At 49.8% G+C, this 45,526-nt stretch carries 43 protein-coding genes; 9 read left to right on the plus strand and 34 right to left on the minus strand.

Going from position 1 to position 45,526, the window contains the following annotated elements:
- Both MPL1_RS04250 and rpoE read right to left on the minus strand, forming a co-directional pair.
- Positions 1 to 544 (minus strand): sigma-E factor negative regulatory protein (locus MPL1_RS04250; RefSeq protein WP_009725894.1); only part of this gene is annotated, 544 nt, incomplete at its 3' end.
- 2 nt (positions 545 to 546) lie between these two features.
- Positions 547 to 1,122 carry an RNA polymerase sigma factor RpoE gene (rpoE, locus tag MPL1_RS04255; protein ID WP_009725895.1) on the minus strand — a complete coding sequence of 192 codons (576 nt, stop codon included), beginning with the start codon at positions 1,120 to 1,122 and terminating at the stop codon, positions 547 to 549.
- 130 nt (positions 1,123 to 1,252) lie between these two features.
- Between rpoE and nadB the strand changes: the two genes are divergently transcribed.
- Positions 1,253 to 2,851: an L-aspartate oxidase gene (nadB, locus tag MPL1_RS04260; RefSeq protein WP_009725896.1), complete on the plus strand. Its 1,599-nt coding sequence runs from the start codon at positions 1,253 to 1,255 to the stop codon at positions 2,849 to 2,851.
- 3 nt (positions 2,852 to 2,854) lie between these two features.
- On the opposite strand, the gene MPL1_RS04265 is transcribed toward nadB, so the two are convergent.
- Positions 2,855 to 3,292 (minus strand): protein YgfX, encoded by a 438-nt coding sequence (locus MPL1_RS04265; RefSeq protein WP_009725897.1) that lies wholly within the window; start codon positions 3,290 to 3,292, stop codon positions 2,855 to 2,857.
- Between the two features lie 72 nt (positions 3,293 to 3,364).
- On the opposite strand from MPL1_RS04265, the gene ygfZ reads away from it, so the two are divergent.
- On the plus strand, positions 3,365 to 4,273 hold the full coding sequence (gene ygfZ / locus MPL1_RS04270; protein WP_009725898.1) for a CAF17-like 4Fe-4S cluster assembly/insertion protein YgfZ: 909 nt from the start codon (positions 3,365 to 3,367) through the stop codon (positions 4,271 to 4,273).
- A gap of 27 nt (positions 4,274 to 4,300) precedes the next feature.
- On the opposite strand, the gene MPL1_RS04275 is transcribed toward ygfZ, so the two are convergent.
- The 5 genes from MPL1_RS04275 to suhB form a co-directional block, all read right to left on the minus strand.
- Complete coding sequence (locus tag MPL1_RS04275; protein WP_009725899.1) at positions 4,301 to 5,683, minus strand: sigma-54-dependent transcriptional regulator; 1,383 nt, start codon at positions 5,681 to 5,683, stop codon at positions 4,301 to 4,303.
- Positions 5,680 to 7,263: a sensor histidine kinase gene (locus MPL1_RS04280; RefSeq protein WP_009725900.1), complete on the minus strand. Its 1,584-nt coding sequence runs from the start codon at positions 7,261 to 7,263 to the stop codon at positions 5,680 to 5,682. The genes MPL1_RS04275 and MPL1_RS04280 overlap by 4 nt, the downstream gene beginning before the upstream one ends.
- A 21-nt stretch (positions 7,264 to 7,284) precedes the next feature.
- Positions 7,285 to 7,503, minus strand: coding sequence for a PP0621 family protein (locus MPL1_RS04285; protein ID WP_009725901.1), 219 nt, complete (start codon positions 7,501 to 7,503; stop codon positions 7,285 to 7,287).
- Positions 7,504 to 7,567: 64 nt separating this feature from the next.
- Positions 7,568 to 9,400 (minus strand): translational GTPase TypA, encoded by a 1,833-nt coding sequence (gene typA, locus MPL1_RS04290; protein WP_040576873.1) that lies wholly within the window; start codon positions 9,398 to 9,400, stop codon positions 7,568 to 7,570.
- A gap of 64 nt (positions 9,401 to 9,464) precedes the next feature.
- Positions 9,465 to 10,259 (minus strand): inositol-1-monophosphatase, encoded by a 795-nt coding sequence (gene suhB, locus MPL1_RS04295; RefSeq protein ID WP_009725903.1) that lies wholly within the window; start codon positions 10,257 to 10,259, stop codon positions 9,465 to 9,467.
- Between the two features lie 235 nt (positions 10,260 to 10,494).
- Here suhB and MPL1_RS04300 point away from each other — a divergent pair, with 235 nt between their 5' ends.
- On the plus strand, positions 10,495 to 10,794 hold the full coding sequence (locus MPL1_RS04300; RefSeq protein ID WP_009725904.1) for an Lpp/OprI family alanine-zipper lipoprotein: 300 nt from the start codon (positions 10,495 to 10,497) through the stop codon (positions 10,792 to 10,794).
- A gap of 129 nt (positions 10,795 to 10,923) precedes the next feature.
- Here MPL1_RS04300 and MPL1_RS04305 read toward each other — a convergent pair whose 3' ends face one another.
- Entirely contained in the window at positions 10,924 to 12,081 is a 1,158-nt protein-coding gene (locus MPL1_RS04305; RefSeq protein ID WP_009725905.1) for a L,D-transpeptidase family protein, read from the minus strand.
- A 139-nt stretch (positions 12,082 to 12,220) separates the two neighbouring features.
- Between MPL1_RS04305 and MPL1_RS14365 the strand changes: the two genes are divergently transcribed.
- Together MPL1_RS14365 and MPL1_RS04310 are read left to right on the plus strand one after the other, a co-directional pair.
- Positions 12,221 to 12,481, plus strand: a complete 261-nt coding sequence (locus MPL1_RS14365; protein WP_327036635.1) for a tetratricopeptide repeat protein — start codon at positions 12,221 to 12,223, stop codon at positions 12,479 to 12,481.
- Positions 12,387 to 12,998, plus strand: a complete 612-nt coding sequence (locus tag MPL1_RS04310) for an outer membrane protein assembly factor BamD (protein WP_327036636.1) — start codon at positions 12,387 to 12,389, stop codon at positions 12,996 to 12,998. The genes MPL1_RS14365 and MPL1_RS04310 overlap by 95 nt, the downstream gene beginning before the upstream one ends.
- 68 nt (positions 12,999 to 13,066) lie before the next feature.
- Here MPL1_RS04310 and MPL1_RS04315 read toward each other — a convergent pair whose 3' ends face one another.
- From MPL1_RS04315 to sucC, 4 genes are read right to left on the minus strand one after another with little or no spacing between them, the layout of a single operon-like run.
- On the minus strand, positions 13,067 to 13,405 hold the full coding sequence (locus tag MPL1_RS04315) for a P-II family nitrogen regulator (RefSeq protein ID WP_009725906.1): 339 nt from the start codon (positions 13,403 to 13,405) through the stop codon (positions 13,067 to 13,069).
- Positions 13,406 to 13,418: 13 nt separating this feature from the next.
- A complete protein-coding gene (locus tag MPL1_RS04320; protein WP_009725907.1) occupies positions 13,419 to 15,062 on the minus strand; it encodes an NAD+ synthase in 1,644 nt (547 codons plus the stop codon).
- Positions 15,063 to 15,066: 4 nt separating this feature from the next.
- Positions 15,067 to 15,939, minus strand: a complete 873-nt coding sequence (gene sucD / locus MPL1_RS04325; RefSeq protein ID WP_009725908.1) for a succinate--CoA ligase subunit alpha — start codon at positions 15,937 to 15,939, stop codon at positions 15,067 to 15,069.
- Between the two features lie 6 nt (positions 15,940 to 15,945).
- On the minus strand, positions 15,946 to 17,109 hold the full coding sequence (sucC, locus tag MPL1_RS04330; RefSeq protein ID WP_009725909.1) for an ADP-forming succinate--CoA ligase subunit beta: 1,164 nt from the start codon (positions 17,107 to 17,109) through the stop codon (positions 15,946 to 15,948).
- A 110-nt stretch (positions 17,110 to 17,219) separates the two neighbouring features.
- Between sucC and pip the strand changes: the two genes are divergently transcribed.
- Genes pip through MPL1_RS04345 form a run of 3 tightly spaced genes read left to right on the plus strand, consistent with a single transcriptional unit; the run spans position 17,220 to position 19,282 of the window.
- A complete protein-coding gene (pip, locus tag MPL1_RS04335; protein ID WP_009725910.1) occupies positions 17,220 to 18,212 on the plus strand; it encodes a prolyl aminopeptidase in 993 nt (330 codons plus the stop codon).
- The gene (gene dtd / locus MPL1_RS04340) at positions 18,209 to 18,646 is read left to right on the plus strand and encodes a D-aminoacyl-tRNA deacylase (protein ID WP_009725911.1); all 438 of its coding nucleotides are present in this window, start codon (positions 18,209 to 18,211) and stop codon (positions 18,644 to 18,646) included. Before pip ends, dtd begins: the two co-directional genes overlap by 4 nt.
- A 15-nt stretch (positions 18,647 to 18,661) precedes the next feature.
- Entirely contained in the window at positions 18,662 to 19,282 is a 621-nt protein-coding gene (locus tag MPL1_RS04345; protein WP_009725912.1) for a hypothetical protein, read from the plus strand.
- On the opposite strand, the gene MPL1_RS14265 is transcribed toward MPL1_RS04345, so the two are convergent.
- The 18 genes from MPL1_RS14265 to ileS all read right to left on the minus strand — a co-directional run bounded on the left by MPL1_RS14265 (position 19,245) and on the right by ileS (position 41,200).
- Entirely contained in the window at positions 19,245 to 22,532 is a 3,288-nt protein-coding gene (locus MPL1_RS14265; protein WP_268743748.1) for an EAL domain-containing protein, read from the minus strand. The two genes, MPL1_RS04345 and MPL1_RS14265, sit on opposite strands and share 38 nt — an antisense overlap.
- Positions 22,533 to 22,781: 249 nt before the next feature.
- Positions 22,782 to 22,982, minus strand: a complete 201-nt coding sequence (ccoS, locus tag MPL1_RS04355) for a cbb3-type cytochrome oxidase assembly protein CcoS (protein WP_009725914.1) — start codon at positions 22,980 to 22,982, stop codon at positions 22,782 to 22,784.
- Positions 22,983 to 22,985: 3 nt separating this feature from the next.
- The gene (locus MPL1_RS04360; protein WP_009725915.1) at positions 22,986 to 25,421 is read right to left on the minus strand and encodes a heavy metal translocating P-type ATPase; all 2,436 of its coding nucleotides are present in this window, start codon (positions 25,419 to 25,421) and stop codon (positions 22,986 to 22,988) included.
- A gap of 67 nt (positions 25,422 to 25,488) precedes the next feature.
- Complete coding sequence (locus MPL1_RS04365; protein ID WP_009725916.1) at positions 25,489 to 25,998, minus strand: FixH family protein; 510 nt, start codon at positions 25,996 to 25,998, stop codon at positions 25,489 to 25,491.
- A gap of 12 nt (positions 25,999 to 26,010) precedes the next feature.
- Positions 26,011 to 27,432 carry a cytochrome c oxidase accessory protein CcoG gene (gene ccoG, locus MPL1_RS04370; protein ID WP_009725917.1) on the minus strand — a complete coding sequence of 474 codons (1,422 nt, stop codon included), beginning with the start codon at positions 27,430 to 27,432 and terminating at the stop codon, positions 26,011 to 26,013.
- A gap of 323 nt (positions 27,433 to 27,755) precedes the next feature.
- Positions 27,756 to 28,688 carry a cytochrome-c oxidase, cbb3-type subunit III gene (gene ccoP / locus MPL1_RS04375; RefSeq protein ID WP_009725919.1) on the minus strand — a complete coding sequence of 311 codons (933 nt, stop codon included), beginning with the start codon at positions 28,686 to 28,688 and terminating at the stop codon, positions 27,756 to 27,758.
- Positions 28,678 to 28,890 (minus strand): cbb3-type cytochrome c oxidase subunit 3, encoded by a 213-nt coding sequence (locus MPL1_RS04380; RefSeq protein ID WP_009725920.1) that lies wholly within the window; start codon positions 28,888 to 28,890, stop codon positions 28,678 to 28,680. Before MPL1_RS04380 ends, ccoP begins: the two co-directional genes overlap by 11 nt.
- Complete coding sequence (gene ccoO, locus MPL1_RS04385) at positions 28,883 to 29,563, minus strand: cytochrome-c oxidase, cbb3-type subunit II (protein ID WP_009725921.1); 681 nt, start codon at positions 29,561 to 29,563, stop codon at positions 28,883 to 28,885. Before ccoO ends, MPL1_RS04380 begins: the two co-directional genes overlap by 8 nt.
- A gap of 10 nt (positions 29,564 to 29,573) precedes the next feature.
- A complete protein-coding gene (gene ccoN / locus MPL1_RS04390) occupies positions 29,574 to 30,998 on the minus strand; it encodes a cytochrome-c oxidase, cbb3-type subunit I (RefSeq protein ID WP_009725922.1) in 1,425 nt (474 codons plus the stop codon).
- Between the two features lie 369 nt (positions 30,999 to 31,367).
- Positions 31,368 to 31,757, minus strand: a complete 390-nt coding sequence (locus MPL1_RS04395) for a hypothetical protein (protein ID WP_009725923.1) — start codon at positions 31,755 to 31,757, stop codon at positions 31,368 to 31,370.
- Positions 31,758 to 31,763: 6 nt separating this feature from the next.
- Positions 31,764 to 32,054, minus strand: a complete 291-nt coding sequence (locus MPL1_RS04400) for an integration host factor subunit beta (RefSeq protein ID WP_009725924.1) — start codon at positions 32,052 to 32,054, stop codon at positions 31,764 to 31,766.
- A gap of 126 nt (positions 32,055 to 32,180) precedes the next feature.
- Positions 32,181 to 33,854 carry a 30S ribosomal protein S1 gene (gene rpsA, locus MPL1_RS04405; protein WP_009725925.1) on the minus strand — a complete coding sequence of 558 codons (1,674 nt, stop codon included), beginning with the start codon at positions 33,852 to 33,854 and terminating at the stop codon, positions 32,181 to 32,183.
- A 115-nt stretch (positions 33,855 to 33,969) separates the two neighbouring features.
- Positions 33,970 to 34,632 carry a (d)CMP kinase gene (gene cmk, locus MPL1_RS04410; protein ID WP_009725926.1) on the minus strand — a complete coding sequence of 221 codons (663 nt, stop codon included), beginning with the start codon at positions 34,630 to 34,632 and terminating at the stop codon, positions 33,970 to 33,972.
- Complete coding sequence (aroA, locus tag MPL1_RS04415) at positions 34,625 to 35,944, minus strand: 3-phosphoshikimate 1-carboxyvinyltransferase (RefSeq protein WP_040576874.1); 1,320 nt, start codon at positions 35,942 to 35,944, stop codon at positions 34,625 to 34,627. Before aroA ends, cmk begins: the two co-directional genes overlap by 8 nt.
- Before the next feature lie 28 nt (positions 35,945 to 35,972).
- Positions 35,973 to 36,860, minus strand: a complete 888-nt coding sequence (locus MPL1_RS04420) for a prephenate dehydrogenase (protein WP_009725928.1) — start codon at positions 36,858 to 36,860, stop codon at positions 35,973 to 35,975.
- The gene (gene hisC / locus MPL1_RS04425) at positions 36,857 to 37,948 is read right to left on the minus strand and encodes a histidinol-phosphate transaminase (RefSeq protein WP_009725929.1); all 1,092 of its coding nucleotides are present in this window, start codon (positions 37,946 to 37,948) and stop codon (positions 36,857 to 36,859) included. Before hisC ends, MPL1_RS04420 begins: the two co-directional genes overlap by 4 nt.
- Positions 37,945 to 38,412, minus strand: coding sequence for a signal peptidase II (lspA, locus tag MPL1_RS04430; protein ID WP_040576875.1), 468 nt, complete (start codon positions 38,410 to 38,412; stop codon positions 37,945 to 37,947). Before lspA ends, hisC begins: the two co-directional genes overlap by 4 nt.
- Before the next feature lie 13 nt (positions 38,413 to 38,425).
- Positions 38,426 to 41,200, minus strand: coding sequence for an isoleucine--tRNA ligase (gene ileS / locus MPL1_RS04435; protein ID WP_009725931.1), 2,775 nt, complete (start codon positions 41,198 to 41,200; stop codon positions 38,426 to 38,428).
- A gap of 157 nt (positions 41,201 to 41,357) precedes the next feature.
- On the opposite strand from ileS, the gene MPL1_RS04440 reads away from it, so the two are divergent.
- Complete coding sequence (locus MPL1_RS04440; RefSeq protein ID WP_009725932.1) at positions 41,358 to 41,645, plus strand: DUF3579 domain-containing protein; 288 nt, start codon at positions 41,358 to 41,360, stop codon at positions 41,643 to 41,645.
- Between the two features lie 7 nt (positions 41,646 to 41,652).
- Here MPL1_RS04440 and MPL1_RS04445 read toward each other — a convergent pair whose 3' ends face one another.
- The 3 genes from MPL1_RS04445 to MPL1_RS04455 form a co-directional block, all read right to left on the minus strand.
- Positions 41,653 to 42,096, minus strand: a complete 444-nt coding sequence (locus MPL1_RS04445) for a CBS domain-containing protein (RefSeq protein WP_009725933.1) — start codon at positions 42,094 to 42,096, stop codon at positions 41,653 to 41,655.
- Between the two features lie 65 nt (positions 42,097 to 42,161).
- Positions 42,162 to 43,739 carry a peptide chain release factor 3 gene (locus MPL1_RS04450; RefSeq protein ID WP_009725934.1) on the minus strand — a complete coding sequence of 526 codons (1,578 nt, stop codon included), beginning with the start codon at positions 43,737 to 43,739 and terminating at the stop codon, positions 42,162 to 42,164.
- 137 nt (positions 43,740 to 43,876) lie between these two features.
- The gene (locus MPL1_RS04455; RefSeq protein WP_083859204.1) at positions 43,877 to 45,481 is read right to left on the minus strand and encodes a sensor domain-containing diguanylate cyclase; all 1,605 of its coding nucleotides are present in this window, start codon (positions 45,479 to 45,481) and stop codon (positions 43,877 to 43,879) included.
- Positions 45,482 to 45,526: the final 45 nt, after the last annotated feature.

The raw sequence follows: 45,526 nt of genomic DNA on the forward strand, positions 1-45,526 counted from the left end.
TCASAGTACCGTAGGAAACAACCCGACCATAAGAGAACACGCCCGAAGTTCCGGCATATTCATTGTGGTCAACGAGATAGGTATTCAGACGATCTTCAACTTCCTGCTCGGCAACCGTCCAGCGGTTGCCTGTGACCGGTGCAGTTTGCTCGGCAAGCGTGGTCACACCCGTTTGTTCGTTTTGAATATTCATCACACCGGCAACGGCAAGTGCACCCACCGAGGCAGCCATTGCCAACCCAGCCACTTGTTTGTTGAGCAGTGCAGGAAAACGCAAGACTTTCGCCTTGACTGAGCTTTGCACTGATTGGCTATGTTCAGGTTCTTCAGCAATTGCTGCCGTCAAACGTTGATTAAAAGCCATCACATCAATACTGCCGGCACGGGAATAACCATGCAGTAAATCACTGGCATGCTGGTAGCGCATAAATCGCGCTCTGGCATGTTCATCGGTAGTGACCAATGTGATTGCTTGTTCGAGATCCTTGCCAGAGAGTTGTCCATCGACCAATGCGGATAGCATTTCATCGTGATTGACTGTCATTGTTAATCCTCTTCACCCATTACTGCTTTTACTTGTTTATCAATCGCCTCACGAGCCCTAAAGATTCGTGAACGCACAGTGCCTATCGGACAATCCATTGCTTGCGCGATTTCCTCATAGCTCATGCCCTCAAACTCGCGCAATTTGATTGCTGTCGCTGTATCGTCCGGCAACGATTCGATGGCTTCATGAATCGCCTGCTCCAGCTCCACACTCATGAGACTGTTTTCAGGGGTCTCAAATTCCTTCAATTCCGGTGCATCGTAATAAATAGTTGCATCCATGGCATCGACATCAGTGACCGGGGGCCGTCTGGATGCCGCTGTCAGGTGGTTTTTGGAGGTGTTGATCGCGATTCGATACAACCAGGTGTAGAAGGCGCTATCCCCTCTGAATCCCGGCAAAGCACGGTATGCTTTGATGAAGGCTTCCTGGGCAACATCCATGGCTTCGACAGGGTCATGAACAAACCCTGTGATGACATGGATGATTCGCTGTTGATATTTCATGATCAACAAATCAAACGCCTTTTTGTCGCCTGCCTGTACACGCTCTACCAGTTCTTGATCGACACTCATTCTTTTATCCGACACACCCCGGTTTGCCGGAGCTTGTTATTTTTGATTGTCTGATTGACCTGTAACATTTCTCTTTGTTCCAGTTAAGGTGCAAAATAACTGCATTGCTATTCTACCTCTGACTGAGTGTATGACCACAACTAATGACTTTGATCTGCTGATTCTGGGCAGCGGCACTGCCGGTTTGACGCTAGCTTTGAAGATGGCAGACAGCTGTCAAGTCGCTGTGCTGTCCAAGCAGCAACTCGACGAAGGTGCGTCACTGTATGCACAGGGAGGAATCTCGGTTGTCCTGGACAAAACTGATTCAATTCAATCACATATCGACGACACATTAAGAGCAGGTGCAGGCCTGTGCAACCCCACCGCAGTGCGTTTTACTGTTGAGCATGCACGGGAAAATATCGAATGGCTGATTGAGCAAGGCGTCTCTTTTACCCGCGATGGTGTGACCTCAGAAACCTATCATTTGAGCCAGGAAGGTGGTCACAGTCACCGACGCATTATTCATTCTGCGGATGCAACCGGTCGTGAAGTCGAAACCACGTTATTGGCAAAAGCCCAGCAACATCCCAACATTCACATGTTTCCTTTTCACATTGGTATCGATCTGATTACCAGCCAAAAACATCTGGGCGAATCTGAAAATCACTGTCTCGGCTGCTACGTGCTGGATATCAAGAATGATACTGTTAAAACCTTCACAGCCAAGACCACCGTGTTGGCAACTGGCGGCGCCGGCAAAGTTTATCTTTATACAAGCAATCCGGATGTTTCAACGGGTGATGGGATCGCCATGGGCTGGCGTGCCGGTTGCCGAATCGCCAACATGGAATTCATCCAGTTTCACCCCACCTGCCTGTACCATCCACTGGCCAAATCTTTTCTGATCAGCGAGGCCTTACGCGGTGAGGGAGCCAAACTAAAACTGGCCGACGGGACTGAATTTATGCCCCGTTATCACCCACAAGCAGAACTTGCGCCCAGAGACATAGTGGCGCGAGCCATCGACCACGAGATGAAACGGCTCGGTCATGATTGCGTCTATCTTGATATTAGCCATCAATCACAGGAATTCATCGAAACTCACTTTCCGACTATTTATCAGCGCTGTCTGTCATTTGGCATCGATATCAGTCAAGTACCGATACCGGTTGTGCCTGCCGCACACTACACCTGCGGTGGCATCGTCACCGATCTGAATGGTCGCACAGATATCGCCGGGCTATATGCCATTGGTGAAACAGCACACACAGGCTTGCACGGCGCCAATCGAATGGCCAGTAACTCATTATTGGAATGTCTGGTATTTGCCAGCGCCGCTGCCAGCGATATTCGTCAACAAGCGCCTTATCAATACTCAACCCCCATTCCTGATTGGGATGCCAGCCGGGTTGAGCCGGCCAAGGAAGCCATTGCGATCAGCCACAACTGGGATGAGTTACGGCGGTTTATGTGGGATTACGTTGGCATTGTCAGAAGCACCGAACGCTTGAATCGTGCCCGACAACGTCTGACATTGTTGAAGCAGGAAATACATGAGTACTACAGCCAGCACCACATCAATGCTGATCTGCTGGAACTGAGAAACCTGGCAGATGTGGCCCAATTGATTATTGATAGCGCACTTCAACGCAAAGAAAGCCGAGGCCTGCATTACACACTGGACTTTCCGGAGTCTGATGAAAAAAAACCACCCGCAGACACTATCATTTCCGGGAAAATCTGAAGCTCAGTCAAGGTAGATTTTTGAATCACGCAAGCGTCGCCTCAACAGCCGATAATCAGCTTCAGCCACCGCATCACATGGAATAAGCAGATTGATATTGCGTCGTCGGTCGCTGTCCTTGAAATACAGGATCAGCAAAAACCGACTTTGATAGCTACGTTTCAATAACAGCTTGTCTGCTATCAGCGACCCGCCTCTTAACAACTGCCAGTTTTGCTCTGCCAGCAGACGTAATTGTGTCTCGTCGGCCGAAAAATAAAACCGCTTCAGATACCAAATCAAGCTCAACGGCAAAACAGCCAGCGCAATGACCGATAACCAGGCAATCCCAGTCAAAGCAATTGTCACAAATGCCAGTAGATGCACCAATGATAAGTAGACGGCCAGATACTGCGAGCGCTGCATCGACAGCTGCACGCTTTGGCTTTGTTGACCTTCCATGGTCAGGCTCCTGTGAGTTATTGAATGCTCAGGGTACAATAGCCGCCTGATCTGAGAAGGACAATTGTCACCATGAACAACAGCCAATGGCACCCCTTGAACTCTGCTCATCCCGAAGCAACTTTGACCACACCTTATTATTGCGAACTTGGCGCTGGCCTGGTGAAAGTCTCGGGGGCAGATGCGGCTCAATTCCTGCAAAATCTGCTGACCAATGATGTGATGCAGTTGACTAATGGGCAGTGCCAACTTAATGGATTTTGTAATCCCAAAGGTCGATTACTGGCCAGTTTTCTGCTGATTCGCCAGCAGGATGAGTATCTGTTGTTACTGCCTGAAGATCAGGCAAGTTTTATTACACAGCGGCTCAGCATGTTCAAATTACGCAGCAAAGTTACGGTCGAAGATTGCAGCCAGCAATATCAAACGACCTATCTGCGAGCTGACTCAACGGGTACTGGCATTCCCCTGCCATGGCAAAATAACTCAAGCCTGATGTTGTCTGAAACTGCTCAACACGCAGCACAGCTAAAGGAGCTTGAAGCCGATAACTGGCTTAATGCAGGCACTGAACAATTCTCGGTGGATCTACTGCAACAAGGAGTTCCAGTGGTCTACGCCGCAACGCGAGAACAGTTCACACCGCAACAAATCAACTTTGAAGTCATGGGCGGCGTCAGTTTCAAGAAAGGCTGTTATCCGGGGCAGGAGGTTGTCGCCAGACTGCATTACCTCGGTAAACCCAGTCGTCGGATGTTCCTGTGCAGGCTCAACAACACTTCAGCAAACCTGAACGCAGGCGATGAAGTTGTAGACGCCAATCAGGAAGTACTTGGCCACATTGTGAACCATGCAAAACAAGCGGATGGTGATGTACTGCTGGTCAGCTTCAAGCTCAGCGCCATTGGTCAGTCGGTTTTTACTGCAGATGGCGAAGTAATCAGCGACATCTGGTCGCTGATTGCAGACGATGAGGCTTGATTGCGGTATGGGCAGTGACTGGCCGGACTAATCCAGTCCGAGTTTTTTGAGTTTATAACGCAGAGCACGAAAGCTGATGCCCAGCTGTTTGGCTGTGGCCGTTCTATTCCAGCGATTATTCTCCAGTGCTTGTTGAATAAGCTGCTTTTCCTGTAACTCAAGATGCGCATCGAGGTTATCAACCACAGTGGCAGAAAAGTCTGCAGCGGAAGCCTCTTTGTGCGCTGGCAGTGAGTGCTGCTCTGAAGCGACCGGCAATTCCCGGCCCTCCGGCAACATCAGATCCGTTTCCTGAATTTCACCACCATCAGCCCAGGTCATGGCACGCTCCAGGGTATTTTCCAGCTCCCTGACATTACCGGGAAAGGGATAATTCATCAGCGCCTGCATCGCCGCCGGATGAATGGTCGCCACAGATGTTCGGTTTTTTTGAGCCAACTGCTGCAGAATGTGCGAGACCAGCATCGGAATATCCGCACGACGCTCGCGCAAAGCTGGCACCTTGAGCTGAATCACATTGAGTCGATAAAACAAATCTTCACGGAAATTGCCCTGTCTGACACATTGCGCCAGGTCTTTATGTGTCGCTGACAGGATCCGCACATCGACATGAAGCTCTTCCTGCCCACCGACTGGGCGGATGGTTTTTTCCTGAATCGCTCGCAGCAGCTTGACCTGCATAATCATCGGCAAGTCAGCCACTTCATCCAAAAACAAGGTGCCGCCATTTGCTTGCTGAAACAAGCCGGTTTTGTCGGCCACCGCACCAGTAAATGAGCCCTTCTTGTGACCAAACAATTCACTTTCGACCAGCTCAGCAGGAATGGCACCGCAGTTAATAGGCACAAACGGACCTGATGCACGAGCCCCTAAATCATGTATCAAGCGCGCGACCAGCTCTTTACCTGTGCCAGATTCGCCAGTGATGTAGACAGGTGCCTGACTTCTCGCCAGCTTGCTGACTTTGCCACGCAAATTACGCATGGTTTCCGTGTCTCCCAACAGTCGATCCCGCGAACGTCGTTCACTCGGCTGAGGCTTGTCTGGAGACAGCTTCAAAGCAGCTTCTACCAACTCTCTGAGAACCCGCAGCTTGACCGGTTTGGAAACAAAATCAAAAGCGCCCAGTTTGAGTGCCTGCACTGCCAGATCCATACTGCCATGTGCAGTAATCACGGCCACTGGCAGCTCAGGTGTTGATTGCTGAATGGATTTAACCAGATCCAGACCACTGCCATCGGGAAGCCGCATATCCGTAAAACACAGATCGAATTGCTGCTGACTCAGTGCCTGATGTGCCTGTGCCAGATTCTCAGCGGTCACACAGTCGACTGACATACCTTCCAGCGTCATGGTCAGCAACTCAAGAATGTCAGGTTCGTCGTCTACAACCAGTGCTTGCGGATTCATTCAATATATTCTCTTGCATGCATCGGAAAACTGATACGAAAACAACAGGTCCCCTCTTCACCCAGGTAGGTCAGTCGAGCACCGTTGGCCTGACATAACTCTTTGGCCAGATAGAGTCCCAAGCCGGTGCCTCCGGTTCTTTGTGAATAAAAAGGTTCAAACAAATGCTCGGCGGCTTCTGCGGATACGCCGGGGCCATTATCCGAGATATCCAGTTTCACTTCATCATCGTCAGCAGCCACTTTAATGGCTATCATCGGCCCGGCTTCGTTTTTACGCGCATAGTGCAGTGCATTTTCCAACAGATTGTAAATCACCTGTTGTAATTGGGCCTCATCAATCCAGACTCTGGCCAGTGGCACTTCTGTTTCGAGCTGAATCTGCTCATTGGAAAGCCGGTTAATCTCGGAGAACTCGGCCACCAGTTTTTCCAGCCACGGCAACAAAACCACCACACTGGGCTCTACTGATTTCCGACGGCTCATTTGCAAGATGGTCTCAATAATACTGTTAACACGCGCGCTGTGTCGCTGAATGATGGCTGTCAGTTTTTGTGTTTGGGGATTTTCAGCATCAAGTTCGTTCAACAACTCTCCTGCATGACTGATGGCACCCAACGGATTGCGGATTTCATGGGCAATGCTGGCAGAAAGACGACCCAATGAGGCAAGCTTCAATTGCTGCGCCTGTTGCGCCATCGCGGAAGTATTATCGAGGTAAATCAGGCTCTCACCACTGTCCAATCGAGTGGCTCTTGCGAGTACCTCCGGCAACTCTGGTCTGGCTTGAAATGGCTCAAATGCCTGTGGTTGATGATTGAGCCACTGCGAGAACTGTATTGCCAGTGCAGGAACAGCATCAGCAAGTGCATTAAACAATTGAGATTGCCCGATGCCCAACAACTGTCCGGCTGATTGATTGAACATGCTGATTCGGCCCTGAGCATCGACCACCAGCACCCCGGTTTGCATTCGACTGATGATGTGCTGATTCAGCATTGCCAGTTTGCTGACATCGCGCGCCCGTTCCTCGGCTATCAACTGTGTACGCTGCATCTTTTTCGACAACACCTGCGCCAGCAGCGTGGTTGCAAAAAATGTCGCGCCAAGCATGCCTGCCTGACTGTAACGAGTAACGCCTTCGCCTGCAATCTGGGTGTAACTGGCTTCAAACAGCACCGCCAGTGTTGCAATCGCTGCGGTAAATACCGCCAGGCGTCCGGGAATCAATGTCCCGCCGGCAATCACCACAACCACCATTAGTGAACCTAGTCCGGATTGTAGTCCACCACTGGTATGAATCAGCAGTGTTAACAAGACAATATCGAACAATAACTGAAGCGTGGTCAGTGAAACGAAGTTATTCCAGCGCAGGTGGGTAAGCGCTGTCAGCGCAAGTCCTGCCAGAAGATATATCTGACTGACCGTAGCGTACGCAGCGGGATCGAGCGAACCGAGAAAGTCCGGCGGCAGATTGAAATAAAAAACGGCAAACAGCGTTGCCGCAAGAAATAACCGGTAATAGGAAAATATCAGTAAGGCCCGCCAGGAGGTGGGATCAACCGTATTCTCAGACACCATATTCACCGACAGAGTCGTCGCCTATTTGGACTTACGCGCCAACTCCAGGTGTTCAGTACAGCAGAAGTAATGTTTGTCCTGCGAAATTGCCTCATGTTCAGGCAAATGCAAGCCGCAATGTTCACAGCGCACCATTCTCTCAGCTTTGGCAGGCAAATCTGTCGAAGGTTTACGGCGAAACAGATTCACAAACACCAGATACAGCAGCAAACCAAGAATGAGCAGTAACAAAATTCGCATGGGTAACCTCAAAAAAAAGGGTATCCGTAACAGGATACCCTTTTCTCTTAACTACAGTCAGCCACTAGCCGCGTGAAGCGCGCTTGCGCTCGTGCTCCAGCAATAATTTTTTCCGCAACCGCAATGATTTAGGGGTGACCTCAAGTAATTCATCATCACCGATAAATTCAAGCGCTTGCTCCAGACTCATCCGGATTGGCGGTACCAGCGTCACCGCATCGTCTGTTCCGGAGGCACGAACGTTGGTTAATTGCTTGCCTTTAAGCGGGTTGACTACCAGGTCGTTGTCTCTTGAGTGAATACCGATGATCATGCCTTCATAGACTTCATCACCATGACCGATAAACATCCGGCCACGCTCCTGAAGGTTGAAAATCGCAAAAGCAACGGCCTTGCCGACGCCATTGGCGATCAACACACCATTGATACGTTTGCCAAAGCTGCCCGGCTTCATCGGGGCATAATGATCAAAAACACTATAAATCAGACCTGTTCCCTGAGTGGCAGTCAGAAACTCGGTTCTGAAACCTATAAGGCCACGTGACGGAATGATGAAGTCGAGTCTGACGCGTCCCTTGCCGTCTGGTGCCATATTGCGTAACTCAGCGCCACGTTCACCCATTTTTTCCATGATGGTGCCTTGATGTGTGTCTTCAACATCTACGGTGACCGCTTCGAAAGGCTCTTCCTTGTGTCCATCAACATCGCGGATGATAACTTCTGGACGTGAAACACCCAGCTCAAAGCCTTCCCGGCGCATGTTTTCAATCAACACCGACAAGTGGAGCTCACCACGACCAGATACTCGGAATTTATCCGGATCTTCCGGAAGTTGTTCAACACGTAGAGCTACGTTGTGAATCAACTCACGTTCGAGACGTTCTTTGATTTGTCTGGTAGTGACAAATTTGCCTTCCTTGCCGGCAAAAGGTGAATTATTCACCTGGAAAGTCATGGTCACTGTTGGTTCATCAACCGTCAACGGTGGCAAGGCTTCAACTGCATTGGGATCGCACAGTGTGTCAGAAATATTCAGAGGATCCAGACCTGTGAAAGCGATAATGTCGCCAGCTTGAGCTGATTCAACTTCTTCACGACGCAGTCCCATAAAGCCCATCACTTGCATCACTCGGCCATTGCGTTTGTTGCCTTCACGATCAACAACCGTCACTGGTGTATTAGTTTTCACCCGACCGCGTTCGATACGCCCTACGCCGATTACACCGACATAGCTGTTATAGTCCAGTGAAGAAACCTGCATTCTAAATGGGCCTTCTGCATCCACATCGGGTGGGCTGACCTTGTCGACAACCAGTTGGAACAAAGGTGTCATATCGCCATCACGCACTGATTCATCCAGTCCGGCAAAACCATTGAGCCCAGAAGCATAAATCACATCAAAATCAAGTTGTTCGTCTGTAGCATCCAGATTGACAAACAAATCAAAGGTTTGGTCCAAAACCCAGCCAGCGCGGGCACTTGGCTTATCTATCTTATTGATGACGACAATGGGCTTGAGTCCCAGCGCCAGTGCTTTTTGCGTCACAAATCGGGTCTGTGGCATGGGGCCTTCTGATGAGTCCACCAACAGCAACACCGAGTCCACCATCGACAACACACGCTCCACCTCACCGCCAAAATCGGCGTGGCCTGGGGTGTCTACGATGTTGATATGGTAGTCATTCCAGCGGATTGCGGTATTTTTGGACAGGATGGTGATGCCACGCTCACGTTCGAGATCGTTGGAATCCATCACGCGTTCCTGCAGTTCTTCGTGTTCACTGAAGGTGCCTGACTGACGCAGCAGTTGGTCAACCAGGGTGGTTTTGCCATGGTCAACATGGGCGATGATTGCGATATTCCGCAGCTTGTTAATGTCTTTCACAGTATTGGTCATAAATATCAATTCAAAAATGCATGCTATCTGGCATGACGGATTAAAAGGGCCCTTTCAGACGGGCTTATTTGAGTGTGTCGGTTAAGTTGGGTGTAATCAGTGCTTGTAGTTGTGACTGCAAAGGCAAGTTACTGGCAATGACATGCCCTTTGTCGAGCACTTGATCGCGTCCGCTGAAATCTGTCACGGTACCGCCAGCTTCTTCAACCAGCAACCAGCCTGCAGCAAGATCCCATTTTTCCAGGCCAATTTCCCAGTAAGCATCCACTCTGCCCGCCGCAACATAGGCCAAATCGAGCGCAGCAGAGCCTGCACGACGGATATCAGAAACTTTAGGGAACAAAGCATTAAACATGCCCATATAGGCATCAAAGTGTTGCGGATACTTGAACGGGAAGCCGGTTGCCAGCAATGCGCCAGTTAATTCCTTGCGTTTACCTACCCGAATTCGTCTGTCATTCAGCTTGGCACCCTCGCCTTTGCTGGCGGTAAACAGCTCATCTCTGAGCGGGTCGAAGACAACTGCATGCTCCACACGGCCGCGCACCATAACTGCAATTGACACACAATAATGCGGAAAACCGTTCAGAAAATTAGTGGTGCCATCGAGAGGATCTATGACCCAAACTGTGTCAGCGTTGCCTGCATTGCCTGATTCCTCGGCCATAATTGCATGATCCGGATAGGCTTTTTTGATAACGCTGATAATTTCCTTTTCAGCCAGACGGTCAACATCAGAGACATAATCGTTGCGACCTTTGGTGGTGACTTCCAGGTGGTCAACGTGCTGTAGCGAGCGCACAATAAGGCTGCCAGCCTGACGTGCCGCGCGAACGGCAATATTCAGCATGGGATGCATAGATAAATTTTTCCAGAGCAAGACATACAAAAGAACCGCCAAAGCCTATCGATGTCCGATCAACTTGGGCGGTCGTGAACTAATGATAGAATTATAACAACTTTTTGTGACAGATCGCAGTTCCAATTTATCGAAATAGACAGCATAATTATTTCCTGCTAGCCTCATATCAGGCTTGCATTTGCTTGATATTGGAAATGCGAAACCACAACTGGTACTTTTAAGGAGAAACCGAATGAAACCATTAGCTAAACTGGGTGCTGTTATTCTGCCACTGGCACTGTTAACTGCTTGTGCCAACACCGCTGAAATGGAAGCCCTGAAAGCTTCTGTTGAAGCAGCTCAATCAACTGCTGACAGTGCTCTGGTCGCAGCTCGCAATGCTCAAGCGACTGCTGATACTGCGCAACGTTCAGCTACTGATGCAGAGCTGTCTGCAATGAACGCACAACGTGCTGCAGAACGTGCTCAAAACGCTGTTGATGCTTGCTGTGCACGTATCGACCGCATGTTCGAAAAAGCAATGAGCAAATAAGCTTAGCGCTTCAAGACACAAAAAAGCCGGGCATGTCCCGGCTTTTTTGTGCGCGTCATTCTGACACTTAATGTTGATTTTAATCCGTACCGCCCGCGCACAGGCGGCACGCAATCGACACAGAACAGCCTACAAGGCATCCTCAGACAACATCACCGGCCAGACTCTCACACCTGCTGCGGTGATCTTTTCAGCGGCCTGTATAGCCTCAGCTTCACTTTCAAACGGCCCCAAGACCATTTCCTCATGCGCTCTGTTATTGATTGGCCAGAACATATAGCCTAAATCGAGTTTATCGAGAACGGCTCTAAACTTGGCTGTACTGCCTTTTTTCATGCCAGCATGCAAGAACCAGATATCCTCAACGATTGGTAAAGCATCCTGATGCAGGCCTTTAACAAGGCCACGGTGCTCTCTGACTACTTGTTCAACAAACGGCCAGTCTTCGTCTCGCAAGGAATCATCCTGCACCTTAATAATCGACTGAACCATCGGTGTCAGGTTATTAGTGTGCCTGTCATCGATATCATCGAGCGGTTTATGTGCTTCCAGATACAACTGGCCATTATGAATTGCGGCTTTGTGAGGTTGATAGATAATTTCGACCTGTGTGCCCAAAGATACCTTGTGGTACAACTGCTCAATATCCTCCGGGAACAGGCGGATACAGCCTGAACTGACACGCATACCGACACCATAGGGACGGTGGGTACCATGAATCAGATAACTTGGATTGGACAGTCGGATAGCATGCGCCCCCAAGGGATTGTCAGGACCTGGTGGAACGACATCGGGTAGCACCTTACCCTCTTCAAGATAAGCAGCTCGGATGGATGCCGGTGGTGTCCATGTCGGATTTTCACGCTTTTGGATAATACTCATTCTGCCAAGCGGCGTCCGCCAGCCTTCCCTACCAATACCTATCGGAAAAGTCACAACACGTTGCGCTTCACCCGACGCAGGCTTGGGATAATAATAAAGCCGTAACTCGGCCAGATTGACCACAATCCCCTGGCGTGGGGCATCGGGCAGAATATAGCGTTTGGGAATGACTATTCTTTGACCTTCTCCTGGTAACCAGGGATCAACATCTGGATTGGCAGAGACGATATCGTGATAGCCCAGATCGAAGGTTCTGGCGATATCCAGTAACGTATCTTCATGCCGACTGACCAGAATCATGTTATGGCCGATGATTCGGGTTTCTGGTGATGGTAAGGTGAATGTTGTCGCCTGAACTTGAAAAGCAAACAGCGTGGCGCCGATGATTGATAACAATCGAAACATGGGTTTTCCTGAAACGAGGTGAGATTGAGCGAAAATCATATTGTACGAGCTTGTCTCAGCTAAAAATAGTGATTTGCCAGCATAAAAAGACTAAAATCATGGTTTATCTGTTCCCCAAAGCGATCGAAATCTACTCAAGATGAAGAACCTATACCTCCCTCTGCTACTCGTCATCAGCCTGTCTGGCTGTTCCTATTTCCAAAAAGAAGAAGTCAAAGCTGAAGAGAGCTGGAGCGTTGACAGGATATACTCAGAGGCCAAAGCCGCGCTCAACATGGGGGATTACACCAAAGCGATCCAGTATTATGACCAGCTCGAAGCACGTTTTCCGTTTGGTGAATACGCACAGCAAGCCTTACTGGAATCAGCATACGCGCATTACAAAAAACGTAGAGAGTGAGACAGCGCTGGCCACCATTGATCGATTCATCCGTGTTTATCCGCTCAACCCCAACATGGACTATGCGCTCTATCTGCGTGGACTAATTAACTTCCATCGGGATATGGGCTTTCTGGACAAATATATTCCACGCGACGAAACTCAGCGTGATCCAGCAGGTTCAAGGGATGCGTTACGCGACTTTACCAACCTTGTAAATCGCTACCCTACCAGCCGCTACAGTGAAGATGCTACCCAGCGTATCGTTTATCTGCGTAACCGTTTGGCACAACATGAAATCCATGTCGCACACTACTATATGAAACGGACGTCATATCTTGCCGCACTGAATCGTGCCAAATATGTTGTTGAAAACTATCCACGTACCACCGCCATGCCGGAAGCACTGATGATCATGGCCAAGGCCTATAAGATTATGGAGTTCAATGATCTGGCAGAAGATACGTTGCGGGTACTGGAGTTAAATTATCCTGGACACCCTGGGGTGGCCGAAGTCCGCAGAACTCGAGTCAACTAAACTGCTTCAATCGACTCAAGCCAAAAAAGGGGTGTTTACACCCCTTTTTTATAGCTGATTCCGGCGGGTTAAATCGCCGCTTCGCCCTGCTCACCGGTGCGTATACGAATCACCCGCTCCAACGGTGAGACAAAAATCTTGCCATCGCCGATGCGGCCGGTGTGCGCTGATTGGGTAATGGCTTCGATACAGGCATCAACAGCCTCATCCGCCAACACGATTTCCAGTTTTATCTTGGGCAGAAAGTCCACCACATATTCTGCACCACGATAAAGCTCTGTATGCCCTTTCTGCCGGCCAAAGCCTTTGACTTCTGTTACGGTAAGCCCTGTCACACCGATATCTGACAGTGCCTGACGCACATCGTCAAGTTTGAAAGGTTTGATGATCGCTTCAAGTTTTTTCATCGTCTTTCCCTGCTCACTCAATTATTGAAGTCACGGTATAACCAGAGGTTATCGGATAACGACGATCTCTGCCAAATGCCCGTTTGCTGATGCGAATACCGGGAGGTGCTTGTCGTCGTTTATATTCATTACGATCAACCATTTTGATGACGCTGGCAACCATGTTGGCCTCAAATCCTTGATTGACCATCTCCTCAAAACAGCGGTCATCTTCGATGTACTGGCTTAATAACGCATCCAGAAGATCATAAGGCGGCAGACTATCCTGATCGCACTGATCGGCTGACAATTCCGCTGAAGGCGGCCTGTCGATAATTCTCCGAGGTATTACCAGCGAGCGGCTGTTGCGATATTCCGCAAGCTGATACACCAGTGTTTTATAGACGTCTTTCAGCGGTGAAAAGCCGCCGGCCATATCGCCATACAATGTCGAATAACCTACCGCCATTTCACTCTTATTGCCGGTCGACAGCACCATGGCACCCGTTTTATTGGAAATGGCCATCAACAGCACACCGCGGCAACGTGCCTGAATATTTTCTTCTGTTGTGTCGGCCTGCGTTCCTGCCAGCATCTGGTCCAGTGCTGTCAAAAATGCTGTAAACAGAGGCTCAATCGCTATGGTTTGATGTTTGACAGCCAGCAGATCTGCCATTTCTGCGGCATCTTCAAGACTGATACTTGCTGTGTAACGCGACGGCATCATCACCGTTTGTACGCGCTCAGCGCCAATCGCATCGACAGCCAAAGCCAGGGTCAAAGCAGAGTCGATGCCACCAGAAAGCCCCAGTACCACGCCGGGAAAACCATTCTTTTCGATGTAATCACGAAGACCAAGCACCAGCGCCTGATACAACATGCTGACTTCATCCTGCTTGGCGCTGATGTTGCCACTGACAGTGACGGCTCCGCCGACTTGTCTCTGAACATCCACAACAAACAGGCCTGACTCAAAGGCGGGCGCACGAGCCGTCACCCGGCCATCGGCACTGAGTGCAAATGAGCAACCATCGAATACCAGTTCATCCTGTCCGCCGACTTGATTCACATAGACCACTGGAACCTGGCTTTCCTGAGTTCTTAAACGAACTTCCTGTTCACGCAACAGCCATTTACCTTGCTGAAATGGTGAAGCATTGAGATTAACGATAAGCTCTGCGCCTTCATCAACCGCTTGCAGGGCCGGCGCAGAAAACCAGATATCCTCGCAAATGGTCAGACCAAGCCGAATGCCATTCAATTCAACGACACAAGCGTCTTTGCCGGGCACAAAATATCGTTTCTCATCGAACACACTGTAGTTAGGCAATTGCTGCTTGAAGTATGTTGCTTTGAGGCTTCCATCACCAATCAAGGAGGCAGCGTTATACAGCTCTTGCCCCGGGTTGCCGGTCGGATGTCCAATAATGATGTGGATACCCTGAATTTGCTGCTGCAAGGTCAGCAAAGCCTTGTCACAACGCTTAACAAGGCCAGGACGAAGCAACAGATCTTCAGGCGGGTAACCGGTCAGTGTCAACTCGGGAAAAATCAACAAATCCGCATGAAGCTCATCACGCGCTTGCTGAGCAGCTGTGACTATTTGTGCCAGATTTCCCGCAACATCACCAACGACTGGATTAATCTGGGCCATTACCAGCCGCAGCTGATCAGTCATCCAGTCAGACTCCCATAGCTTCCAGCATCATCTGACCGATCTCGGCCGGTGAGCGAACTGTTCTGACCCCAGCAGCTTGCAATGCAGCCAGTTTGGCTTCGGCTGTTCCCTGACCACCACTGATGATGGCGCCTGCATGGCCCATTCGTTTTCCGGCGGGGGCTGTCAAACCTGCAATATAAGCGACCACAGGCTTGCTTACGTGTTCGGCAATATAAGCAGCAGCATCTTCTTCGGCCTGACCACCAATTTCGCCAACCATGACAATGCCTTCCGTTTGCGGATCCTGTTCAAACAGTTCCAGACAGTCGATGAAGTTCATGCCATGAATCGGATCACCGCCAATACCGACACAAGTGCTTTGACCAAGCCCATTCAGCGTCGTCTGGTGTACCGCCTCATACGTCAAAGTCCCGGAACGGGAGACAATGCCGATTTTACCCGGCTTATGGATCACGCCCGGCATGATGCCGATTTTGCATTCACCTGGCGTAATCAAACCCGGACAATTTGGGCCAATCAGTCGTGCGTCGTATTGCTGTAGGGCATGCCTTACGCGCAGCATGTCCAGTACCGGAATACCTTCAGTAATACAGGCGATGACTTTGATGCCAGCGTCAGCCGCTTCCAAAATTGCATCTGCTGCAAAAGCTGCCGGTACGTAAATCATGGTGGCATCAGCCCCGGTCGCCTCGACGGCCTCATGCACCGTATTGAAAACTGGTCGATCCAGATGTGTTTGGCCACCTTTACCCGGCGTGACACCGCCAACAAACTGAGTGCCATAGGCAATTGCTTGTTCAGAGTGGAATGTGCCCTGTTTGCCAGTAAATCCCTGACAAATCACTTTGGTATTTTTATTTACCAGAATACTCACGATGCATTACTCCTTGGCAGCAGCGACAGCAAGTCGTGCTGCTTCAGTCAAATCCTGTGCGGCTTGAAGATTCATACCGCTTTGTGCCAGTAACTGCCGGCCTTTTTCAGCATTGGTACCTTCGAGGCGCACGACCACCGGCAGCGTCAAACCGATTTCCCGTGCGGCCTGAATAATACCTTCAGCAATAAGATCGCAGCGAACAATACCGCCAAAGATATTCACCAGTATCGACTTGACTTTGTGATCTGACAAAATCAGCTTGAACGCTTCAGCAACACGATCTGCGGTGGTGCCGCCTCCGACATCCAGAAAGTTGGCTGGTTCGCCGCCCTCTTTTTGAATCAGATCCATTGTTGCCATGGCCAGACCCGCCCCATTGACCATGCAAGCGACATTACCTTCCAGGGCGATATAGTTCAGCCCGTATTGACGCGCAATGACTTCAGCATCATTTTCCTGGCTGGGATCAAACATCGCTTCCAACTCGGGATGACGAAACAAGCCGTTATCATCAAGATTAACCTTCGCATCCACAGCCAGCAGTTGGCCCTGGGCAGTCACTGCCAGTGGGTTGATCTCTACCAGGCTGGCATCGTTGTCGACAAACATACGGTAAAGCCCCTGCATCACTTTCTGCAGCTGTTTGAAGGCATCACCCTGCAAGCCAAGGAAAAAGCCCGCTCGCCGGCACTGATACCCCTGCAATCCAACAACAGGATCAATATACAGTGACAAGATAGCCTCTGGCTGATGCTCAGCAACTTCCTCAATATCCATACCGCCTTGTGCTGAGACCATGAACACCACTTTGCGACTCACCCGGTCTACCAGCACTGCCAGATAAAGTTCACGGGCAATATCCGACGGCTGTTCGATCAGTACTTGATTGACTGGCAAACCTTCAGCTGTGGTTTGGTGGGTGACCAGATGACGGCCCAGCATGGCATAGGTCGCGTCACTGACAGCATCATGAGAATCAACCACCTTGACGCCACCTGCCTTGCCTCGACCACCGGCATGTACCTGGGCTTTTACAACCCAGCGTTCGCCGCCTAACTGTTCAGCTGCCTGACGTGCCTGGATATTACTGAAAACGGCTTGCCCGTTGGGAGTAGGTATGCCGTATCGGCTGAATAATTGTTTCGCCTGGAATTCATGCAGGTTCATGTTGTTTGCCTTTACTGTCTCAGACTGAAGGCCGTTATCTGATAACGGCAAGTAAACGGTATATTTTCGCCCATCAGGCGGATAAATGCCATCACACGACGTGATATAGTATGCGCCGTATTGAATCGGAAACTCTGATGCTGACGCTCTACCCGGAAATCGAACCCTTTCACAGCGAACACCTGCTCATGGAAAAGCTGCCAGACGGCCGTCATCATGAGATTTACATAGAGCAGTGCGGCAACCCCAACGGTATTCCTGTGCTGTTCTTGCATGGTGGTCCGGGCTCAGGCTGTCGGCCCATGCATCGCTGCTTTTTTGATCCCCAGCGCTACCACATCGTGTTATTCGATCAACGTGGCTGTGGACGCTCATTGCCCGAGGGTGAACTTGAACACAATAACGCTGATTATCTCGTCGCTGATATTGAGGCCATTCGTCAGCATTTGAATATCAAACAATGGCTGTTGTTCGGAGGGTCCTGGGGTTCGACACTGGCACTTCTCTACGCACGTCAATACCCTGAGTCAGTCAGCGCGATGATCCTGCGCGGTATATTTCTCGGCCGTCAGCAGGATATTGACTGGGTCTATGCGCAAGGGGGTGCCTCGCGAATTTTTCCGGAGGCCTGGCAATCGCTAGTTGAGCGTCTGCCTGTTGCAGAGCAGGCTCAGCCCTTGAAAGCCTATCAGCAAATGCTGCAGCAAGATGACGTTGCGCTGACTGAACAAGCAGCAAGCAATTTACAGCATTGGGAAGCCACCATTGTCATGATGCGCGCTCATGAATATCAAGCGGATCCAGAAGCCACCGTCAGCCCGCTTGCACACTCATTGATTCAGTTACATTTTGCACTGAACGAGTGTTTTATCAGTGACCGCCCGATACTGAGCAATCTTGATGCTGTTCAACAGATCCCGACCCGGTTGATTCATGGCCGTTACGACATGGTCTGCCCTGTCGAACAGGCTTTACTGCTCAAGCAACAACTTCCAGGCGCTGAACTGGAAATTGTGCCCTTGGCTGGCCATGCAGCGGGAGAACCGGCATTGATTGATGCTCTGATTCGCGCCACTAACGACATGGCAGACAGATTGTCGTGATCGGTTTGTTGCAGCGCGTCAGTCAGGCATCTGTCAGCGTGCAGGGACAGATCATCGCAGAGATTGATCAGGGACTGATGGTATTGATCGGCGTCGAACACAATGACACTCAGGCTCAGGCAGATCGCCTTGTGGAACGGATTATCCGTTATCGGATATTTGCCGACAGCCAGGACAAAATGAATCTGAGCCTTCTCGATGTGCATGGCAGCCTGTTATTGGTGCCTCAATTCACACTGCCAGCAGATACTCGCAAGGGCTTGCGCCCCAGTTTTACGCCCGCAGCAACGCCGACAAAAGGTGCAGAATTGTTTGATTATCTGGTCAAACAGGCAAGCGAATCTGTTGAAAAAGTGGCATCCGGTCAGTTTGGTGCAAATATGCAAGTCGCACTGGTCAATGATGGTCCAGTGACATTCTGGTTACAAACATGATGATTCAGGGAACATATGCGTAGTTTGAGAAACTTCTTCATAGGCTTGGTCCTGCTGATACTGGCGATGTTTGCCATGTTGTTCATTCCGACCAATCAACCGGAAGCGCCCAGAATCTGGGAATTGGAACAAATGCCGGATGGCAATATCAAGGTACTGAATATTCACCTCGGCACGACCACATACCAACAAGCTCAATATGCGCTGCGCGAAATCGGTGAGGTGGCCATTTTTGTCAATCAGGAAGGCCAAGCTTCGCTTGAAGTGTTCTTTGACGTGATCAATCTGGCAGGTTTTTCAGCCAGAGCTATTCTCAATCTGCAAATGAGTGAAGATGAATTAACAGGTCTGATTGAGCGCAGTCCGGATGCAGGGCGCCTGCAACGCAGTGGTGCCCGTCGCTATCAAATCCATCATTCAGATTATGCTGCCGTGTTCAATGCTCCCGTGATGGCAATGACTTATATCCCAGGTCTGAGACTTGATGAAGCAATGCTAAGACACCGCTTTGGTGAGCCGATTGCCATTGAACATGAAGCCGAGGATGACGGTAAGCTGTGGCGCTATCCACATCTGGGCTTGACCGTAGGGCTGCACCCTAATGAACGGCCTGTTCTACTGTTTGAGGCAAACTGATACGTTTATCAACCAGTTGCATCAGTTCTTCTATTGGTACCGGCCGGCTGAACAGATAGCCTTGAGCTCGCTTGCAGTTCTGCGCTCTGAGAAAGGCTAATTGTTCTGCGGTTTCAACCCCTTCGGCCACAACTTCCAGGTCCAGACTTTCCGACATCGCCAGAATCGCATTGACGATAGCAGCATCATCTTTGTCATCGGTGACATCACTGACAAAGGTTCTGTCGATTTTCAGCACGTTGAGCGGGAATTGTTTCAAATAGGACAACGATGAATAGCCAGTTCCAAAATCGTCGATTGCCAGAGTGACCCCCAAAGCACTGAGTTGCCGCAGGGTATCAATCGCCAATTCAGTGTCGTCCATCAGCAAACTTTCGGTGATCTCAAGCTCAAGATTTTTTGCTGACATTCCGGATTCAAGCAGTAAATTCTGAATATAACGTGCCAGGTGGCCGCCTTTGAACTGGCGTCCAGACAAGTTTACCGCCATCACAAAATCATCTGGCAGATCGGCTGACGACTCCACAAACTGACGGCAGGTTTCACGTAATACCCACTCACCCACTGTATTGATAAGCCCGGTATCTTCAAGTAACGGTACAAAACGACTCGGTGAAACTTCGCCCCAATGTTCGGTATGCCAACGCAGTAAAACTTCCGCACCGGAAATGCGTCCGCTATCCAAATCGATCTGTGGTTGAAAATGCAGATAGAACTCATTTTGCTCCACTGCCCGGCGCAAACTTGTTTCCAGCGCCAACCGCTGTGCGGCTTCAGCGTTCATATCTGCTGAATAGAATTGAAAGTTATTACGTCCACTATTCTTAGCGTGGTACATCGCAGCATCGGCATTACGGATCAGCATATCCACATCTCGACCGTCAGCAGGATACAGACTGATACCAATGCTTGGACTGATGTTCACTTCGGTACCATCCAGCAAATATGGCAAGGCCGCCGTGTTAAGAATTTTCTCGGCCACCTTGCCGACATATTGTGCTGAGCGCACATCTTCCAAAATCACCGTGAACTCATCACCGCCCAGCCGGGCCACCGTGTCGCCCTCACGGACGCAGGATCTGATGCGCTTGGCCACTTCACAAAGCAACATATCACCGACTTTGTGTCCCAGTGAGTCATTGATGTGTTTGAAGTGGTCGAGATCCAGAAAAAACACTGCCAGACGACCGGAATTTCTGTGTGCCTTGTGAATGGCGTGTTCGAGCCGGTCATTAAACACCGCACGATTCGGCAAGCCGGTCAGCACGTCTGCATTGGCGAGTCGAGTCAAACGTTCTTCGTTCTCGCGCTGTTTGGTCACATCTTCAAATAGCCAGATCGAGCCTTCCGCAGGCGACTCGGGATCAATCGCTTTACCAGCCACCGCACACCAGAAACGTTGACCACTCATTCGGACCATTTCAACCTGTGCTTCAAAATCCTCGCCCTGGGCGAGCGCGCTGTAGGCGTTTTCTCCGAATTGCACAAACGCTTCAAGGCTTGGATGCAAATACATTGCACTCTCGCCCTCAATTTGCGCGCGCGAGCAGCCAAATAATTGTTCGAACTTGTGATTGACCCGTATCAGGTGACGATCCTTGATGAAGGCAATCCCCACCATGGCATTTTCGAGAATAGCGTCCAGTTCGGAGGTTCTCTGCTGAAGTTGCAACCGGGTTTCTTTCCAGTCCGTGATGTCTGATATAACACACACCCATAAGTCACCATCAATACTGCTGACTGGACTCAAGGACAACCACATGGAAATCACATCACCATTAAAATCATAACCATCAAATTCCCGATGTTTTTTCTGCAACAAGTGCAGTTTTTCGGGCATCAGTAATGCAGCCGTGCCATCAAGAAATCTGGACAGCGGTTGCCCAACCAACTGCTGCTCGGTGGCATGAAGTACTTTTTCAACCGCTGGGTTGCAGGCAGTGATCATGCCCTCGTTATTGAGGGTCAGAATGGCTTCCGGTACGCCATTGAGGATGGCACGAATATGCTGTTCACGGACTTGCAGACTGTGTTTCGCCTCAGCCAAATCATTAATCAGTGTCTGATTGTTCTCGGCAAATTGATTAAAGTCTTTTGCCAACAAATTGAATTCTGCTGCTCCCGTCTGAGCTGTCAGGCGAGTATCAAATTGTTTGGAAGATAAGGCATGCATTGCCTCACGCAGTCGGTTTAATGGCTGGGCAATTCGATTCGACACGGTCAGGGAAAACCAGAACATGGCCAATACGACCAGAATCGTTAGCCCGATAATCAAACCTCTTGCGCTGTCGGCAATGAGAGAAGATCTGTCTACTGTTTGCAGACTGTAGTGGTTGATAGCACGAGACAATGACGACAAATCAGCAGACATTTGTTCAAGCAGTGCCGAGATTTGCCGTTGATTCGCACCAAGTTGTTGGCTGTTTTCAACTTGAAGCTGACGTAAGCGGCTGATGCCATTATCGGCGCCCAGACTGGTCGCGGCCAGAGAGACACGGTGCTCGGAAAGTTCTGCCAGGACATCAAGACCAGACCCCGCCTGTTCGAGTGACTGAATGGCACTCTGCAAACTTTGATCAGATGTTTGTGTTGAAAGTATCAGGGAATCAACGTCCGCTGATGAATTCACTGCAGTATGGATAAGCGCCCGAATATCTGCAGTCAGTTTCAACAAGGCAAAACTGACAGTCTGCAACTGTGCACTCATCTGCACCCGAACCCGCTCTGCCAAAGGTTGGTAGATCAGTGAGAGTCTGGCGACCAGCTCCAGTGAACGTGCCTCAAGTTCATCAACGATAGCTTGCTGCTCGTTAATCTGTTCAGCCAGCAGCAGTTTTTCAGACATCAAAGCTGAAAGTTGAGTATCTAGCAGGAGAAATTGCTGATAATGCTGATACAGCTCATCCACCAGAGCTTCACCGCTGTTGAGCTTATGGCTGGACTGCGACAATCTTTGCCAATAATGCTCAAAGTCCGTCTCGAGCGTATTGCGATCGATCACTTGCTCGAGCTGTGTTTCATTGACGGCATTGAGTATCTGTTGCTGACGCAACACAAAAGCAGCTGAAATTGAACTGATTTGACGACTGTTATCTTCCAGCGGTAACACTTGCTCAATCAAGACACGCTGGTTCTCGGCATAGCGAAGATTACTGTAGAGAGACACCGCAGCAATTATCATTACCGCGACGATAGTTGCTGTGGCCCATAACCGGAGCAGCTTCCTGATACTCCACTGGTTAAACATCATGCTTGTATGTCCAATGATCCGCTCATCCTGGCTGTTGTCATGCGCTGACGGTCTCTGTCATCCGATCCACAGAATCTACCAGCATAGCTCCTAAAGCGCTAGCGCCTGATTCTCACTCATCACCAACTTCAATGAAGGCTGTATTTTCATCCATTGATACGATGGTAAAGCTAGCGCGCCAGCATCTGTAAGTGATAAGCAGCAAGACTGCACAATCTATGCAAGTCAAGCTCTTCGCTTGAGTGATGCTCAGCGTGCTTTTGTATTATCACTGTTTTGCTTATCGTCTTCGGGCTGAGGATCTTGAGGTGCATCATCATCCAGCAGTACACGATGTGCCGCGCCTTCCATATCATCATACTGACCACTACGAACTGCCCAGAAAAAAACTGCTACGCCGACCAAGCCCAGTAATAACATTGCCGGCAATAAACCATAAATAACTTCCATTTTTTACCCCTTGAACATTCGGCTGATTCTTGCCGCGTTACCTATGACCACCAGAGAACTGATAGGCATTGTAATGGCAGCCACCAGGGGACTCACCAGAGCCATCATCGCCAGAGGCACCATGATGACGTTATAGGTAAATGACAGAACAATATTCTGCCGAATCGTTTTGAGCGTCCGTTTGGCAAGTCTGCGCGACGCGTCAACCTGAATCAGCTCATTGTGTGAAAGAACAATATCAGCACTTTCTATCGACACATCAGTACCTGATGCCAGTGCAATGCCAATATCTGACTGTATCAGTGCAGGGGAATCATTAATGCCATCGCCCACCATGGCAACCACTTCGCCCTGTTCCTGCAGTTGACGAATCACCGCTGACTTATCCTGTGGCAAGACCTGTGCACGGCGCTCAATATTGCCAAAACGCGCTGTCACAGCATCCACCACTGCCTGTCTATCGCCACTCAGTACTGTAATCGCAATGCCTTGTGCTTTTAATGCATCGATGAGTTGCTGTGCATCATGACGTAACGTATCTTCAACGCCAATCAACCCTGCCACCTTGCCATCAACAGCCACAAAGACACAAGTTACGCCGGCTTTTTCAAATGCAGACTGCTTTTCCGTAACCGTCTCTGACACCTCGATATTCTGCATCGCGAGCCATTCCCGGGTACCGACAATCACCGATTGATCGGCTACCAAACAGCTAACACCTCGACCGGGCGTTGCGGAAAAACTCGTCGCCTCCATCAAGGAAACTCCGCGCTGTTCAGCTAAACAGACAATAGCCGTGGCAATGGAATGTTCAGAGTTTTGCTCTGCAGAGGCTGCCAACTCCAACAGCCGCGCCTCTGACATCTCCGACAGTGACTCAATTTTGACAACACGAAGCTTGCCTTCAGTCAAAGTGCCGGTTTTATCAAAAACAAAATGTGTTGCATCGGAGAGCCGTTCCAGCACTGCACCGTGCTTGACTAAAATACCCCGTGTTGCCCCGACTCCAGTAGCAACAGCAATCGACATGGGTGTCGCCATGCCAAATGCGCAAGGACAGGTGATGACCATGACTGACGCGGCCGCCAATAATGCAATGGCAAAGTCATATTGCACCCAATAAACAAATGTCAGTGTCGCAAGCGTTAAGGTCACCAGTACAAACCAGGGCACTATTCGGTCTGCCGTTGACTGCAATGGTGATTTGGATGCCTGAGCATCGTCCATCATGGCGACAATTTTCGCCAGCATCGTACCTCTAACAACAAATTCCGCTCGAACCTTGAACGCACCTTCACCGTTCAAGGTGCCAGCTACCACCTTGTCGTTGATCGATTTGGCGACTGGCACTGACTCACCACTGAGCATCGATTCATCAACTGCGCTCTCGCCTTCCTCAATATATCCATCAACCGGAATTTTTTCGCCCGGACGAACCAGTAACAGATCGCCGGGGACAACTGATCGTATTGGCAAGATTGCCGTAGTGCCATCTTCTCGAACCACCGTCGCCAGTTTGGGCTGCAACTCAAGCATGCGTCTCGTTGCAGATAGCGCATTACGCTTGGAAATGGCTTCCAGATAACGCCCAACCAAAATCACAAACAGAAAGTTAACGACTGTATCGAAATACACCTCACCAGCCGTCGAACCGGATACCGTGATATAGACAGAATATAAGTAGGTTACCGTCGCACCAATGGCAATCGGCAGATCCATGGTGAGATACGCACTTCGCAGGCCGACAATTGCGTTTCTGAAAAATGGATAGCCTGAATAGAGCAATGTCGGCGTCGCAATGGCAAATCCGACCCAGTGAAACCAGTGTCTGAATTCATCCTGTGCCGCCCCGGTATACAGTGCGATGGACACCCAGAGGATATTCATCATCGCAAATCCGGCAAAAGCCATTCGATAAACCAGACTGCGATGACGTTTTGCCAATGCGCCTTCAGCGGTTTCAGGGTCAAAAGGCACCGCGGCATAGCCAATCTGGGCCAGCTTGCCCAGTACAGCAGATAGAGATGTTTTGTTGTTATCCCAGCGCAGTCGTAAACGCTTGGCTGTCAAATTAACATCAGCAGCATCGACTCCAGGCTGCTTGGCAAGGGCATGTTCAATCAACCAGACGCAGGCAGCGCAATGTATTCCTTCGACCAGCAGATTGATGGTGCGATGCTGCTGCATGCCATCAACATAATCAGATTGCACCTCATCCAGATCATAAGCCGCGAGTTCTTGAGGAATATCCGGTGGAGGTGCCAGTAATTCACCCTCAGGCGTTTTCTGATAAAAACTTTCAAGCCCGGCGTCATGGATGGACTGGCACACAGTCTTGCAGCCATGGCAGCAAAAATTTCTGGATTCACCCGCAAGTACGGCATGAAAAGTACCGGGCGTGGTAACCGGCAGTCCACAGTGATAACAGGATTCTGACAAAACGTTAAGTCTGCTTCTGAATGCAGTTCAGCGCAGTACAAATGACTGCGCTGATGCAGGTTGAAATTCAGTCCTGGCGAGAGATGAACATTCTGCGTGTAATGGCAAACTCGTCTTCACCACGACGCGCTTCAACGATAATGTCCCAATTGCCTGGCAAATTGAAGTTAATATCTGCAGCGTAAACACCGTTTTCTGCAGCGTGCATACTGACTGAGAAGTCTTCTCGTGCATCGGATGGACGGTAGGCGAATAGTTCAACAGTATCCAGTTGCACTGCTTCACCCTCTTTATTCTGGATCAGCACTTCCCAGCGTTGCTCAACGCCAGTTTGACTATCGACGGGTGCCATAATCAGGCCTGACCAACCCAATTCACGCTCACGCTCAAGGCGTTCCTGCATCTCATCATAAGTACGGCCGCGCTCATAGAAGTTTTCCAGAACCAGGTTGGGTGGCGAAGAAAACGCGTGATAGATGAAGATGATATTCATGGTCACAAACGTGCATAAAAATGCCAGTCCGGCCCACACCCAAGGGTTCTTTAGTGCTTCACTGTTTTTTTGCGAAATATTCATTATTCAGATAACTCAATTCGGTCCCATAAACATACTTTCGTAACGGATTTGAATATCCGGCCCATTGATAACATCTGCTGTAAAAATAAGCGGCGAGATTGCTTGATTGACAGCATCTTCCTCAAGCCTGACAAATGCGGTCAGCTGATTAATTCGACCGGGCTCGATATGCACAAGATCATCCAGTCCATGCAAAGTCGCCCCTTCAAGACCGCTGATTCGATACTGCACTTCTATAGGATGTTGTGTTTTGTTGAGCAAACGCAGTGTGTACTTGTTCTGTATCGATCCATCGCTCAACTGAACAAACAGCGGCTGGCGCTCTGGCACCACCTGAAACTCTGTCGGAGAGAGATGTGTGAATCCGTAGACAACACCACCAAAGGAGATCATCAGGATTAAGCCATAAATCATTACACGAGGCCGCTTGAACACCGGAATTGAATCATGGTTGTGATGCAACTCCTTGTATGACGCATAGCGAACCAGACCTTTCGGTTGATTGGTTTTTTCCATGATGCTGTCACAAGCATCTATACACATGCCGCAGGTGATACATCCCTCCTGCTGACCTTTGCGAATATCGATACCGGTTGGACACACGGCCACGCACATACGGCAGTCAATACAACTACCCTTTGCACTATCCACCTGTCCTTTCTTCAGCTTGCCTCTTGGTTCGCCGCGTTCAGCATCGTAGGCTGGAAGCAGCGTATCCTGGTCATACATCACACTCTGCAAACGTGCATACGGACAAAGCCAGAAACAGACCTGCTCACGCATGAAACCAGCAAAAACGTATGTTCCGGCGGTAAACATTGCCAGCACAATCCAGGCAGGCATAGCCGCCTGCAGCGTGAAATAATCCTTCCAGAGCTGGAAGGCATCAGTAAACCAGGCAGCAAATGACAAGCCTGTGAGCATGGCAATGATCAGCCAAAGCGAATGCTTGAGTGTGATTCGGCCGACTTTTTCGGCAGACAGTGGTGCCGATTTGAACTTCATGGCCTTCTGTGGCGTATCGCCTTCAAGGCGAGTTTCGATCCAAGTGTAGACATCAGTCCAGACCGTCTGAAAACAGAAATATCCACAAAAAACTCGACCCGCGATGCTGGTGACCGCTGCCAGCAGAATAGCGAAAAACAATAAGGTCAATGACAGCATCCAAATATCTTGCGGATAAACAGTCACGTTAAAAAAATGAAATTGCCTGTTGGGAATGTCAAACAATACTGCTTGCTGGCCATCCCAACGAACATAAGGGCCGAGAAAATAAACCAGCCAGACCGACATCCCAAACCATTTAAGTTTTCGGAAACGGCCTGTCATGCGCTTGGCGACTACCTTGTTGCCACCTGCATTGACATCCCAGTCGGAAACATCTTCGTATATGTCGATAGTACTGATACTCGACTTGTTCTCAGGGTCTGTCACAAACGTCGCCTCGCAAAGCCTTAACCTATGGAATTATAGCACTTCAGGAGTAAAATTTTTACTTTTACAACAATCAGATACAGAAAAACCGACCAGGGTCGGTTTCTCCGTAGTTTTGAGTAAGGACATTAGTCGTCTGATTGTGTCTCATCCATTTTTTTGACCACTTCATAAGCGATGTAGCCAAATACAAGAATGGTAATTAACACTCCAACAATTGAACCAATCACAACAGCATCTAATCCCATAACATTCTCCTGGTTGATTGTCCCATTAATGGTACTTACCTGATCATATTCACATGACGCGTTTATGAGTACCGATTACTGTCCACCGCCAAACTGGTGGACATAAACAGCCAGTTTCTTGATTTCTGTTTCCGTCAGACGCTCGGTTTCAGTGCCGTCATAATAATCTTCTGGATCATCACCAAATTCTTCCGCTTCCAGCTTGACGGCCAGCCGTTCGTTCCAGCCCGGCATGATAGCAATACGAGTCCGAGGATCATTAGCATCATTAACACCGTGCATGATGGTTCTGCGAACTTCGTCAGGCTCACCAGAGAAACGCCAGATTCTGTCTGTCAGATTGGGTGCTCCGAGCATTTGATTACCTTTGGCATCAGCACCGTGACAGGCGAAACAGCCTTTCTCGTTGTAGAGTTTCCAGCCCGCCTCTGTCGCTTCACCGTTTGAAGCATCAATGACAAATTTGACCAATTTATCGGTTTCTTCTTCCGTCAGCAGGTTGGCGTGAGCAGGCATCATACCGGCACGCCCTTTGGCTAGCGTTTCAACAATCTTGTCGATAGTGCCACCGTAAAGCCAGTCATCATTATTAAGAATCGGATAGCCTGAACCTGGAACTGGTTGGCCGCCGACGCCGTGACACGCTGCACAATTGTCGCCATACAGTACCCGGGTTGAGGCAATGACGTAGTTACGCATTTCATCATCATCAAGGATTTCCTGCGCTGTCATCTCAGCCAGTCGTTCCTCAAAGGGCGCCCGAACTGCCTGAATTTCTTCAAGACCGCGATGATATTCCTTTATCTGTGTCCAACCCAACAGCCCTTTGGTACTGCCAGTCACCAGCGGGATTGATGGATAAAGTATGAAATAAACCAGTACCAACAAGCCACTCAGGTACAGTGAGATGGTCCACCAGCGCGGCGGCGGATTTTCCAGTTCACGGATACCATCCCACTCATGACCAGTATCTGATACCTCATGTGGGTTATTCTTGTTATCTGCCATCTTTGTTCTCCGCTTCTGTCTCGTCATCATGCAATGGCATGGTGCGGTGAGACTCTAGTTTCTCTTTATTTTTCGGACGCAATGCCCAGAAGTACATACCAAACATCAAAATAAATATGACAATTGTCAGCAGCAAACCAAACCAATCCGTAGCGGTCATGTTTGCCCAGTCAGTATGAAAGTACTCGGCAAGTTTACTCACGGTAGTCCCTGCCAGGTTCAAACTGAATCATAGTGCCCAGCACCTGCAGGTATGCCACCAGGGCTTCCATTTCTGTTTTGCCATCGACAGCTTCCGCAGCGCCTCTGATATCGTCATCGGTGTATGGCACACCTAATACACGCATCGCTCTAACACGTCGTTCGATTCTTTCGCCATCAATAGTTCGGTTATCCAACCATGGATAGGCAGGCATGATGGAGTCAGGCACGACAGAGCGAGGAGCACGAAGATGCTGTGCCTGCCACTCGTCTGAGTATTTGCCGCCAACACGCGCCAAGTCAGGGCCGGTACGCTTAGAGCCCCATTGGAAAGGATGGTCATATCTGGACTCAACCGCCAATGAATAGTGTCCGTATCGATCTTTCTCGTCACGGAAAGGTCGGATCATTTGTGAATGACACAGATAACAACCTTCACGCTGATAAATATCACGACCCGCTAACTCAAGTGCTGTGTAGGGTCTGACGCCCTGCAGCTCTTCGTACTCAGGAAACACCTGATCTTCAAATGTTGTTTCCAGGTAGAACAGCGGTACGATTTCAACAATACCGCCGACTGATACTACCAGTGCTGTTGCCAACACCAGACCCCAGACATTTTGCTCCAGCCGCTCTTGCAGACTGATGCGTTTGTTACTCTTTGGATTCGCCATTTCAGTCTCCTTAAATGTTTGCAGCAGTAGCCATTTCAGGCGAAGGATTTGCCTTCGCGCGGCGGATTGTGACAGTCACGTTAAACAGCATCACAACAGCTCCAAGGAAGAAAATCAGACCACCGAAAGTACGCATGACATAGTAAGGATGCATCTGTACGACTGACTCAACGAAGGTATAGGCAAGGTTGCCGTACTCGTCGTATGCACGCCACATCAGACCTTGCATGATGCCCGCGACCCACATGGCGGTGATATAGATGGCCGTACCAATAGTTGCCATCCAGAAATGCAGATTCACCAGTTTCACCGAGTACATTTTTGTGCCATACATGCGTTCTACCATGTGGTAGAGCGCACCGATAGACACCATGGCTACCCAGCCAAGTGCACCGGAGTGAACGTGACCGATAGTCCAGTCAGTATAGTGAGACAAGGCATTAACTGTTTTCGAGGACATGATCGGGCCTTCGAAAGTCGCCATTGCGTAGAACGCCAAGGAAACGATCAGGAAGCGCAGAATATAGTCAGTACGTAATTTGTCCCACGCACCACTCAAGGTAAACAGACCATTCAGCGCTCCACCCCACGAAGGAATAATCATCGCCAGTGAGATTGCCGCACCCAGTGAGCCGGTCCAATCAGGCAATGCTGTGTATTGAAGGTGATGAGCACCTAACCAGACATAACCAAACACCAGCGCCCAGAAGTGAATGACTGAAAGACGATAGGAGTAGATTGGTCGGTTCGCCTGTTTAGGGACGAAGTAATACATGATGCCCAGGAAGCCGGCCGTCAGGAAGAAACCTACGGCATTATGACCATACCACCACTGAATCATCGCATCCTGAACGCCAGAGAAGATCGAGTATGACTTCCACAGCTCGACTGGAATAGCGAGGCTGTTAATGACGTGCAGGTAGGTGATCATGATCATCATCGCCAGGAAGAACCAGTTAGCGACGTAGATATGTGACACTTTGCGTGTGGTCAGCGTCATGATGAAGTTGATGGTAAAGGCCAACCAGACAACCGCAATCAGGATATCAAGCGGCCATTCCAGTTCGGCATACTCTTTAGATTGAGTCAGACCCAGTGGCAATGTAATCACGGCACCCAACATGACCAGATTCCAGCCCCAGAAGGTGAACCAGGCCATCTTGTCACTCCAGATTCTGACGCCTGAAGTCCGCTGGACAACGTAGAAAGCAGTCGCCATCAGCGTCGAGCCACCAAACGCAAATATCACCACGTTAGTGTGCAAAGGTCTGAGCCGACCAAAGCTGATGTAGGGGTTATCAAAGTTCATCACAGGCCAGGCAAGTTGTGATGCAATCATCACCCCGATACCTGTGCCAATTACCAGGTAAATGACCGCCATATAGGCAAACCATTTCACCACGTCGTAGTTATATTGTTGTTGTTCCGCTTGCATAGCGACCACACCTTCTTAACGTGAATAATTTCTCTCAACTCTTACGGACTTACGTCTGAGGCAAGAAGCAGGACTCGTTTCATCGCACCCTCGTAAGCTACCGTCGAATTTTACATCAAAATGACAGGCTTGTTGGCTTTGGAAGTATTGATCTGGATCAATAACCACTGCATATCACCAAGCGGATATGCCAAATGCCCTAGCGAGTGCGTACAAGGATTTTCCTGATATGCCTTTGTACGGTCAAGTTTGACAGGACTACCTGCTGTACAACAAGTCCCCTATCTATTTAAAAATCATGAAGTTAAACGTGCCCGCCCGAATCTCTCCGTTCCTGATAGACAGGGCAATAGCCGCATATCAACTACTTTATTTATGGGAATTGACTAAAAGTGCCACTTTTCGTTGGTCTTGCAGGAGCAGATTAAATGTCCGACATGCCGGCCCCAATGTCATCCACTCGGCACTGATAGCAATCGCAGCGAGACTTCGATTGAAGTCAGTTTTCTGCCGAAAATCGAGCGAGTCATCCACCACCAGCAAGACTTCTAGCTGAAGAGTTTGCAGGATCCGTGACTGTTCGCTGTCGAATTTGCCGAGCTCCGGCACATCGCGACCTGTGATTAGAATGTCTGGGGTGATAAATAAAGGAAAGGAAACTTGCTGTATTTGATTTTCGGGTGTCTGAATAACAATGAAGCCGTCTGAATAACTGCGAATGTGATATCGCGACAGAACGGCTTCAAGGCTTATTTTCATTCAATTCTAGAAACCTGCTGATTCGTTGACGCGATCACGCAACTCCTTACCAGGCTTGAAATGAGGTACATACTTTTCTTCTAGTTTCACAGACTCACCACTTTTTGGATTACGACCAACACGTGGTGGACGATGATGCAGCGTGAAACTGCCAAATCCCCTGATTTCGATTCTGTCACCACGTGACAGACTCTCACTCATTTGTTCAAGAATTAACTTCACCGCCAGTTCAACATCACGATAATTCAATAGAGATTGTTTTTCGGAGAGGATTTCTATCAAATCAGATTTTGTCATTTTTATCATTTATCCTGGAAATGAAGCGCCATCATCCATGGCGACATGTTCATGTCATTCCATTAACTTTCAGAGAAAAAATGAGCACCCGACCAAGCAGTCGGGTGCTCCTTCAGATGACTGGCCTTAGCTGTCTTTCTGATCCATTTGCTCTTTCAGCAGGTCGCCAAGTGTGGTGCTACCAGCAGAAACATTGCTGTACTCTTTGACAGCTTCTGATTCTTCCTGATCATCCTTGGCCTTGATTGACAGTGTCAGCGTACGATCTTTACGAGAGATACCTGTAAATTTCGCTTCGACTTCTTCGCCGACAGCCAATACCTTGCTGGCATCTTCAACGCGTTCACGTGAGATATCGGCAACTCGGATATAGCCTTCAACGCCTTCAGCCAGCTCAACCGTCGCACCACGTGCGTCAACAGCAGTGACTTTACCAGTCACGATGCTACCGCGTGGATTGTCGGCAAGGTAAGCTGAGAAAGGATCGTCCTGCAGTTGCTTGATGCCCAGAGAAATACGCTCACGCTCTGGATCAATTGCCAACACTACAGCTTCAACTTCGTCGCCTTTCTTGAAGTCACGAATGATTTCTTCGTTATCTTCTTCCCAGGAAATGTCAGACAGATGGATCAGACCATCGATGTTGCCATCCAGACCGATGAAGATACCGAAATCAGTGATTGATTTGATGCCACCTTTGACTTTGTCACCCTTGTTGTGAGTCATTGCAAACTCTTCCCAAGGATTGGTCTGGCATTGCTTGATGCCCAGTGAAATACGACGGCGTTCTGCGTCGATATCCAGCACCATGACTTCAACTTCATCACCCAGTGAAACCAGTTTAGATGGGTGAACGTTCTTGTTGGTCCAGTCCATTTCAGACATGTGAACCAAACCTTCAACACCATCTTCAATTTCAACAAAGCAACCGTAGTCAGCGATGTTTGTGACTTTACCGTGCAGACGTGTGCTGTTCGGGTAACGACGGGCAATATCTTTCCATGGGTCATCGCCCATTTGTTTCAGACCCAGCGATACACGCTCACGCTCTTTATCGAATTTCAGTACCTGAACTTCGATCTCGTCGCCGATTGCAACCACTTCAGACGGATGTTTGACACGTTTCCATGCCATATCGGTGATGTGCAACAGACCATCAATGCCGCCGAGGTCAACAAACGCACCGTAGTCGGTGAGGTTTTTGACGATACCCTTGACGGTTTTGCCTTCTTCCAGAGTTTCCAGCAATGCTTCACGTTCTGCACTGTTTTCTTTCTCAAGAATTGCGCGGCGAGACACAACAATATTGTTGCGTGGACGGTCAAGTTTGATCAGTTTGAATTCCAGATCCTTGCCTTCCAGATGGCTGGTATCGCGGATTGGGCGTACATCAACCAGTGAACCCGGCAGGAATGCACGAATATTCTCAAGTTCAACAGTGAAGCCACCCTTGACCTTACCAGAAATCATACCCACCACTGTTTCATTGGCTTCGTATGCGTGTTCCAGACGAATCCAGGCTTCAGCAGCCTTGGCTTTTTCACGTGACAGTTGGGTTGCACCAAATCCGTCTTCCAGTGTTTCCAGTGAAACATCGACCAGATCACCGACCGAAACAGTAATTTCACCTTTTTCGTTCAGGAATTCAGAAACTGGAATCGCACCTTCGGATTTCAGACCCGCATTAACCATCACCACGTCAGGACCGACATTGACCACCGTGCCGGTGACAATCTTGCCTGGTTGCATTGGGGTAGCGTTTAGACTCTCTTCAAAGAGTTCAGCAAAGCTTTCGCTCATTAGTAATATCCTTGATTCTGTTCGTTGCGAACCGAATCGCCCTGTTAGACCCGCTTGTTAGCAGGTAGTTAAAAAAACTCGCCCGGCCAATCCGGACAAGCCCCAAAAATGACAATCAGCGCACAAAGTCGCAAACTGCCGAAAAGACTGCATCGATTTCCAATAAGGTAGAATCCAGCAGCAAAGCATCGTTAGCCGCCTTCAATGGCGCGACACTGCGCTCTGTATCCCGTTGGTCCCGTTCGGAAATTTCTGCAATGAGATCGGAGAGGTTACTCTCAATTCCTTTTTCTTTCAACTGCTTATAGCGACGCTCAGCTCTGACCTCAGCACTGGCCGTCAGAAATACTTTGAAGTTGGCATCCGGAAACACCACGGTGCCCATATCACGTCCATCGGTCACCAGGCCCGGTGCCTGACGAAAATCGCGCTGGCGTTGAAGCAAGGCCTGGCGAACGGCGGGTAAAGCAGCCACCTTGGAAGCAGCATTGCCTGCCTGCTCACTGCGAATCTTCAGACTGACCTCCTCACCTTCCAGCCAGACCTGCAATTGCTGATCTCGCAGCACAAACTCCACATCCAGATGGGCTGCCAACTGTGCCAAAGCTTCAGCATCATCCAGCGGCAGTTGATGTTTTAATGCGGCTTGAGCCAACACCCTGTAAATGGCTCCACTATCCAGATAATGCCAACCAAGGTGCATCGCCATGCGCTGAGCCAAAGTACCTTTACCAGAACCGCTTGGTCCGTCAATTGTCAGTACCGGGATATCAGTCATGATTCAGCTCAATATGCAGTCCACAACTTGCTGCAAGTTCAACGAAGCCCGGAAATGAGGTGGCAACGTTGGCAGTATCATGAATCACAATCGTGCCCTCGGCACGCAAGGCTGCCATGGCAAACGACATCGCAATACGATGATCACTGTGACTATGAACTTCACCGGCTCCAATTTTGCCACCTGTGATTCTGATGCCATCAGCAGTGGGCTTTGCATCCACGCCGAGCGCCTGAAGACCATCGGCCATCACTTGAATTCGATCGCTTTCCTTGACTCGTAACTCTTCGGCACCGGTCAACAGAGTCTCTCCCTCAGCACAGGCCGCTGCGATAAACAGCGCCGGAAACTCATCAATTGCCAGTGGCACTTGTTCCTCAGGAATATTGATGCCTTTCAGCGGTGCATAGCGAACTCGGATATCCGCTACCGGTTCACCGCCGGTGATTCGCTCATTAGCAAGACTGATATCCGCGCCCATCAGCCGGAGAATGTTAATCACACCAATGCGCGTCGGGTTGATGCCAACATGTAGCAAGGTGATATCTGAACCAGGCGCAATACTGGCTCCGACCATGAAAAAAGTCGCTGAAGAAATATCCGCAGGCACATCTATCTGCGTTGCTTTGAGTGTGCCACCGCCAACGATACTGATTTGATTGCCATTCACTTCTACCGGATAACCCATGCCCGTCAGCATGCGCTCTGTGTGATCGCGAGTCGGTGCAGGCTCGGTCACCGAGGTTTTTCCCTGCGCGTACATGCCCGCAAGCAACAAACACGACTTGACCTGAGCACTGGCCATTGGCAGAGGATAATCAATTGCCTTGAGATCTGTGACGCCGTGAATCGTCAAAGGCGGTTTGCCATCATGACTTTCAATGTTGGCACCCATCAGCGCCAGCGGATCCGTCACACGGCGCATCGGTCTGCCGGAAAGTGATTGATCTCCGGTCATCGTGACATCAAAGGACTGGCCCGCCAGCAAGCCACTTAGCAGACGGATAGAAGTGCCCGAGTTACCCACATACAAGTCATGCTCGGGTGCTTTCAGACCATGCATGCCCACACCGTGAATGGTGACTTTGCCTTTATCTGGCCCTTCAATATCTACGCCCATGGCGCGAAATGCTGCCAAGGTCGCCAGCGCATCTTCACCTTCAAGAAATCCGGTAACCTCTGTGGTTCCCTCGGCCAATGCGCCGAGCATGATTGATCGGTGTGAAATTGATTTGTCGCCTGGTACCCGAATGCTGCCAGACAAACTACCGCCCGCAGTAACTCGATATTGTTGATTGATCTGACTGCTCACGCTTGCCACATCTCCATTGTCATAAAATTCATACTTCGCTGTTGTCGATGAGGCCGGGTTCAGCAAAACGACTATCCCGCGCTTTCTTGGCACGGATAAAAACATCAATCAGATAGTCGCCGTCGCCCGAACGAATGGCTTGTTCAATTTGGTCAAGACCTTGCCGATACTGCTTCATCAGCTCCAGAATTGCCTGCTGATTGCCAAGACATATATCACGCCACATCACGGCATCACTGGATGCAATTCGGGAAAAATCACGAAAACCGCCTGCGGCATACCTCAGAACTTCGTCACAATCATCACGTTGTGCCAACATGCCAACCAGGTTAAATGCCAGCAGGTGCGGCAAGTGACTGGTGGCTGCCAACAACAAGTCATGTTGCTCAACCCCCATGCAAAACACCTCGGCTCCGGCGGTCTGCCAGACTTTTTCGACCAGACGAACAGCTTCAGCACTGGTTTCATCAACCGGCGTCAACACAACACGATGTTGCTGATAGAGTTCGGCAAAAGCAGCCGAAGGACCACTTTTCTCGGTACCGGCAATAGGATGTCCCGGAACAAAATTAGGCATCTGTTGGCGCATGGCAGTCCGGGCCGCATCGACTACCTGCGCCTTGGCACTGCCACCATCAGTCACGACGGTATGCGCGGACAAATGGGGAGCCATTTCTTCAAATACGGCTGACATCGCGCCCATCGGTACTGCCACAAACACCAAATCAGCATGGCGCACAGCGTCTGCTAAAGAGTCGGTCGCTTCATCAATAATGCCTAGAGCCAGCGCTTCCTGACGCGTCAAGTCAGAACGGGCATAGCCCACCACATGGTTGACAGCACCAGCTTGTTTTAACGCAAGCGCCAGTGAACCACCAATCAACCCTACGCCAATAATGGCGAGCTTATCGATCATGACTCAAGCACCTCAGCCAGTGCCTGGAGACAACGCGCATTTTCTGCTTCAAGACCAATACTGATCCGCAGATGCTGAGGTAAACCATAAGCTGCGATAGGTCTGACAATCACGCCACGCTGCAGCAGTGCTTCATAAACATCGGCTGCAGATCGCGCGACATTGACAGTAATAAAATTGCCGCTGGAAGGAATCCACTCCAGACCTAATTGTTTGAATCCCTGTTCAAACTGCTGCATACCGGCCGTATTCACAGCGCGACTTTCTATCAGGTAGTCTTCATCGCCCAATGAGGCAACTGCGGCTGCCAGTGCCAGGTTGTTGACATTAAAAGGCTGACGCACGCGGTTAAGCAGATCAGTGATAACCGGATCTGACACGGCAAAACCAACCCGCAGCCCAGCCAGGCCATAAGCTTTGGAAAAGGTTCGAGTCACTATCAGATTGGAAAACTGTGCCAGCCAGTCAAACGATGCACTGGGTTCGCTGTTGTATTCCACATAGGCTTCATCTAAAACCACCAGCACGTTTGATGGCAGCTGTTGCAGAAACTGATACAAATCGCTAGCACTCAAAAATGTGCCGGTGGGATTGTTAGGATTGGCAATAAAAATGAGTTTGGTGCGCTCCGTCACTGCAGCCAGCATCGCTTGCAGATCATGACCAAAATTTAACGCTGGGGTGACCACTGCTGTTGCACCAATCGCCTGAGTGACCAGCGCGTATATCGCAAAGGCATGCTCTGAAAACAGCACCTCATCCTGTGGCCTGACAAAACAGCGCGCGATGATTTCCAAAATATCGTTCGAGCCGTTACCGAGCGTGATCTGTTCAGCTTGCAGCTGAAATTTTTCCGATAAAGCGGTCTTGAGCGTAAAGCCATTACCATCGGGATAACGGCTCAGTTCACGGCTGTTTAAAGCCACGGCCGCCAATGCCGCTTTGCTCGGGCCCAAGGGATTTTCATTTGAGGCCAATTTGATGACATCTCGAACGCCATACTGGCGCTGCAGCTCTTCTATGGGTTTGCCGGGCACATAAGGTCTGAGATCAGCGACACCGCTGACTGCCAAGTCACAAAAATTCATGAATGCTCCGATGGTTTGCGAAGACTGTCGATGATCAGCAATGCCGCACCGATGAAGATAGCCATGTCCGCCACATTAAATGCCGGCCAGTGATAGCCTGCCGCGTGAAAATCCAGAAAATCCACTACATAGCCATGAATGAAGCGATCAATGACGTTGCCGAGCGCTCCCCCCATGATCAAACTGAGCGCCGCCGCTTCCATACGGGCACTGGCTTTGAGCCTGGACAGCCAAATCAATAACACCAGACTCACCGTCAGTGCCAACACGATAAAAAACCAGCGCTGCCAGCCGCCTGCGTTTGCCAAAAAACTAAACGCCGCACCGCTGTTATGGGCCAGCGTCAGATTAAAAAACGGCAACACAGCAACTGACTGATATAAATCCAGCCAGGCCGACATCAGCCATTTACTTGCCTGATCCAGCACGATTACCAGGGCGGTCAGCCATAACCATTTCATCATATCTGCTCCGCTATCAGGCAAACTGACGTTGTTCGCCAGCACCCTCAACATTGTCAACACAACGACCACACAGCTCTGGGTGCTCGGCATGCTGTCCGACATCAGCACGTTGATGCCAGCAGCGTTCACAGCGCGCATGGGCACTGCTGTTGATTTCAATTGTGACGGTCTCGGCTGAACTATTCTCGTGCAGCCTCACCTCAGAGACGATCAGCACAAACTTCAGCTCATCCCCTGCTTTTGTCAGTGTCTGATAGAGTTCTGCTCCTGCATGAATGTCGACTTCTGCTGTCAACCCGCCTTTGATATGACCCGCATTACGCGCCGTTTCCAGTTCTTTGGCGACCTGTTCGCGCACCGCGAATAATTGCTGCCAGAAATGGCGATCATATGCTGAATCTTCAGCAAGTGGTTGCAGCGCTGAATACCAGGTATTCAACAACACGGAGTCATTGCGCTGGCCCGGCAGATAAGCCCATAACTCGTCTGCGGTAAAACTAAGTATCGGTGCAATCCAGCGACACATTGCTTCAATGATGTGATACATCACGGTTTGCGAAGAACGTCGGCCCAGGCTGTCAGTCTGCATCGTGTACTGACGATCCTTGGTGATATCCAGATAAATACTGCCCAGCTCATTGGCACAGAAATTATGAATTTTTTGATAAATCAGATGGAACTGATATTTATCGTAAGCGCTGATAAGCTCTTGTTGTAACTGCCAGGCACGATCCAATGCCCAGCGATCCAATGGCAATAGTTGCGCTGTATCAACCAGATCCGTTGCCGGATCAAAGTCATTGAGATTCGACAGCAGGTATCTGGCGGTATTGCGAATACGTCGATAAGAGTCAGCCGTGCGCTTGAGGATCTCATCCGAGACGCTCATTTCGGCACTGTAATCAGTGGCAGCCACCCAGAGGCGAATAATATCGGCGCCCAGATTGTTGACCACTTTTTGCGGTGCCACCACATTGCCCTTGGATTTGGACATCTTCTTGCCCTGCGCATCCACGGTAAAGCCATGCGTCAACACGGACTTATATGGGGCTTCACCATTGGCGGCCACAGAAGTCAGCAAGGATGACTGGAACCAGCCACGGTGCTGGTCACTGCCTTCCAGATATAAATCTGCCGGCCACTGCAATTGTTCGCGGCGCTTCAGCACGCAGGCATGCGAAACACCCGAGTCAAACCAGACATCGAGCGTATCCGTGACCTTGTCATAATCAACCGCTTCGCCGCCAAGCAGCTGTTCTGCAGGCATATCAAACCAGGCATCAATGCCCTGTTCTTCAACTGCCAGTGCTACTTTTTCGATCAGTTCTGCAGTATTGGGATGTAATTGACCGCTGATTTTATGCACAAACAAAGGAATCGGTACGCCCCAGGTACGCTGTCTGGAAATACACCAGTCAGGACGGCCTGACACCATGTTTTCAATTCGCTTTTGACCCCAGTCAGGCATCCATTGCGTTGCCGCAATCGCCTGCATTGCCGCTGGACGAAGTGCATTTTGATCCATGCTGATAAACCACTGCGGCGTCGCCCGAAAAATAATCGGTGTTTTATGACGCCAGCAATGCGGATAACTGTGCTGAATGTCGACATGACAGAGCAAGGCATCACGCTCGCGCAGCACGTCAATCACCATCGGATTGGCCTTGAATACCGACTCACCGGCAAACAACGGCGTATCCGGCAAAAACACACCATTACCACCCACCGGATTATCCACTTCCAGTTGATACTTCAGGCCCACCACATAGTCATCCTGACCATGACCTGGCGCAGTATGCACTGCACCAGTACCGGCATCCGTGGTGACATGGTCGCCCAGAATCACCGGCACTTGCCGATCATAAAATGGATGTTGCAGCAGCAGACCTTCAAGCGCAGCGCCTTTGCAACGTCCAATCAATTCAGCTTGCAGTTGATAGCGTTCCAGCGCTTTTTCGTACAGTGCTTCTGCCAGCACTAATCGCTCATCGGCACATTGCAACAGCACATAATCCAACTCTGGGTGCAGACACACCGCCTGATTGGCTGGCAAGGTCCAAGGTGTTGTAGTCCAGATTGCGACACTGATGTCACCCTGGCCTTGATTGTCGAATAACGCTTCAAAGGCACCGTTGTCCACCGCTTTGAAGCGAACATCAATGGCGGGTGATTGCTTGTCTTCGTATTCAACTTCCGCTTCTGCGAGTGCCGATCCACAATCCACACACCAGTGCACCGGCTTGACGCCTTTATGCAAGTGTCCTCGGTCGATGATCTCCCCCAAGGTGCGAATGATGTCAGCCTCGAAATGAAAATCCATGGTCAGATAGGGATTGTCCCAATCGGCAAGCACACCAAGGCGTTTGAAATCTTCACGCTGTCCATCCACCTGCTTGGCCGCATATTCACGACAGGCTTTACGAAATTCGGCAGGGCTGACTTTAACACCCGGTTTACCCACTTTCTTTTCGACATTGAGTTCAATCGGTAGACCGTGACAGTCCCAACCGGGTACATAAGGCGTATCAAAACCACTCAAGGTTTTTGATTTGAGAATGATGTCTTTGAGGATCTTGTTAACCGCATGGCCGATATGAATATCACCATTGGCATACGGTGGTCCGTCATGCAGGATAAAAGCCGGGCGACCTTTGCCCTGCTCACGCATCTGATGGTAGAGATTAATGTCCTGCCAGCGCTTTAAAATCCGGGGTTCCTGATTGGGCAATCCCGCTTTCATCGGAAAGTCGGTTGCAGGTAGATTTAAAGTCTGTTTATAGTCAGCCACACAAAATCCCAAATAATCGCTAGTAAATCGGTGGATTATACGGGTTTTTACAGGCGACCTAAATCACTGAAACTGAATTTATTTTATCGATGTCTTGCTGTAGTACGGGGCATCCATCGTAAAATGTGCCACCTACACTGCTTGCAATGAGTCATTGATGTCATCAACCCAGAAAATTCTGATCAAAGGTATTACGCAGGAGGGTGGCAAATTTCGTCCCAGTGACTGGGCAGAGCGGCTGTGCGGTGCAGTGGCCAGTTACGGCCCGGGACGTCGTATTCGCTTTCATCCTCGGGTCAGGCTGGCCAGCATTGAAGGTGTCAAATGTGTTGTCGTTGATGCGGTACTGCGAGATGAAAATGAAATGTTGTTTGAGTTTCTAATGGATTTTGCGCGCGATAACCAGCTACAAATTGAACAAGGTGATTCCGGCGAGAGACTCTAGGGCTCTGTTACACCTGCCCGGCATCTGGCCAGTTCTGAATGTAGTTTTTCAGTAACTCGTTTTCAAACTTGGCTTTTTGCAGCAGCTCTTCCACCACATCAGTGATAGACAACATCCCTTCCAGCTTTCCCTGATACACCACCGGTAAGTGCCGAACATTATGGTCGACCATCATGTTCATGACTTCAAGCGTGTTGTCTGGGTGGCATGTGTATGGGTCGGGCGTCATGGCGTCAGCCGCGGTCATCGGTGACCACATAGGATGCTTCTGGTTCAGCACCGTCAGCAGATCTCGCTCAGACAAAATGCCTATCAACTTGCCATTTTGTGTGACCACCAAAGAACCAATCCGATGCTCCATCATCAGGCTGACCGCCTTGTCCAGCGTATCTTCCGGTGCCAGACCGATAACCGGTTTGCCTTTGTTTTTGGTAATGGATCTGACTTTCATCAGCCTTCCCCTATGCAAGAAGCTTCAGGCTATTCTGCTTGAGCCAGCGGGGACTGACAAGCCTTTTACAAATGCTCGCGCGTTGCCCGGAAGTCAATGTCAGGCCAGCGCTCCATTGTCAAATCAAGGTTAACCCGGCTTGGCGCAATATAGGTCAGGTTGCCAGCACCATCCAGCGCCAGGTTAAGCGAAGCCTTGCGTTTAAACTCTTCCAACTTGCGATCATCATCGCAATAGACCCAGCGTGCTGTATGAACCTGTACCGGCTCATAGGCGCATTCGACGCCATATTCGCCCTTGAGCCTATGTACCACCACGTCAAACTGCAACACCCCCACGGCGCCGAGGATCAAGTCGTTATTGTCCAGTGGCCGGAACAGCTGCGTCGCGCCCTCTTCACTCAGCTGCTGCAGACCTTTGAGCAAGGCCTTGTTTTTCAGCGGATCCTTGAGTCTGACCCGGCGGAATAATTCCGGTGCAAAATAGGGAATACCGGTAAATTGCAAGGATTCGCCCTGAGTAAAGGTATCGCCAATCTGGATAGTGCCGTGGTTGTGCAAGCCCAGAATATCTCCCGGCCAGGCTTCTTCCGCCTGTTCACGCTCAGCGGCCATAAACGTCACGGCATTGGCAATGGTCACATCTTTGCCAATCCGGCTTTGATGTAATTTCATGCCTTTGGTGTAATGACCACTACAGACCCGCATAAAGGCAATTCGATCTCGATGTTTCGGATCCATATTGGCCTGAATCTTAAACACAAATCCGGAAAACACATCCTCATCAGGGCTGACATCACGGGTTTTGGTCTGGCGAGGTTGTGGCGCGGGCGCATACTCGACATAGGCATCCATCAGCTCAGTGACACCAAAATTGTTCATGGCAGAACCAAAAAATACCGGTGTCATTTCTCCTGCCAGGAAAGCTTCTAAATCAAACTCATCACTGGCACCACGCACCAATTCAATTTCATCGCGCAGATCCTGTGCCATCGCTCCGAACAACTCATCCAGACGTGGGTTATCCAGTCCCTGAATCAACTCTCCCTCATCCTTACTATGGGGTTCGAACAAGCGAACACTGTCGTGATAAAGATGAAAAATGCCTTTGAAGCCTTTCCCCATGCCGATAGGCCAGGTCATCGGAGCACAACGGATGTTGAGAATACGCTCGACTTCATCAAGCAACTCCAGAGGTTCGCGGCCTTCACGATCCAGTTTGTTGATGAAAGTCAGAATCGGTGTATCTCGCAGTCTGCAGACTTCCATCAGTTTGATGGTACGTTCCTCAACACCTTTGGCGCTGTCAATGACCATCAAAGCGGAGTCGACCGCGGTCAATGTCCGGTAGGTATCCTCGGAAAAATCAGCGTGGCCGGGGGTATCCAACAGGTTAACAACCCGCCCTTTGTAGGGAAACTGCATCACCGATGAGGTCACCGAAATGCCCCGTTCTTTCTCCATTTCCATCCAGTCAGAGGTCGCATGCTTGTCGGTTTTGCGTGACTTGACACTACCGGCCATCTGAATAGCGCCGCCAAACAGCAACAGTTTTTCGGTCAGCGTGGTCTTACCGGCATCAGGGTGAGAGATAATGGCAAAGGTGCGGCGTTTGTTGACTTGTTGAGTTATGGCATCTGACATCAAAGGGGGTCTTCTGGGTGAGAGCGTTCGTTAAAAACAGGATATTGTCCCTGATTGCCGAAGTACGAGCAATCAGGATCCCCTGCTGACTGGCTAATGGCATTTAAACTTCGAGCATAGGTAAGCCGGCTTGAGATTCAACGTTTTCTATTACTGAGCCAACGATTACGGCCGGTTTCCTTGGCTTCGTACATTGCTTTATCAGCACGTTCAACAATGTCGCGTCTCATATCACCGGTTTGCCATTCGGTAACTCCAATACTGACAGAGATCCGACCGACAGTTTCCAGCTCAAGTGCGTAAATATGTCGGCAAAGCCGTTCTGCCAGCTTTTCCGCCTCAGCAAGATCCGTGTTGGAGGCCAGTACAATAAACTCTTCACCACCCCAGCGGCCCAGATGGTCACTGGCTCTGAGCAGTGTTTTCACTTCCCAGGCAATACCCGCCAGCACAGCATCACCAACATCATGACCAAAGTTATCGTTGATTTGCTTGAAGTGATCGATGTCAAACAACAATAAACTGCAGGGCCTGCCATAGCGCGAGGATGCAGCCACTTCTGCATCAATGGCCAGCTCCATGCGATAGCGGTTCCATATTTGAGTCAGGGTATCGGTATGCGCCAATTGTTCCAGCCGTTGATTAGTCTCCGAAAATCGTTGATTAAGCTTGCTGATTTGATGCACCGCAATCACAACTGCCAGATCTTCGCCTAGGTCCATCGCTGCCTGACGCTCTATTGGCGTCCATGGCTGACTCTCGCCCCGAACAATTTCTGACCAGTACGATGATTGTTCAGACTGACTGGCGTTTTTCTCGGTGAGGTGTTCAGGCTTGACGGCCCATTTGAACTCGATGGTGGCCTCTGGTCTGAATAGCAATAACCAGCCGGGACGATGATGGTCATAAGGCAGCGATATCGCAAGCAGGCCGCAGCAATCGACAAGCTGTTCAGCAATCTCAGGAAACAGGTTGCCTAGTGACTCCGTGTAAAAACATGCCTTTTTCTGCTCACCCAACCCGCTGATTATTTTCTCTAGCGGTTGATTTGCTGGCGAGTTTCCATGCCTGAAAACATCATCATCAAAAACTAGCACAACGCCAGATGCACAAAATAACTCACACCAGTCAGCAGCATAATCAGCAAACATTTCTGCCGGCTCTGTCAGCCGCTCACGTTTGTCAGATAAGACTTGCCGACTATCCATCACTCGCTGCTGGAAAAGATTCTGCTCTTGGGTAGTGAGTAAGAACAATCGCTGTGTTGCCATCTGAACCAGATTAAAACTGACATCACGAATGCTCGAAGACAATGGCTTGCTGGTAAAACTATGACAGTTAATCGATCCCCACAGCTTGTTGTCCTGAAAAATCGCAATCACCAGCACCGACTTCACATCCAGCGCTTTGAGCATCTTTAGATAACTTGCAGGAGGCATCCATGAAAGCCCCAAGCATTGGTCAGGCTCTGGGAGGGCTTCAGCTTGACGAACAGCGATGAGTTTGACTGGCTGTGAATGCACATCATCTATGCAGATCATAATGTGTTGATTCAAATATTGTTGAAACCCGCACATCATCTGCGACGCAGGGAATGACAAGCCTTTAAGAGAAGGTATGCCCTGTTTACAGTGCTCCGCTATGACCATGCTATTCATTTCGGCGTCAAACTTGTGCAGACAAACCCTGTCAAAACCGCTTAATTCGGCCACCAGCAACGTCAACCAAAACCCGGGGACCACCAGAAGTTCACTGTCGTGTCACCTGTGAGAGATGACTCAACTACT

Source organism: Methylophaga lonarensis MPL (assembly GCF_000349205.1).
GTDB classification, from domain to species: Bacteria; Pseudomonadota; Gammaproteobacteria; order Nitrosococcales; family Methylophagaceae; genus Methylophaga; species Methylophaga lonarensis.

What these genes read in the sequence shown, in the direction of transcription:
- cmk (WP_009725926.1), bottom strand. Translation starts at nt 34,632, where the DNA reads ATGACTGATATCCCGGTACTGACAATTGACGGACCAAGCGGTTCTGGT.
- MPL1_RS04345 (WP_009725912.1), top strand. Translation starts at nt 18,662, where the DNA reads ATGCGTAGTTTGAGAAACTTCTTCATAGGCTTGGTCCTGCTGATACTG.
- MPL1_RS04305 (WP_009725905.1), bottom strand. Translation starts at nt 12,081, where the DNA reads ATGTTTCGATTGTTATCAATCATCGGCGCCACGCTGTTTGCTTTTCAA.
- rpoE (WP_009725895.1), bottom strand. Translation starts at nt 1,122, where the DNA reads ATGAGTGTCGATCAAGAACTGGTAGAGCGTGTACAGGCAGGCGACAAA.
- MPL1_RS04310 (WP_327036636.1), top strand. Translation starts at nt 12,387, where the DNA reads ATGACCAGCTCGAAGCACGTTTTCCGTTTGGTGAATACGCACAGCAAG.
- MPL1_RS14365 (WP_327036635.1), top strand. Translation starts at nt 12,221, where the DNA reads ATGAAGAACCTATACCTCCCTCTGCTACTCGTCATCAGCCTGTCTGGC.
- MPL1_RS04285 (WP_009725901.1), bottom strand. Translation starts at nt 7,503, where the DNA reads ATGCGAATTTTGTTACTGCTCATTCTTGGTTTGCTGCTGTATCTGGTG.
- ygfZ (WP_009725898.1), top strand. Translation starts at nt 3,365, where the DNA reads ATGAACAACAGCCAATGGCACCCCTTGAACTCTGCTCATCCCGAAGCA.
- MPL1_RS04420 (WP_009725928.1), bottom strand. Translation starts at nt 36,860, where the DNA reads ATGATCGATAAGCTCGCCATTATTGGCGTAGGGTTGATTGGTGGTTCA.
- MPL1_RS04395 (WP_009725923.1), bottom strand. Translation starts at nt 31,757, where the DNA reads ATGAAAATAAGCCTTGAAGCCGTTCTGTCGCGATATCACATTCGCAGT.
- MPL1_RS04365 (WP_009725916.1), bottom strand. Translation starts at nt 25,998, where the DNA reads ATGAATATTTCGCAAAAAAACAGTGAAGCACTAAAGAACCCTTGGGTG.
- ccoS (WP_009725914.1), bottom strand. Translation starts at nt 22,982, where the DNA reads ATGGAAGTTATTTATGGTTTATTGCCGGCAATGTTATTACTGGGCTTG.
- suhB (WP_009725903.1), bottom strand. Translation starts at nt 10,259, where the DNA reads ATGCATCCCATGCTGAATATTGCCGTTCGCGCGGCACGTCAGGCTGGC.
- MPL1_RS04265 (WP_009725897.1), bottom strand. Translation starts at nt 3,292, where the DNA reads ATGGAAGGTCAACAAAGCCAAAGCGTGCAGCTGTCGATGCAGCGCTCG.
- MPL1_RS04400 (WP_009725924.1), bottom strand. Translation starts at nt 32,054, where the DNA reads ATGACAAAATCTGATTTGATAGAAATCCTCTCCGAAAAACAATCTCTA.
- ccoO (WP_009725921.1), bottom strand. Translation starts at nt 29,563, where the DNA reads ATGGCGAATCCAAAGAGTAACAAACGCATCAGTCTGCAAGAGCGGCTG.
- MPL1_RS04320 (WP_009725907.1), bottom strand. Translation starts at nt 15,062, where the DNA reads ATGACTGATCAGCTGCGGCTGGTAATGGCCCAGATTAATCCAGTCGTT.
- MPL1_RS04275 (WP_009725899.1), bottom strand. Translation starts at nt 5,683, where the DNA reads ATGAATCCGCAAGCACTGGTTGTAGACGACGAACCTGACATTCTTGAG.
- rpsA (WP_009725925.1), bottom strand. Translation starts at nt 33,854, where the DNA reads ATGAGCGAAAGCTTTGCTGAACTCTTTGAAGAGAGTCTAAACGCTACC.
- ccoP (WP_009725919.1), bottom strand. Translation starts at nt 28,688, where the DNA reads ATGGCAGATAACAAGAATAACCCACATGAGGTATCAGATACTGGTCAT.
- hisC (WP_009725929.1), bottom strand. Translation starts at nt 37,948, where the DNA reads ATGAATTTTTGTGACTTGGCAGTCAGCGGTGTCGCTGATCTCAGACCT.
- sucC (WP_009725909.1), bottom strand. Translation starts at nt 17,109, where the DNA reads ATGAACCTGCATGAATTCCAGGCGAAACAATTATTCAGCCGATACGGC.
- MPL1_RS14265 (WP_268743748.1), bottom strand. Translation starts at nt 22,532, where the DNA reads ATGATGTTTAACCAGTGGAGTATCAGGAAGCTGCTCCGGTTATGGGCC.
- MPL1_RS04450 (WP_009725934.1), bottom strand. Translation starts at nt 43,739, where the DNA reads ATGTCAGATGCCATAACTCAACAAGTCAACAAACGCCGCACCTTTGCC.
- MPL1_RS04280 (WP_009725900.1), bottom strand. Translation starts at nt 7,263, where the DNA reads ATGGTGTCTGAGAATACGGTTGATCCCACCTCCTGGCGGGCCTTACTG.
- MPL1_RS04445 (WP_009725933.1), bottom strand. Translation starts at nt 42,096, where the DNA reads ATGAAAGTCAGATCCATTACCAAAAACAAAGGCAAACCGGTTATCGGT.
- nadB (WP_009725896.1), top strand. Translation starts at nt 1,253, where the DNA reads ATGACCACAACTAATGACTTTGATCTGCTGATTCTGGGCAGCGGCACT.
- ccoN (WP_009725922.1), bottom strand. Translation starts at nt 30,998, where the DNA reads ATGCAAGCGGAACAACAACAATATAACTACGACGTGGTGAAATGGTTT.
- MPL1_RS04440 (WP_009725932.1), top strand. Translation starts at nt 41,358, where the DNA reads ATGTCATCAACCCAGAAAATTCTGATCAAAGGTATTACGCAGGAGGGT.
- pip (WP_009725910.1), top strand. Translation starts at nt 17,220, where the DNA reads ATGCGCCGTATTGAATCGGAAACTCTGATGCTGACGCTCTACCCGGAA.
- typA (WP_040576873.1), bottom strand. Translation starts at nt 9,400, where the DNA reads ATGACCAATACTGTGAAAGACATTAACAAGCTGCGGAATATCGCAATC.
- lspA (WP_040576875.1), bottom strand. Translation starts at nt 38,412, where the DNA reads ATGATGAAATGGTTATGGCTGACCGCCCTGGTAATCGTGCTGGATCAG.
- MPL1_RS04300 (WP_009725904.1), top strand. Translation starts at nt 10,495, where the DNA reads ATGAAACCATTAGCTAAACTGGGTGCTGTTATTCTGCCACTGGCACTG.
- MPL1_RS04315 (WP_009725906.1), bottom strand. Translation starts at nt 13,405, where the DNA reads ATGAAAAAACTTGAAGCGATCATCAAACCTTTCAAACTTGACGATGTG.